The following is a 57,671-nucleotide window of genomic DNA, read 5'->3' on the forward strand; positions in this document are numbered from 1 at the left end:
AGCGGGGTTCAGCGGCCGCCACGCTGGCGCCGACCGGTCAGCGCGAATCGGTTGCCGGTATCAGGTGCAACCTCGTCGACGAGGTCGTCGATGGCAAGACGGTGGCGGAACACTGCCTGGCCGATCCCGCGGTACTGGGCATGAGCCAGCGGGAGATGATAACCATGGCGCGCCTGATCGATTTCGCGCGCGAGTGGAGCGATCCCGACTGGATCGCCATCCAGCGCAACGAGCAGTTCGTCTCGATCCGGAGCCGGCCCGCGGACGGTGTGGCGACCTTCGTCCTGAAGTCGGTTTCCCACACAACGCCGCCAGCCGACTATTTCCGCGTGCCAGCCAGTTACCGCAAACGCGAGACCGGCAGCGACTACCGGGGTTTGCTCACCGGCAGCAAGTGACCGTGCCCGCGCCGGTAGCGCGTGATGGGCGGTGGGGCGCTCAGTGCTCCAGCGCGCGTCGCTTCCAGAGGTAGTAGACTGCAGGCAGCACGAACATCGACAGCAGCGGTGCAGTGATCATGCCCCCGATCATGGGTGCGGCGATGCGCTGCATGACCTCGGAACCGGTACCTTCGCTGAGCATGATCGGCAACAGGCCGCCGATGATGACTGCCACGGTCATGGCCTTGGGCCGGACCCGCAGTACCGCGCCTTCCATGATGGCTTCCCGGAGATCGTCGCGGTTGCGCAGGCGCCCCGCCCGGCGGTAGCCCGCCAGGGTGTTGTCGAGGTAGACCAGCATGATCACCCCGAACTCGGCGGCCACGCCGGCGAGCGCGATGAAACCGACGGTGACGGCCACCGACAGGTTGTAGCCGAGCAGCAGCACCAGCCACACGCCGCCGACGAGGGCGAACGGCAGCGACAGCATGACCAGGATCGCTTCGCCCGCGTGGCGGAAGGCAAGATAGAGCAGCACGAAGATGATGCACAGGGTCAGCGGTATGACATGCCGCAGTTTCTGGGTGGCCCGCAGTAGATACTCGTACTGTCCAGACCAGGCGATGGAGTAGCCCGGCGGCAGTTCGACCTGCGCCGCTACGGCGCGCCGCGCTGTGCTGACATAATTGCCGAGGTCCTGGTCGCGGATGTCGACGAATACCCAGCCGTTCAGGCGCGCGTTCTCGCTCTTCAGCATCGGCGGGCCGTTGATCACACGGATGTCGGCGATCTGGGCCAGCGGGATCTGGGCCCGCTGCGCGGTGATCAGGGGCAGCTCCTGAAGCTTCCTGACATCGTCGCGCTGCTCACGCGGGAAGCGCAGATTCACGGCGTACCGCTCCAGGCCCTCCACCGTGTGGGTGATGTTGATACCGCCGATCGCGGCACTGACCATTTCGTTGATGTCCTCGATGTTCAGTCCCAGCCGGGCGGCCTCCAGCCGGCGCGGAATGATCTCGATATAGCGTCCGCTCGCAACGCGCTCGGAATAGGCGGAAACCGTGCCGGGCAGCTGTTTCAGGACCTGTTCCACGCGCTTGCCGATCCGCTCGATCTCGCGCAGGTCCGGTCCGGAGATCTTCACCCCGACCGGCGTCTTGATGCCGGTCGAGAGCATGTCGATGCGCGTCTTGATCGGCATTACCCAGGCATCGCTCAGTGCCGGAAAGCGGATTCTGTCGTCGAGTTCGGCGATCAGTTTCTGCACCGTCATGCCCTCGCGCCACTGGTCGCGCGGCTTGAGCTGTATCAGCGTCTCGATCATCGTCAGCGGCGCCGGATCGGTGGCCGTGTCGGCGCGCCCGATCTTGCCGAACACCCGCACCACCTCGGGGGTCTGGGCGATCAGCCGGTCGGTTTGCTGCAGCAGTTCGCGCGCCTTGCCGATGGATATGCCGGGCAGGGTGGTCGGCATGTACATGAGGTCGCCCTCGAACAGCTCCGGCATGAACTCCGAGCCGAGGCCGTGTCCCAGGGTGGCCAGCCAGGGGATGTCCTGGAACAGCGCCTGCCAGCCCGAAGCCAGCTGTTCCTGCCGTGCCTCGACGGCGGCAACGGCCCCCTGGCCGACGGACGGTGCGGCCAGCTGCAGCGCCTGGAGCGGCCATTTGACCGGTGCCAGCAGTCCCCCGATGCCATACAGTGGCAGCAGCATGCTGAGCAGTATCACTGCCGCGGCGCTCAGGAGCGTCCTGGGCGCGTCGAGCACCCGCTTCAGTGCCGGCCGATACAGCCAGATCAGGGCCCGGCTCAGCGGGTTGGCTGACTCCCGCGGGATGCGCCCGCGTATGGCGTAGCCCATCAGCACCGGTACCAGGGTGACGGCCAGGCCGGCAGCGGCCGCCATCGCGAAGGTCTTGGTGAATGCCAGGGGTGCGAACAGCCGGCCTTCCTGGGCCTCCAGGGTGAAGACCGGGATGAAGCTCAGGGTGATGATGAGCAGCGAATAGAACAGTGCCGGTCCGACTTCCTCCGCGGCCTGGCTGATCGTCTCCCAGCGGCGGGCAGGGCTCAGTCCCGGTCCGGCGAGCTCCAGGCGCTTGTGCGCGTTTTCTATCATCACGATCGCCGCGTCGACCATGGCGCCGATGGCGATCGCGATACCCCCCAGGGACATGACATTGGCGTTGATGCCCGCGCGCTGCATGATGATGAACGAAACCAGGATGCCTAGCGGGAGGGTGATCACCGCGACGAGGGCGGAGCGGAGATGGAACAGGAACAGCAGGCAGACGAACGCCACCACGATGAATTCCTCGACGAGCCTGTCACGCAGGTTGTCGACTGCGCGCTCGATCAGCCCGGAGCGGTCGTAGGTCGTGACGATCTCCACGCCTTCCGGCAAACCGTGCCGGAGTTCCGCCAGCTTTTGCTTTACCGCGTCGATGGTCTGCAGGGCGTTGGCGCCATGCCGCATCACCACGATGCCGCCGGTGACCTCGCCCGTGCCGTCCAGGTCGGCCACGACGCGACGCATTTCCGGTCCGATCTGCACGTGCGCGATATCGCGCAGCAGGACCGGTATCGACTTGTCCGTCAGATCGATGGGGATATGCTCGATGTCCTCGAGTGACTGCAGATAGCCGCGGGTGCGGACCATGTACTCCGATTCGGCCATCTCGATCACGGAGCCGCCCGTTTCCTGGTTGGCGCGGCGGATGGCACTGGCCACGCGTGTCAGGGGAATGCCGTAGGCGCTGAGTTTCTGCGGGTCGACGACCACCTGATACTGGCGCACCATGCCGCCGACCGTCGCCACCTCGGCCACGCCGGGCACGGCCTGGAGCTCGTATTTCAGGAACCAGTCCTGCAGGCTGCGCAGCTGGGCGATGTCGTGATTGCCATGACGGTCCACCAGCGCGTAGCTGAATACCCAGCCCACGCCGCTGGCGTCCGGCCCCAGCTTGGGGCGGATGCCCGGCGGCAGGCTGTCTTCCGCCTGGTCGAGGTACTCCACCACCCGCGCGCGTGCCCAGTAGAGGTCGGTGTTGTCCTCGAAGATCACGTAGACGTAGGAGTCGCCGAAGAAGGAATAGCCGCGCACGACGCGCGTGCCGGGCACCGACAGCATGGTGGTGGTGATGGGGTAGGTCACCTGGTCCTCCACCACCTGCGGGGACTGGCCGGGGTAGGAGGTGCGGATGATCACCTGGACATCCGACAGGTCCGGGATGGCGTCGAGCGGGATCTGCTGTATCGACAGCCAGCCCCACCCGGTCAGCACGATGCTGGCGAGCAGGACCAGCAGGCGGTTCTCGATGGACCAGCGGATGAGACGAACCGGCATGTGCTACTCGGCCATGCGTGCGAAGTCCGCCTGGAGGCTGGATTCGGAATCGATCAGGAACTGGCCCGAGACCACGATCTCTTCGCCTTCCTGCAGACCGGACAGGATCTCCACGTCCGCGCCGACCCACATCCCGCTGGTGACCTCCACCGGCTGGAAGTGGCCGTTCCCCAGCGCCTTGATCACGGTTTCACGCTCGCCCGTGGGGATCACGGCCTCGCGCGGCACGATCAGCGTGTTCCGGTTCGGGGCGCTTTCGAGCGTGACCTCGGCGAACATGTTCGGCACCAGCACGCGGTCCGGGTTGGTGACCGAGATGCGTGCCCGCAGGGTGCGCGCGATGGGGTCGACCTCCGGATAGATGAAATCGACCTTGCCCTCCCAGCTCCGGTCGCGCAGTGCCGGTACCCGGATGGTGGCCTTGAGCCCCGGCTTGACCCAGCTCATCTGGTATTCGTAGATGTCCACCATCACCCACAGGTTGCTGAGATCCACGATGGTGAACATGGTGTCATCGGGTTCGACGTACATGCCTTCGCGGACGCCGAGCTTGGTGACCACGCCACCCTGCGGCGCGATGATGGGTATCGTGTTCTGGACCGTGCGGTAGTTTTCCAGGCGCATGATGTCCATGTCCATCATGTGCAGCAGCTTGAGGGAATTGCGCAGCGACTGGACGCGCGCATTCGGCTCGGTCAGGTCCGCGGATTTCAGCTTGGCCAGGTCGACCGCCTCCAGCGCCTCGATGTACTCGAGCTGCAACTGCACGACCAGCGGCGAAAAGAACTGCGCCAGTTCGTCCTTGCGCTTGACCGTTTCTCCGTCCGTGCGCATGTTGAGCGTTTCCACCCAGCCCGGGGTTCTGGAATGGACATGCATGATGCGGTCTTCGTCGTAGGTGACGGTGCCCTGGGTCTGGATGTGCCGCTGCAGCGTGCCGCGCGCCACCCGGGAAGTGCGGACGCCCATGTCCTGGATCACTGCGGCATCGAGCGCCACCTGCGGGCGCATGCCCGGCGCGGTTGCATGGCCGTCTTTCGCCACCAGGGCCATACCGCAGATCGGGCAGCTGCCGGGTTCGTCGCGAACGATCTGCGGATGCATCGGGCAGACGTAGTGTGTATGCGCCGTGTCGTCATGTGCGGCGGGTGTCGCGTGTTTTGCCACCAGGTCCATGCCGCAGATCGGGCAGCTGCCCGGTTCGTCGCGGATGATCTGCGGATGCATCGGGCACACGTAATGCACGTGCGCAGCTTCCGTCTCCGGGGTTGCCGCGTCCGTGATCGTCTCCAGGTCTCCCGGCGCGGTCGCTGTGCCGGAGCCGCATGCCGCGAGCAGGCAGGCGAGCAGCAGGCAGCTGCAGATGGCAAGGTAAACCCGCGGGTCCGGCCGGATGGTGACTTGTGATGTGCCTGTCATGCGGAGCTGGAACTACAGCGTGCTGCGGTGTCGGGGCGGCCGGCTAGCTGCCCGGTGCGGTGTTCGCGCCGGTGGCGGCAGGGGGGGTGTCGACCGACAGCAATTCTACCTCGAAGATGAGATCCCGCTCGCGCAGCTGACCGCGGTCGCCGTAGGCCAGCTTGTAGGGGATGAAGAGTTGCCACTTTGCGCCTTCCTGCATCAGCTGCAGGGCCTCGGTCCAGCCCGGGATCACCGCGTCGACGCGGAAGGTCGCCGGCTTGCCGCGCCGGTAGGAACTGTCGAATTCCGTGCCGTCGATCAGGGTGCCGCGATAGTTGACGGTCACGGTGTCCGTCGCCGTGGGAGTACGTCCGCTGCCGGGTTGCAGGATCAGGTATTGCAGGCCGCTGGCCGTGGTCACCACGCCCGCCTTCTTGGCATTGGCCTCCAGGAATTCACGGCCGGCCTTGATGTAGTCGAGTTTTTCCGTGTATTTCTTCTTGGTGCGCTCGTCGGCGAGGCGTTTGCCGAGGTTACCCATGGTCGTGCGCATCTCTTCCGGCGACAGCAGGGGTTCGGCGCCGGCGTGTGCATCCGTGATGCCCCGGAGCACGATGTCGGGCTGCAGCTCCAGGCCCTGCTGGCTGAAGTCCTTGCCGACCTGATAACCGATACTGTAGTTGATCTTGGCGTTGTCGCTGCCGAGGTCGGGCGGCTCTCCCGCCAGGCAGAGCGGTGCGAGGAGAACTGTGGCCAGTGCCAGTATCGGTTTCATGCGTAACCTCCGTTTCAAGTTGGCTGCGGCGCGAGGCCGGCTGTTCCTGTGATTCAGTGTGCTTGCACGTTCGCGTCCCGGGCGTCGTGCCCGGGAGCCGTTGCAGCGGTGTCGGCGTCGATTGCCAGCAGTTCGAGTTCCACGATCACGGCCTGGTGTGCCAGTGGTGAAGTCCTGCCGTAGGCAAGGTCGGGCGGAATGAACAGTAGCCACTTCGCGCCCGGCTGCATCTGCAGCAGCGCCTCGCGGATACCCAGGATGGTGTCCGCGACGGCGACCGTGACCGGGCCGCGCCGCCGGCGCGAGTTGTCGTATTCGCTGCCGTCGATACGCGTGCCCCGGTACTGGATGGTCACCCGGTCACGCACGCTCGGCCGGGTGCCCGTACCCGTGCTGATGATGCGGTACTGCAGGCCGCTCTCCGCGGTCACCACGCCCTCGGCTTTGGCATTGGCGGCCAGGAACTCGTTGGCGGCACGGCGCTTGCGTTCGGCATCCGCGCGGCGTTCCTGCACGCGCCGGGTCTGCTCGGCGTGCATGTCCTCGGTGATCTCGCCCTTCAACCTGACCAGCCGCTCGTCCATGTCTGCCTGCGGCAGCAGCGGGGTGCTGCCGCCTTGACCGTCCTCGATGCCGCGCCGCAGCGCGGCCTGGTCCAGCACGACACCCTGGCGCCGGAGATCGCTGCCGATCTGGTGGCCGAGGCTGTAACTGATCCGGTCGTTTTCCTGTTCCAGGGCCGGCGGCTCGGCGGCGGTTGTGCCGGTGGCCACGAACAGCAGCATGCCGGCCAGCGCGACTGGAGTGATCTGATGCATGGTGTGAAGTACTCCCCGAGACATGTCCATCTGGTATGCGTTGTGCGGGATATACCCGTATGGTGTCGGCAGTGCGTACTGCGGCTGTAATGCTGCGCTGCCGGTTACATCCCTTCCTTGTTATCGCGCTTTAAATAAAACAATAGCAACCGCTGCGGCGTCCTGGCAAGAAAAAGGGCCGCCCGAAGGCGGCCCGTAAATGCGGGTAGAATTACCCGAAGTGCTAGTTGAGCCCGGTCGTGAACACGGACTGTTGTGCTGTGGTCGGGACCGGAAGGCCACCGCAGCCCGCCGGATCGCCGACACAGTAGGGCACCATCATCTCGTTATCCTCGTGCTCCACGATATGGCAGTGCCAGACGTAGAGACCGGGGATGTCGAAGGTGGAGACGACCCGGGTTGCCTCGCCGGGATACGAGATCACGGTATCCTTCCAGCCGTTCTCCCATTCCTGCAGACCGCCGTTGAGCGGATCCACCGCGGACACGATACTCGGACCGCCACCCAGCACGTTACGACCGGTCACGTTGAACTTGACCAGGTGCAGGTGGATCGGGTGGGCATCGGCCGTGAAGTTCTGCAGTTCCCAGACCTCCGTGGCACCCAGCTGCACATGGGTCGACAGCGGGTCGGACCAGAGCTGCACGCTCGGCACGCCACTCTGATCGACCGTGCCCAGGACCGCGGCCTTCGGTGCGAACGGCTCGGCGCCTTCAACACCTTCGCAGGGCGGCAGCAGACCCGGTACCTGGGTGATCTCGCCGGTGACGGCATCGATGATCACGCAGACCAGCGCGGATTCCTCTTCCAGCAGGGCGAGGGTGCGTCGGATCTGGGTGGACGGCAGCGGGCTGTCGGCCGGGCCCAGCACCACGCTTTCTGGCGGGGTGGCACGGGTGGTCGGGTTCAGCAGGGTGCCGTCGATGTCACGGTTCTCGTCCGTCGGGGAGGTACCCAGCAGGCCGCTGTTGACCACGAACTGCATGACCTGGCCGGTGGTGGCCGGATCGGCAGGCGTGTCCGGGAAGCCGCCGAACGGGGCATCCGGTGCCGTGTTGGTCATGCGCACGATGGTGCCGTCAGGCAGGCCGCGGAAGTCGACCAGCACGTCGGCACGTTCGGCCAGAGCCATCAGCAGCGCCTGCTGCGGATCCGGAGCCGGCTTGGCGGGCGGGATCGTGCCATCGCCGGGCAGCTTGGTGGCACCGTTGGTTTCCACCTTGACCACCTGCGGCAGGAGACCCTGCTCGGTACCGATCTGGAAGAAGCTCAGCTCGTTGACGGCCACCGTCGAGGCGGTCGGCGGCACTGTCGTGTCATCCCACACCGTGCGGTTCACGGTGATCGGGTTGCCGGCAGCGTCGACGATCTGCAGCGCCAGGTTGATGAAGCGCGAGTTGCAGCCGTTCAGCAGGCGGAAGCGGTAGACCGACGGTGCGATCTCGTGGGACGGCCAGGTGACGCCGTTGACCACGATGGTGTCGAAGAAGGCCTCCGGGTTCCAGATCGGCGCCATGTCCGAGGTGGGCTGCGGAACGAAATCGACGTTCAGACCCGCGCGGGCGTTGCCGTCGGTGGTGCCGTCGTTGAGGTTGAGATCACCGAAGCCATCACCCAGTCCCTCGAAGAAGGCGCGGTCCGCCGGGTAGAACAGGGAGCCGTCCTCGTTGAAGGAACGGTCCTGCACCACGATCGGGATTTCGCGGTACTTCTCGCGGGCGCCGCCCAGCGCGGCCGGCAGGTTGGTGGTCGCCAGGTTTTCCCCTGCCACCGGTGCCGGCGCGGGCAGCACACCGGCAACCAGGCCGTCCTCACCACCGCTCGGCGTGCGGACCAGGTAGAAACCGGCCGGGCCGGCGTAGACGTTGCTGCGGGTCATGCCCAGTGCATGGTCGTGATACCACAGCGTGGTCGACGGCTGGTCGTGGTTGTAGGTGAAGTTGGCAAAGCCGGCGCCGCTGGTGCCGGGGTTGGTCGTGCTGCCAAGGTTGTTGACCAGCGTACCGCTACAGATGTAGGTGTTCGGATTCGCCGGGTTGGCGGCAACGGACGGATTGGTCGTGCAGTTGAAGTTACTGCCGGCCGGGTCAGGCAGATACCAGGCCTCCGGGTAACCATCCGACTGCGGCTCGGTATGACCGCCATGCACGTGCACGATGATCGGCACGGGGCCCTTGTAGGGGTCCGGGTTCGTGCCCATGCAGTCGGTGCGCGGGGCACCGGCGATGCATTCCGCGTTCGGCGCGGCCCAGTGCAGCGTCTGGTCGATCGGCAGCAGGTGCGTGAGGTAATTCGGTCCTGCGCCGAAGTTTTCCTTCAGATCGTTGATCCAGGTGATGGTCGTCAGGCTCTGCGCCCAGGTCCCGTTCGGCAGGCGGCCGTTGTTGCGGGTCTCGATGGTGTAGGCCGGATAGTTGAACTGGGAGTTCGGCGCCGGGGCGATGCCGACCCCGCCGCCCAGTGCGGACGAATCCGGCAGCGGGTCGGCGGCCGGACCGTAGCTCCACACCGTGGTCGCCGGGAAGGCGTCGGCGCGGTTGTTGATGGTGTTCCAGATACCGCCCGGCAGGATCTGCTGCTGGAACTGCCGTACGGCGATATCGTAGTCGTCCGCCTGGCCCGGGTTGGAATTCATCACGGGCGGGATGACCAGCGGTGTCACGTACTTCGGTATCGACAGCGGGTCCAGGTGCGCCACGCAGCCGTAGAACATGTCGGTACAGGACGGCCCCGGCGCCTTGCCGTAGTAGTTCCTGAAGATGACGAAGTCCAGGATGTTGATGCTGCCGTCGCCGTTGAAGTCGGCGATCGCGTTGGCCGGCGTCAGCGGCTGTTGGTAGAAGCTGCGGAACTGGACGAAATCGGTAATGTCGGTTGCGCCGCTGTTGTTGAGGTCGGTATCGCAGGCATTGCCGTAGCCGTCGCCGTCGGTGTCGAGTTGATCGGCATTGGCCACGAGGGCGCAATTGTCCAGATTGTCGTCTATCCCGTCCCCGTCGGTGTCGATCGCGAGGGCGGCCGTGCTGGACAATGCGAGTAGTAACCCGACGATTGTGCTGGTCGATGCTGAAAGTGCGGGCTTGTTAATGTCCGCAGTGACCAGTAGTACATCTTTCGATGCACCTGGCTCTTGTTTGCTTGCCATGTTTACTCCTCCCCTAGAGGTACGTGAAGATCCCGTGCTTGAACGTTCTGGTTCTGGACCGTCTCCGTCTGGTGACACATTTTTTTTACAGCGGAGCGGCTTGCTTCTGTATGTTAGCAAAATTGGTGCCAGTTATTGGACACCTGCTTGCGACATTCTTAAAGCGTCGTCTGCATTGAGTTAATTTTTGGTAATGGCGATTTTGTGAGTCAATAACTCCTTGTGTTAGGGCATATCACAACTGACAGCATTGCCAATTCTGGCAGTCGTGTCATGTGGGCGCTGTCAACACTGGCAGTGTAATGTCACGCCAGCGATGACGCAATGGAACAGGAATCCGTACGATCGAGCGCAAAACTGTAAAAATTGCCGGGCGTTGTGTAAAAAATAATTTACATGTTTCTTCCATATCTGTCTCAAAACAATGACAGTGATTTGACGGTATGATCTGGTCGCGAATTCGGTCGCAGGCGTCCGCGATGAATGGCGCGGCCTGTGTCCGGCATGGCGGGCACGGTTGGCTGTGCGCCAACCTGACTTCGTGATCACACGACCGGGCGTCACGGCTTAGGGCGTGCCGCCGCACCTGTTGAGCTTCACAGGCGGGGCTGATCACTATATTGTGATTGTATAAACTGAAAACATGCAGCCGGATAACAACAGTCACGGTTGCGCCAGCATAATAAGTGAGCAGGGATACAGCATTGAGTGCATTCGGGCGATTCTTGGCCAATCTGCGCGCGCGACTGACGCGGCGAGCCACCCCCAACCTGAGCCGGGAACCCGCCGGCGCGGGCGATCCAGGCGCATTGTCGGCGCTGCGCGACGAGCACGAGACGCTCGCGCGCCAGGCCCGGGACATCGTTGCGCAACTCGACAGCCTAGGCGCGCTGGAGTCGCGTACCAGTGCCGAGCAGGAGGCGCTGCGCGGCTCGCTGCAACAGGCCATGGCAGCGGCCACGCGCAAGCTGGATGGCCTTGAAACGGCTAGCCGGGACCTTGCCACCACCGCCGCGGCCGAGAACGCGCGGGTCCTCGACCTTGCCGAGCGGCTTGCCGCGCTCGAGCACGAGCGCGACCAGGAACGCGATCAGCTCCGGGGCCTGCAACAACGCGTGCAGGACACGACATCCCGCCTGGAGCGGGCGGACAGCCAGATCAAGGATCTGCAGGTGCGTACGGTGGAACAGGTGCGCGAATTCGATGCCCTGCTGTCGACGGCGGGCGAGCGTATCGACGCCGTGGATGGCAAGGTAAAAACCATGGGGATCAAGATTGAGAACGAGCAGCAGCAGGTCATGACCGCCTACAGGCACACCGAGGGGCTCTTGCGCAAGGAACATACCCGCATGAACTGGGCGTTTTCGGTCGCCGCCGTTGCCGTGTTGCTCGGCGTCCTGGCCGGTATCGCCCAGGTCTGGAATATCGAGCAAAACGCAACCCTGCTGGCCGGGATGAGCAAGGACATCAGCAGCCTGCTGCAATACATGGACAGCGCGCGGGCGCCGCAAGTCGGCATGCGTGACGACGTGGCCCCGCAGCTGACCCCGACCGGCGCCGGCGCTCGGGCACGTGTCCCGGCCGTAGCCGCCGTCCATCCCCGGGACCTGCGGCCGGCGCCGGATACGGCCCCGGCGGAGGAGGGCGGCGGCGATCTGCCGGACGCGTCAGGCACGCAGGGGAATACCTACGGGGAGATCCCCGGGCGGGAGCGTTCTGCGGTGCCGCAATACAACCGGCAGGATGCGCGGCAGTTCTTCGAGGAAAACGCCCTCTACGGTGACATCAATACCTTGCCCAGCGGTGTCCAGTACCGCGTGGTGAGGCCCGGCAGCGGTCCGACGCCGTCGCTCGCGGACAAGGTCGTTATTTCCTATGTCGGCATGACGCCGGACGGCAAGATCATCGACGAAACCTACTCGGGCGACAAGCCGATCACCTACAGCATGCAGGACGTCATGCCGGCCTGGCGCGATGCGCTGCTGGAAATGCAGGCCGGCGCGGAATTCGAGGTATACGTGCCCTCGGGGCTCGCACACGGTAAGGGGGTCCGGAAACGCGGCATGAGTGGATTCGAGCCGCAGATTTACCTGATCGAGCTGCAGCAGGTCATGAGCGACGCCGCGATTGGCCAGGCGCAGGCGAACTGATCGGCGCTGCAAGTGCGCAGCCGGCGCTGATCCCGATGCTGTCTGGGCGTACCGGAACCGGCTGCCGATGGCCTGGCTACGTCGTCAGGCGGCGGATCCGCGCCTGGTCCGCGTCCGAGATATCTATGATGTAAAAGCCGGCCCAGTACTGATCGGGGTTGTTGCCGGTGTGACACCAGAGACATTCCACGCCGATTTCGATGGGTTCGCTGTTGCCGGCGCTGTCACAGAATTCCAGCGACAGCTGGAACACGGCATTTTCTGTTACCGGCTCTGAGGTCAGGATCATCAGTCCTTCCTCGCTGATATTGGCGAGCCGCCCGAACGGCCGGCATGCCTGTCTGTCTGTCACGCAAACGACGTCCGGGACATCCACCCGCACGGTTTTCCGCATCTCGCTCGGAATCCTGTTTTCTGCACTCATGCCGTATTCTCCCTGAATCCTACGTACGCGCCTGTTCGCCGTTGCTCAATATGCGGCGCACGGCTTCCATGGCGCGCTGTACGAAGGAGTTGCGGTCGGTGGTGATGATGCGCGCCTGTCCGTTCGCGACCAGGGTCGCCAGTTCGATCCGGTCTTTCACGCAGGCCTTGATGCCCATGCTGTCGACGAACATGTAGTTACCCGACATTTGCGAATGCCAGGACAGCTTGAGTCGCAGCGGCGTGGCATCGGCATCCTCCTGGAAGGAAAACCAGGTGCCGAAGGCCAGATCCTCGATCTGTGTCAGCGCCTTCTTTACCTTCGGTGAGAGCCGCTTCTTGCCCTTTTCGGGCACGGCCGCCGCTGCCGCTGCCGCTGCCGTTTCCGCATTCGCTGCGGCAGGCGTGCGTTCGGCGTCGGAGGTTGCGGTGGTGTCTTGCCGTTCCTGCGTTGCGCATGCGCTCTCGCTGGGTGGCGTCGCGGCGGCGTCAAGCCGCCGGGTCTCCAGGGGTGGGGTGGCATCACGCTGCGGTGTAGCTGCGGCTATAGCGGCCGCCGGTGGTTGCGGATTCGCGTCCGGGGCCTCCAGCACGGTATCCTGCAGCTGCCTGATGACCGCCAGCTGCGCCGCATTGTCGCTGGCACCGTAGGCATCGAGCATCTCGAAGGCGCGCTCGATTTTCCGGCGCAGACCCGGCAGCTTCTCGCGCAGCTCCGCACGGGCCTGTTCCGATGTGCGCGGTTCAACGCTCCAGACGATGTTCTCGATGGTTTGAACCGCGAGTTGCCAGGTGGTGCTCTGCTCCGATTCGGGCTCGCGCAGGTAAATGAACATGAGCTTGTCGATCCAGGCATCCGCCAGGATCTTCTGCAGTTCGGCGGGCACCTCGTGTCCGCTGGTCCTGGCATCGATCGCGGCGGCCGCGCAGGTGCGCGCCGAATCTAGTTTTTCCCTGCCGGCGGCGGCCTGGCGCGTGCGCTGTTCGAGCGCTGCGGCACGGTTCTCCAGGTCGCGGATGCTGTTGCGGCAGAGCTCGAGCAGCTCGCCGAAGATTTCGACGTTATGATCGAATTCCTCGATGATGCGCTGGATCACCATGCGCACAGTCGGGAAGATGCCGCGAGACAGGTCGTTTTCGAAGACCCATTTGGTGCAGGCCGATGCCAGCATGTTCAACAGTTCATGCGCCGGGTGCCGGGCGTTGGTGAACATTGATTTGTCGATGATCGCCACTTTCAGGTAGGGCGTATGCAGACGGCAGAGTTCGGCTTTCGCGACGCTGGGCAGGTCCTGGTCGTTCAGCAGGTACTCGAACATCATGCCCACCAGATCGATGACCTGGGTGTCGGCACTGGGAATCCTGCGCCGGTCGAGGCCGGTGAACAGCTGCTCGCGTTCGTCGGAGAGCTGGGCCAGCATGGTCTTGACGAGATGTTTGTTGTGCTGGCTGCCGGTGCCCGCAGGTGTGGCAGCCAGCTGCTCGGTCGTATCCGTGTGCCGTTTCAGCTGGAGCTGGTGTATGGCCGACACCACCTCGGTCTGCGGCAGCGGGTTGGCCACGGCGGCGCCCGCTTCGCTGCTGTAGCCATTGCGGTCCCGGCGCGAGAGCAGTTGCAGGATGCTGCCGAACAGTTCATCACCAAGGCCGGTGCCGCCAGCCTCCTGCTCCTGGCTGCCGGTGCCCGCAGTCCCGCGGGCGGCGTTGCCGGTAGCGGCGCTGCGGCGGGTATCAGTGACCGGCTGCTTGTGCACTTCGTATTTAAGATTGGGCAGCAGGCCGGCCTTGAGCAGGCGCTGGTTGAATTCCTCGTACATCAGGCCTGTTTTGCTCAGTACGAACTTGTCGAAGAGCATGTATACGATCAGTCGCGTTTCATGCTCGAGCACCAGTTCCTGGGCCGCCTCGTGGAATGCGCTCGCGAGGCAGTGCGGTCCGGCAGGCACCTGATCCTCCTCGAGCTTGCGTCCGTTGTTGAGCACCGACAGGCGCTGGCGTATCGCATAGAGGGTCTGTGTGCAGCCGCTCGAGGCGCTGGCGGTCATGTTCTGCAGGGCGACCTGGATGTCCGAGTCTTCCTTGCTGACCAGGGCAAGCGGTTCGGATCGCTGGGCGGCCGCCAGTTTCGAGGCGTATTTGAGACCGTTGAATTCCTTGAAGCCCTTGCCCAGGCTTCTGTAGAAAATCGCTTCCACGTGGGCACGGTTCGAGTTGATCAGGTTCATGGCCTCGGCGAAGCGCAGTTGCGACGCACTGGACTGGGCCTTGTCGATGAAATCCTGGAATGCCGTATCGCTGTTCTCAAACATCTTCTTCATGTAGGCATGGAGATGGGTCAGGACCAGTCGATGGCAGTCATCGAGAATGGTCGAACTCCACGCGTGTGTGCTTGAGGTGGCCTGCATAGCGGTACCCGTAGGTGATTGCCGAAACCGGATTGCCTGCATACAGCACGGGCATTGCCGCCCCGTCTGTATCGCCCGTGTGATCGGCTGTCACCCTGATTACCTTAACTTGGCAAAGGGGATCAGCGGCTTAGCGATGGATGCGGGGTGCGGCGCGGATGGCGGCAGGCATAGCTGAACGCCTGCCAGGCGCCCAGCGGTGATGCCATTAATTGTAGGTAAAACAGCAGGCTATTTCATACAAGGCGAACGACGCGCGGCGGCTTGGCCGGCGCGCACCAGCAGCGCAGTGAAAACAGTGCCGGGGCGCGGCTGCCGCGGGTGGGAGCAGGCCGGAGCCGGGCCCGCACGATCGCGGGCCGGGATCCGGCTGATGCTCGCCTCAGGTCAGCGGGGTGAGGAGGATCTCCACGCGTCGGTTCAGCGCGCGACCCTGTGCCGTATCGTTGGTCGCGATCGGGCTGCTCTCGCCCATGCCGGTGGTGGTGATGCGCTGGGGCAGGACCTTGCGGGATTCCAGGTAGCGCGCAACGCTGCCGGCGCGCGCCCGCGAGAGCTGCATGTTGTAGTCTTCCGAGCCGGTGCTGTCGGTATGGCCGGTGACATCGACGTAGGTTTTCTCATATTCGTTGATGACCAGTGCGACCGCGTCAAGCACCGAGTAGAAGTCCGCGGAAATATCGCTGGAATCGGTGGCAAAGGTGACGTTGCCGGGCATATTGAGAATGATGGTGTCGCCGTTGCGTGTCACACTCACCCCGGTGTTCTGTAACTGCTGGCGCAGCTTCGCCTCCTGCTGGTCCATGTAATAGCCGACCGCGCCGCCGGCGAGCGCGCCGATACCAGCGCCGAGCAGGACATTCTTGCGCTTACCGCCGGTGATGGCTGAAATGATCGCGCCGCTGGCAGCGCCGATGCCGGCACCCACGGCGGCCTTACTGGCTTGCTGTTCGCCGGTGTAAGGATTGGTCGTGCAGCCGGTTATCCCGATACAGCCGGAAATGGCCGCTGCGAGCAGGGTTGTGCCGAGTTTTCCATTGCGTTTCTCGTTGCGCTTGTTCGAGTGGGGCATGTGCATGATGGCTCCTGGATGGCTGACCGGATGATGGCGAATCGACGCCCGGCTTCCCGCACGCTGCCGGATCGAGCGTGGGGGCGGGCAACCTGGGCGCTCATTTTACACCGCAGGTCGGGCCGCCGAAACGCCCCGTAACGCAGTCTGCGCGCGGTTGCCGACGCGCCGCGGTCGCCGCTGTTGCAGCCGGCTGCGCGGCGCCTGTGGAAGCAAGAGACGGGTGCTAGATGCTGGCGAGCATGTTGAGTTCGTGCGCGATCAGCAGGCCGTAGGCGGGAACCAGGGTGAATATGACGTATTTTACAGCAATATATCTGTAAATCATGAAGTTGTAGTGCATTACTAGAATCAGCAGTGCTATCCCCGTCAGCGCCATCTTGACGATGGTGAAGGCGTGGATGTTTTGCTGCAGCAGCCAGTTCATGAAGACATTCATTTCCACGGCACCTTCGTTGAGCAGCACGGTGGTGAGAAACGCATCCACGGTGCAGAGCATCAGGATCAGCAGTGCGGCGGCTAGCGGCAGATGACCGTGCCAGTCCTGGTAGGCATTGACATGGTCGTTGGTCCGGCGGAAGTTCCGGCGACGATGCAGGAACAGGGCGCCGCGCAGCGTGGCGAATGAAGCGCTACGGCGTTCGCTGCTGCGCTGCTCGACCGCACGTCCGTTCAGTTCTTGTGCTTCCAGGGTCATGGTGTCAGTTCCTTTGTTATCGTGTCAGTCAATGCTCAAGCAATTTACGTACCTTTTATTACAAGATTCTGTTCTGTAAACAGAATGCTCTGCATAGTCATTTCTGTCACACCATTTTGGTGCGATTGTGTTAAGATAGTCAACATTCTGTCGCCTGGTTGCGTGGGCATCTGTGGGATTTCCCGAAGCAAAGCAATTGGATAGCCGGAAGGGCGCGAGCGCTGGGGGTGATAAAGTTACTGACAGTCGTGTCTAATCGCCTGAATATTCTGACACATGTCGAGTCGCGCCTGGACAAAAGTCTCTATAAATTTCTTCTCTTATTGACTTTTGAGACATATTATGTGAATTGGATACAATAATTATCAATTCTGTCCGTAAATGACGACGGCGCAACTGCTTGCGCAAAAACTATAATTTTAAGTCAGGGATCGCACGAAGGTTTGCATTTCCATATCTAGTACGATGTATGTGAGTCTGGCTCAATATGTTGGATGATAAACCGTTGATCAGGAGGAGACAAAAAAATGGCTGACCTGTTTTCTGACGAGTGGATGAAGAACTTCATGGAGCAGTGGAACGCGGAACCGGAATTGTCAGATGCATTGGCAAAAATCGACTTCAACTCCACGATTGGGTATGGCTTCGATGGCGAGGATACCCCGCGCGGCTATCTTAAAATTGAAAACGGCAAGGCGACCTCGGCGGGGATTTACAACGGCGAAGAGCTGAACTGGGATCTGCGGGCGACGTTCGACAACTGGAACAAGTGGCTGGTCAAGCCGCCGGGGATGATGGGCCTTGGCATGGCCTACACCTCGCGCAAGCTGAAATTCAATGTTGGCGATTACGGGGCGATGATAAAGGATCCGCGGATGGCAGGTCCGTTCATCAAGAGTTTTTCCGTGATGGGGCGCGCCTGACCCGAACTGGCGCATAAACGGGTGTTGCAATAACAATAAGTTGAATCGGGTACTGCTACCGTTGCGATGACCGGACCTGTGCGTCCGGTCATCGAAATAATGTGGGAAGGTTGGCGCCGTCTGCGGACTGCGCCGTGTGCTTCAAGCAGGACCTGACCGTGCTTTTTCTTTGTTGTGTGAGGATTAACGATGTTAATCAGAAAATTGGCCTTGGCTGGACTGGTGTGTGCCGCTGTTGCGGTAGCGAATGTGAACGCACAGGGTGCCGGAGAAGGGGTGATCACCGTTCCGAGCATACCGGTCGGGGCGACCGTCAGTCTCGGTGGCACCGTGGTTCCGATCAAGGATGTGACCTTCGCCGCCCAGATTCCCGGACGTATCAGCACTATCGCCGGTGAGGAGGGTGATTTCTTCGAAGAGGGTACCGAGCTGATCGCGATCGGTATCGAGGAACTGCTGGCGAAACGGCGCGCGGCCTGGGCAAACCTGGCAAATGCTGAGGCGGCATTCCGCAATGCCGGTGTGCAGTACTCCCGTGAGTGGATATCTCCCTACGGTGGCCAGAGCAATGACATGATGGGCGGCATGAGCTCGCTCATGCGCAATTTCACCAACCCCATGGATAGCTTCATGGGCGGCTCTTCTCCGGGGCTCGACCGTCATGCGGAGCTGTATCAGTACGGTACCCAGATCGAGCAGGCACGCTCCGGCCTGGAGGCCGCACGTGCCAGCATCGAGGAAATCGATACCAAGATCCGCGATTCGAAGTCGGTAGCCCCGTTCAAGGGCGTCATTACCAAGAAGCTGGTGGAAGTGGGCGATCCCGTGCAGCCCGGCCAGCCCATGCTGATGTTTGCGGACATGTCACAGCTGCAGATTCAAGTCGAAGTCCCGGCACGCCTGATGCCGGGTGTCAAGAAGGGCGATATCGTGCCGGCGCGCCTCGACGTGGGTAACGTGAACGTTCAGGCCCGTGTGGCAACCATCTACCCGATCGCGGATGCCGACCGGCATACCGTGACCGTCAAGCTCGACCTGCCTGCCGGCGCGCCGGGCGGTGCCGGCATGTATGCAGAGGTCATGATCCGGGACATCAATGCCCGCGTGCGCGAATTGCCGGTGGTCCCGAAGAGCGCGCTGGTCTGGCGCGGCAGTTTGCCGGGTATCTACGTGCTGAACGATCAGAACCAGCCCGAATTGCGGCTGGTGCGTACCGGTGATGACGTCGGTGCCGAAGGGATAGCGATCCTGTCAGGTCTGCGTGCAGGCGAACGTGTGTTTGCCAATAGCAGCGAGGCGGCTGGTAAGCGAGGCGCCTGGAACGCGCAGGGCAAGGGGGACTGACGCGAAGGACCGCCTGGATTTCAGACAAGGGCGGGCTGCGCACAGCTGGATTGACAACAAGAAAATCACGGTCGGGGTACGCTGGTAATCCGGGCACGGTACAGAGGGCGACCGAACAAAGCACGCTAGAAGGCGGAATATAACTATGGCCGAGAAAGAAAAGCAATTTTCCACACCTGTTAACTACGATGCCCACTCCCTGGGTATCGCGGGCAGAACCGCACGGCTTTTCATCACCTCGCCGGTTACGCCCATGATTCTGATTGTGGCGCTGCTGGTCGGTCTGCTCGGCCTGTTCTTCACGCCGCGGCAGGAAGATCCGCAGATCTCGGTCCCCATGATCGACGTCTTCGTCCAGTACCCCGGCGCATCATCTGAGCAGGTGGCGAGCCTGGTCACGGAGCCACTGGAACGGCTAATGCTGGAAATTCCCGGCGTGCGCCATACCTATACGGCAACCGAGCGCGGTCGCGCCATCGTGACCGTGCGTTTCAAGGTTGGCGAGGACTTGGGTGATTCCATCGTCAAGGTGCATGACAAGATAATGTCCAACATGGACAAGATACCACCCAACGTCCAGCAGCCGCTGATCAAGCCAGTTGCGGTGGACGATGTTCCTATCGTGACACTGACACTCTGGTCAGAGGATATCGACGACGGCGCGTTGCGCCTGCTGGCACTTGACGTGCTGCAACGACTGGGTGAGGTTGACGGTGTAGGCAAGGGCTTCGTCGTCGGTGGCCGTGAGGATCAGGTCAAGGTCGAGGTCATGCCGGAACGGCTCTCCGGCTACCAGATCAGTATGCAGCAGGTAGCCCAAACCATCCAAACGGCAAACTCAGAGCAAACGGCCGGCGGTGTCGAGTCAGGCAGCCAAGCCTTTACTGTGCGTACTGGTTCCTTCCTGACTAACGCCCAGGAGATCGGACGCCTGGTCATCGGTATCCGGCAGGGGGTGCCGGTCTACGTGCGCGACGTGGCCCGGGTAGCGGAGGAACCTGCAGACCCAAGCCAGATGTCGATGTACTACACCGGGCCGGCCTACGAGGGTGATGCGCCCTCGACCAAGGGCAATCCCGCAGTGACTGTTGCCATTGCCAAAAAGAAAGGCACCAATGGCGTGACCATCTCGCATCGCATCCTGGAGAAGGTCGAGACGCTCAAGCACGATCTGATTCCCGCCAATGTCCATGTCGCAGTGACACGGGATTACGGCAAGACCGCGGACGACAAGGTCAACGAGCTGCTGCAGGCCATGCTGGAAACGGTCGTAATCGTGTCTTTCCTGTGTCTGATTGGCATGGGCCTGCGTGCCGCGGTCGTGGTCATCGCGGTTATCCCGGTGGTGATCCTGCTCACTATCTGGTGGGCCATGATGGTGGATTACACCATCGATCGCGTGAGTCTATTCGCGTTGATTTTCTCGATTGGTATTCTGGTCGATGACGCGACCGTGGTCGTTGAAAACATCTTTCGGCACTGGCTGCTCAAGGGCAAGACCAGTGTCGCGGTCGCCATTGATGCCGTGCGCGAGGTCGGTAATCCGACCATTCTCGCGACGTTCACCATTATTTCCGCACTGCTACCCATGGGTTGGGTCAGCGGCCTGATGGGTCCTTACATGCGCCCGATCCCGGTACTCGGCTCGTCCGCCATGTTCTTCTCCCTGGTGGCCGCCTTTATCTTCACCCCGTGGATGGCGGTGAAGCTGGCCCCGCGTCACGCGGCACTGCGACGGGCCGAGGAAAAGGAGAAGAAGACCCACGAGTTCATCGCGAAGTTGTACCGCCCGATCATCATGCCGCTGATCAACAACCGGATACTCGGCCTGTCGTTCCTGTTTATCCTGATCTTCGCGACTGCGGGTTTGTGCCTCACGTTCTATACACAGCAGGTCGCAGTTAAAATGCTGCCGTTCGACAACAAGCCGGAATTTTCCGTTGTTGTCAACATGCCGGAAGGCACGGCCATGCCGGATACCGCTAATGTCATCATGACCCTGGCGGATACCATAAGGGATAACATTCCGGAAGTGACGGCAGTGGTGACCTATGCCGGCAGTGCCCAGCCGTTCAACTTCAACGGTATGGTCAGGCACTACTATCTCCGGCAGCGACCCTGGGAAGGTGACCTGCTGGTTATTCTGAAGGACAAACATCAACGCGAGCGCGGCAGCCACGCGATCGCCACGGAAGCGCGCAAGATGCTGAAACCGATCGCTGACCGGCTCGGCGCGCGGATTTCCGTAGTCGAAATGCCACCCGGACCTCCCGTGCTGCAGACAGTCGTCGCTGAGATCTACGGCCCGGATGCCGCGACACGCCGTGAGGTGGCGACCGACGTGATGGCCATGTTCGAGGCCGTGGAGGACGTTGTCGACGTCGATTCGTACATGGCAGATCCTTACGAATACTGGCGCTTTGATGTCGATACCGAGAAGGCCGTGCGCCGCGGTATCTCCGTCGATACCATCAACGGCACACTGGCCATGGCCATGGGCAGCTACAAGCTGGGCGACATCAAGCGCGGCACCGTGCTCGAGCCGACCTACATCGTGATGCAGATCCCGCTGGCGATCCGCTCCCAGATCACCCGGCTTGGCGATCTCCCGGTGCCGACCAATGACGGGCGAACCATCCCGCTTTCGGAACTTGGTACCTTCAGAAAAGAATATGAAGAGCCCGTTATCTACACCCTCGATCTGCGTGGCGTTGAATATGTCGTCGGCGAAATGCAGGGACGACTGGGTGCACCGATTTACGGCATGCTGAGCATCGATGATCTCATTAAGGATTACACCACGCCGGATGGCGTGAAGATGCCCACCATGCCGTGGACGCTGCTCGATTACCTCATCAAGGACGATTCGACCTCGCATTACGAATGGACCGGTGAGTGGACTGTAACCTACGAGACCTTCCGTGATATGGGCGGCGCCTTCATGGCCGCGCTGATCCTGATCTACGGTCTGATCGTCTGGGAATTCAGGAATTTCGCCCTGGCCGGCATCATCATGTCGCCCATTCCGGTGACGCTCATCGGTATTATCCCCGGGCACTGGATACTCGGCAGCGAATTCACGGCCACATCCATGATCGGCATGATCGCGCTGGGTGGCATCATCGTGCGCCAGTCGATCCTGATCGTGGAGTTCGTCAAGATCGAGGTGGCCCAGGGCAAGGAGGTCGCCGAAGCAGCTGTGCGTGGCGCCGCAACACGTATGCGGCCCATCTTCATTACCTCGCTGACTACCGTGGCAGGTGCATTTACCATTTTGCCGGACCCGATTTTCAACGGTATGGCGGTCAGTATTCTGTTCGGCGCAACGTCAGCCACCATTCTGGCGCTACTCATGATCCCGCTAGGTTGCATCAGTGCCAAGAAGCAGTTCTACGTCGAAACCGCGGACGACGGTACGGTGGCGATCAGCCGTGCCTTCCAGCTTATCGAGCATGTGGACGTGGAAACGGAGACTGCCAAGAAGGCGGCTAAGCCCGGGCTGCTGGCGCGCCTGTGGGGGTTGATCGTCTCGATGTTCTCCTGGGTCTTCATCATCATCAAGGCCGTCTTCACGCTGATCGGTATGGGATTCAAGGGCATCTTCGGTGGCAAGCGCAGTGGCGGAACGCCGCCACCGCCACGCGGCGGCACGCCGCCGCCACCCCGGCAACCGCCACCGGGTGGCACGCCGCCGCCGCCCCGGCAGCCGCCGCCAGGCGGTACACCCCCGCCGCCACGTGAAAAACCGGCAGCTGCCGCTACCGGCACGCCGCCGCCGCCGCGTGAGCAACCGGTCCCGGCAGCCACGGCAGCGGCACCGGCTGCTGCAGTAACACCGGAACCGGCGCCGAGTCCAACTGCACCTGCGGCAGCCGTATCACAGCCTGCGCCGGCTGAACCGATGATAGAAACTGCCGCGGACCAACCGGAAGTCGCCGCAGCGACCGCGGAAGCTGGAACGATTGCCGCGCCAGCGCCCGTAGCCACGGAAACCGCCAGGGCGGAAGAGCAACCGGCCGCGGAGCCACCGGCACTGAAGCTGGCACCGGATGCAGCCGACTTAGATATGGACCTTGACCTTGATGACGAACTCGATCAGGACATAGACACTGAGATGCAGGATACGGTGGGATCGAAACGGCGTGGCATTCGCCTGAAGCAGGATCTGAACTAGGCTTGCGTGTGATGCACTGGCAAGTAATGGACAGGGTGCGTGAACAGAATCGAGGTGAAGCAATGATAAACGTTAATCGCCGGTTGAGTTTGCAGCTTTTCTTCATCCTGACCGGACTTGCCACGGCACAGCTGACAATCGCTGCGGAACCCGAGACAGAGTTCAGGTACAGTGATGAATGGGCGCTGGTATCGGCGCCACCGCCAGCGGGGCCATATCAGCCGATCAATATCGATCCGCGTGTCCCAGGGCCTGGAACGGTGTCCCAGATGCCGCTCGCCATGCCGCACCTGCCGTCAGCCCCGGCGCCGGCCGCCGAAAATGCAGCGGAGGAAGCGGGGGCTATTGATGTGACAGAGGCGGACCGTACTGCGGCAAACCCGCTTCAGGCCGCTAGCGAGGTGGCGCCTGCCCTGCCGCCCGTGCCGGGTTTGTATCAGCCGCTGTCGACGCCCGCAGCAGAGCAGCAAACTGTGGCGGGCGAGGCTGAGACAGCCGCGATGCAGGCGCAGAGTGAGGAACAGATCCCTGCGAGTCCGGACATCGTGCCGGCCACGGAAGCGGGGATGGCAGCTGCATCGGAAGTTGCTGCCGGCAGTGGCGAGGATCTCGCGCGGCCGCCAAGCCCTGAAGACAATGCCGCCACCCAGGCGGCAGTGCCGGGCGGGGAGTCGCTACCCGAACGCGGCCCCGAAATGGCCATCCAGACGGAATCCGCGGTCGAGTCCGAGTCCTCTGACCTGGCAGCATCCGTTCCCGTGCCGATGCCGGAATCCGCAGGTCAGGAACCGCTGCCGCTGGCACAGGAAAGCGCAACGCCGCCGCAGCTCGAGGATGAAGTGCCCGCCCCGCCGGTCGCCGCCATGCCACAGCAGCCGGAATACGGGCAGCCCGGGATGATGCCGCCGGGCTACGAGCCACAGCAGATGCCGGGCTACGCCGAGGCACCTATGCCTGCACCGCCGGTCGCCGCCATGCCGCAGCAGCCGGAGTACGGGCAGCCCGGGATGATGCCGCCGCAGATGATGCCGCCGGGTTATCAGCCGCAGCAATCCGCTACCGCGCAACAGGAACCGCCGTCGTATCCTTCGCCGTCGATGCCGGAGTATTACGAGCGCCTCGCGCCGCCGGCGGCAGGCCGCATGAATACGGATACTCCCGCGGTTGGCCGGGGGCCGGCTGCGCAGGTGCGCGAACGACCCTACGGTCAGGACGCCACCGGCGGGTATTACGGCAGGCCGTCACCGGGGTATGCGTATCCGGCACCCGGCAATCCCTATCAGTCAGGCAGACAAGGATACTGGGGCATGCCGCCCTACGGTTATTCGCGCGGACAGGCCTGGACCGGTGAGCAGGACGTACCACCACCGCCGGTTGCCACCGATCCTGCACAGTATCCGTATGGCACGGTGCCGGGGTATCGCTGACAGGGATTAAGTGGCGGCCTACAGGAATGACATGAGTCAGGGGACAATCCCAGTTGTCAAATACATATTTTCGAGATTCCTTGTTTTCGTTGTCGTGGTGCTGGTGAGTGCCTGTGCCGCCGATGAACAGGAACATGTCAAGCTACCGGCCGAGCAACCGGTGCAGCGTGAGGAAGTACAAGTCCGTGAGTGGTACCCCACACCGAAGCTGCAGCAGTCTCCCTACTACGTCTTCACGCCGGGTGCCGGGCAGTACCCACAGCGACAGCAGCCTGCCGCTGCGTCGTCATTTGCTCCGGGCGGCAGTGGCGCAGGGCAGGCCTGGCAAGGCGCGCCTTACCCGCCACAGCAGGACTATGCGCAGTACCCCGATAGTGGCAACAGGGGGGGTTACGGCCAGTTTCCTGCACAGCAACAGCCTGCCTTTCAGCCTGCCGCTCCGGTTTACCCCTATGCCGCCGCCCCGGCGCAGCAGCAGTCCGGGCAGCCACAAGCGCCTGTGTTACAGTATCAGCCCTACCAGTCACAACCCCAGTATCAGCCGGCCCAGCGGCCATGGGGGGTGCCGGGTTATAACCAGGGCGGCAGCGCGAGCCGACAGGGCAGCAACACCTGGCAAGTGCCTGGATATGCCCCCGGTGGGGGACCGCCGGCCTACAATGACAATAGCGGACGGGAAACCGTGTATCCCGGCATGGTGGTGCCGGGTTATCAGTGGTAGTGCGCGAAACGCGTCATCAGTTTAGTTGAGGCACCGAAAGGTGTATCAAAGGATCAGCAATGTTCTCTCCCTTGGGTTGCTGGTTTGAGTTGGTGCAGGGAGAAGTGTTTGCAAGATAACTTGTAAGCAAAACATCAGGAGACTGTGAAATGAAGAAAGTAACGAAGGTGTTGTGTGCCGCCGCTGTGGCCGGTGCGATGGCTGCTCCCATGTCAGCCTTTGCCTGGGGTGGCTGGGGTCCTTGGGGCGGTGGTGGTGGTCCCTGGGACAGCGGCTGGGGCAATGACTGGGGTCCCTTCGACGGTGACGGTTTTGGTGATTTCAACATGAGCATGAGCGGCGGCGGTTCCGGTCGCGGTTACGGTCGTGGCTATGGCTACGGCCGCGGTTATGGCTACGGCTATCCCGGTTATGGCTGGGGCGGCTATCCGGGCTATGGCTGGGGTGGCCCCGGTTACGGCGGCTATGCGCCTTACGGCTATGGTGCACCGGCTGCTCCGGCAGCTCCGGCTGGCGAAGCCAAGTAAGTTGCTACACCTGGAACGAGCCAAACACAGGGATGTGTTTTGGCTCGTTTCATTTACAATCAAGGACAGCAACTAATTAATCAGGGGTATTTAGAAATGCGCACCTACTTGCTGTCACTTATCGCCACCCTGGCCGTGCTGGCGTCAGCCGCGCTGCAGGCGCAGGCCGTCATCGAATTCTCGGCAGATACCGTCGAATCGCATCCCCAGCAGGGCGACCGCAAGGGCAAGCTGTTCATCGGCAAAAACAAGGTGCGTACCGAGTACGACATGAACGGCCAGACCATCGTTCAGATCATCGATCTGGACAAACAGGAAGCCATCATCCTCAATCCGGAGGAACAGACCTTCATGCGCCGGCAGGCAGGCGGCCAGGACATGATGCAGCAGGGCATGGGCAAGCGCGAGCGCGATCCCTGTGCCGGCATGCAGAACCTGACCTGCAAGCAAGGCGGTATCGAAACCATCAACGGTCGCAAGGCACGGAAATGGGAGATAACCAGTAGCGTGGGCGGTCAGAGCGGCAGCATGCAGTTCTGGCTGGACGAAGAACGCCAGATCCCGATACGCCAGCTGATGCCGGACGGATCCTCCATGGAGGCGCGCATGCTGGGCGTCGAAACGGTCAACGGCCGCAAGGCGGAAAAATGGGAGATGACAGCCCAGTATCCCAACGGCCAGAGCATGGTGTCCTACCAGTGGTATGATCCGGCGCTGCAGATGATCATCAGCGAGGAACAGCCGGGCGGATTCAAGCGGGACCTGATCAACATCAGGCAGGAAGCACAGCCGGCAGTCGTATTTTCCGTTCCGGCCGGTTACCGGGAGGTCAGTCTGCCGCAGGACGGCGCTCGCTAGCTGCCTGTGCTCGCCGGCCGCGGCGAGTGTAAAATACCGATATTTCAGGAGGAGCGGATCCGGACATGATCACTGTCATTGCCAATCTAAAAGGCGGCTCCGGCAAGAGTACTGTTGCATTCAATCTCGCGGTGTGGCTGGAAAGAAACGGCAGACGGGTGATCGGCTACGATCTCGACCCGCAATGCACTTTCAGCGATCTCGGCGAACTGCGGCGCGAGATCGGAATCCGTCCCGACCTCAATATCAACTCGGTTCGCGCGGTGCTCGGTGAGCAGCTCATGGCGCATCGCGATTGCGAGGTGCTCGTCGACGTCGGTGCGGCGAATCTGGCGGCGATGAAGGAAGCCATGAGGACGGCTGACCGGATCCTGATCCCGGTGCCCCCCAGCCAGGCAGACGTATGGGCGACACAGCGATTTCTGCACATCCTGGGTCCCGACCTGCAAGCGGTGAAGATGAACGGCCGCCAGCGTACCCTGGCTTTCGTCAACCGTGCGGATACCAACAAGTCGATCAGGGAAACACACGAGACCGAAGCCGCCCTGCGCATGCTGCCGGGGATAGACGAGGTGATGCCCCAGCGCCTGAAGATGCGCACCAGTTTCAGACGCTCGCTGAGTGAAGGTCTGGCCGTATTCGAGATGTGGCCGCAGAGCAAGGCAGCCAATGAATTCCGCGTGCTGGCGGCGGCACTCTTTCCCGAGGTGGCCGGTCGCCTGAATTAATACGAAGTAGGAGCAAGAAGATGAATCTCTTTGCACGTATCCTGAGCCATGGCTTCGCGCTTGCCGTGGTTGTGCTGCTGGCACTCGGGCTGATCTATCGGGGCGAACTGTTCCCGGAGTGGAAGCTGCCGGAATATCTGGTGCCCGGACACCAGCAGCTAGCCTCGGACAGCGACCGGATGGCCGCTGCCGGGAGCGCGTCGGCAGAAACCCCGGCGACAGAATCCAGCGACGCCGAGGCGGTTCCGCCGGCTTTCATGTCGCCGCCGCCGCCGCCACCGCCGGCCCCGAGCGGGGCTGGGCTGGGCAGCGGCGCCGAACTGGCCGCGCCCGAAGTTGCGGCCACTGAGGATGCGGTACCGCCGGAGGCCGCGACCGCACCGCCGACGGCGGCTGCCGAGGCAGTGCCGACACCGGCAGCCGAATCCGCGGCAGCACCGCCGGAGGACGTGGGTGCGCCGCCCGAAACCGCAGCGGTACCGGCAGCCACGGCTGCCGGCGGCGAGGCGCCAGAGGTGCCGGCCATGCCGGCCGCGGGCGAGACGAGTGCTGCCGCACCGGCAGCTTCCGTCGCCAAGCCGGCGGCGTCTGCGCCGGCCACACCCTACCGTCTCCTGGCCGCGGCACGCGAAGCCTACTGGCTGCGCGACTATGCGGCTGCGGAGGAGAAATACCAGGCGCTCATCGCCCTCGATCCGGACAACCCGGACGGTTACGGGGAACTGGGTAATATGTATTTTTCGCAGGGTGACTGGGACAAGGCATCTGCCGCGTACTTCGAGGCGGGGGCGCGGCTGGCAAACCAGGGGCACCTGGAGCGCGCGCGCCAGATGGCAGAGGTCATCCACGGCCTGAACGGCGGACAGGCGGGCGAGCTGGAACAGTTGATCAATGCGGCGGAGGCAGCGACTCCCCGCTGAGTGACGGTGAACAACACGGGAGAACATCATGATTAAGCTGATCTGGAATCTGCTCGCGCTGCTCGGGCTGGCGCTGGCCGCGGCTATCGTCTGGCTGGCCATGAACCAGAATTTCGGTATCCAGGGACTCAAGCAGATCGGTAATTTTTCGGAGTTTGACAGCAAGGCGCCCGAGGTCTACCTGACCATGACCCGCAGCCTGCTGGAGAGTGGCAATGCTGCGGAAGCGACTGTGTGGAAGATTCCGGTTGCGGAAGGGCTGAGCGTGGAGGATGTCGAACAGACGATGAAATTCGTCGCCAACGAGCACAACATCAAGAACGTCGGCGAACTGCCGCTGTCGGAGCAGGTGGCAGCCATGACCGGGAAGCCACAGCGCTTCTGGAAGATCTACATGTTCTGCAATCCCCTGACTGCAGCGAAGATGATCGAATATTCGGATGCCTTTTCCGCCTATCTCCCGTGCCGTATCTCGGTGGTGGAGGACAAGCAGGGCAAGTTCTGGATCTATACCCTCAACATGGACATGATGATTCACGGCGGCAAGGCATTACCGCCGGAACTGTTCGAGGAAGCGAACCAGGTCAAGGAAATCATACTCGATATCATGAATCGTGGTGCGAAGGGTGAGTTCTGAGCGTCATTTATGACCGAACGTCTATAAAGGGGCGCAGGACAACCCGGCTATACTATGCCCCCGAATGACGCGAGATGCCTCGAGAGGTTACCGATGACCGACCAGATAACGAATACCGAGCAACGCAACGCCGATGCCGGGCTCATCAGCGCTGACATGGCTGTCTGCATGGATAAATTCTCGCGCACCTTCGAGGTGAGTGCGCGTCGCTGGGAACTGATCGTCTATCCGTCCCTGCTGGCATTCATCATCCTCGCGGCGTACGGTTTTTACCTTATCTATACCCTGACCGGCGACGTCAATCGCCTGGCGCGCAGCATGGAGACGGTCGTCGTGGCAATCAATCACATGTCCACGGACCTCAACACCGTTTCGGCAAGCGTCGAGCATATCTCCGGCAATCTTTCCACCATCGCGACGGATGTCGGTACCGGTTCGCAGGATATGGGCCATTTGCTGGTCAAACTCGACAATATCAACAAGTCGGTAGGCGTGATGACGGTGCCGATGTACCAGATCAGAACCGACATGGGCCGCATGAGCCACACCATGCATGACGCAACCGGGCCGATGAAGATGGTCAACGGCATGTTCCCGTTCTAGCATCCGCGCCCGCGGGAGCAGCCTGCCGCGCGATCGAGACAGGCGTCCCGGCCGGTTGCCGGGAACACAAAATCAGCAGTCGGGGATAGCGATGATGACCAGCGCCGGGAAAACCATCAAGCAGCGCCTCAAGAGCCTGGAGGAGCACCTGACGAAGGAAAATCCGGTGCTGGTGGCAGCAGTCGATAGTTACCGCCAGCTTGACCGGGTCGGGCGCGCGCTCGGGTTGCTCGGACCGGAACAGTCCTTCGCCACCCAGATCTCCTGGTGGCCCATGATTTCCGTGCTGGGTACCTTCTCGGCCGGCAAGTCCACGTTCATCAATCATTACCTGGGCGAGACGCTGCAGAGTACCGGCAACCAGGCCGTGGACGACAAATTCACCGTGATCTGCTATGGCGGAGAGCGTCACGCGCAGGCCATCCCCGGAACCGCGCTGGATGCCGATCCGCGCTTTCCGTTCTACCAGATCAGCAAGGAGCTCGAGCATGTCGCGCGCGGGGAGGGGCGTCGCGTCGATGCCTACCTGCAGCTGAAGACCAGTGCCAGCGCGAAGCTGCGCGGGCGTATCATTATCGACTCGCCCGGCTTCGATGCCGACTCCCAGCGCAATGCCACGCTGCGCCTGACCGATCACATCATCGACCTGTCCGATCTGGTGCTGGTGTTTTTCGATGCCCGGCATCCCGAGCCCGGTGCCATGCGCGATACCCTGACCCACCTCGTGGGCCAGACCATACACCGTGCGGATGCCACCAAGTTCCTGTTCATCCTCAACCAGATCGACACCACGGCACGCGACGACAATCCCGAGGCCGTGGTCGGCGCCTGGCAGCGCGCGTTGGCGCAGGAAGGACTGACTGCCGGGCGATTCTACTGCATCTACAATCCTGAGGCCGCGGTCACCATTGCGGACGAAGCCCAGCGTCGGCGCTACGAGTCCAAGCGCGACCAAGACCTGGCAGAGATCTACCGGCGCATCGAGGGCGTGAATGTCGAGCGCGCCTACCGTATCACCGGTGCGCTCGAGAAACTCGCGCACCAGATCGAGGAAAAGGTCGTACCGCAGCTGCTTGCCTACAAGGCGCACTGGAAAAAGCTGACGCTCTGGGGTGATGGCATCCTGGCTGGCGTGCTGTTGCTGCTCGTCTTCATGCTGTCCGGCATGCTGGGTTTCCGCGCGGGCTGGCACTGGAGCTGGCCGAGCTGGTGGACGGGCAGCACGGCTGCGACGATCGGCATGCTGGTTTTCCTGGCAGTCGCCGTCGGCGCAGTCGCCTGGCTGCACTACAAGATCAGGAAGTTCGCCGCCGGCCGCGTCGTGCGGTTGATCGGCAAACAGTTTCCTGCCGGTCTCTACCGGAACCGCCTCGTCCGGGCGTTCCTGTTCAATACCCGACCCTGGCTGAGCATCTTCATCAAACACCCGATAGGCTGGGGGCAGGGCACCCGCAAACGCCTGCAGCGCATCGTTGGCGATGCCAACCAGTATGTGCAGACCCTGAACGACCACTTCACGGATCCATCAGGCAGCGTTGCGGCAGCGGTACCGCCGGCAGTGGTTGCGTCACTCTCGGTCGTGGAACCGGCCAGGACCCCCGCGCCGCTGACCAGCAAAGAGCCGCGCGGTTCGGTTCAGGGCTAGCTCAATCGCGGACCCGGCCTGGATGGTCCGGGGTGCTGCGCAGGTGGTTTTCTTACCTGCAAAATAAGAATAAATAACATATTGTTATGTCATATTTCCGATAAAATAAAATAACAGGCAGGCCGATACGGTGTGCGCGGCAGCCTGATTGGCCGAGACCGCCCCCCTTGCCAGGCCGCCGACGCTACCGCAATGACAGAACAGCTGCACACAGATCCCGCAGGGTCTGCCGACGACCAGCACTACCAGGCGCGCCTGGAGATACTGCTGGCGGATCGACCGGAGGACGAGCGGCGGGTCCTGGCCCGGGCTGCGCATCTGGCCTATGCCGCCCATCACGGTCAGCAGCGGGTATCCGGCGAACCATATTACCTGCACGTGCTGGCAGTCGCCGAGATCCTGGACGGCCTCAACCTCGACTACGAAACCCTGGCTGCCGCGATCCTGCACGATGTCGTAGAGGACACGGACACAACGCTGGAGGACATCACCCGCGAATTCGGGCCGGTGATCGCGCGTCTGGTCAGCGGCGTCACCAAGATGGAACGGATCGGGGATTTCCAGCAGTCGCTGTCCGCGGACAGCAAGCAGCAGCACCAGGCGGAGAGCCTGCGCAAGCTGTTGCTGGCGATGGCCGAGGATGTCCGCGTGGTACTGATCAAGCTGGCGGACCGGCTGCACAACATGCGTACGCTGCAGCACCTTGACAGTGCGCGCCGGGAGCGGATCGCCCGCGAAACCCGCGAAATCTATGCGCCGCTGGCCAACCGGCTGGGTATCTGGCAGATCAAGTGGGAACTCGAGGACCTGGCCCTGCGTCATCTCGAGCCGGACGCCTACCAGTCGCTCGCCAGGCAGCTCGCCGAGAAGCGTGCCGACAGGGAAGGCTACATCCAGCGGGTCATCGCCACCCTGGGAAACGAGCTGGCCGCGGCCGGTATCAAGGCGGCGATCTCCGGTCGGCCCAAGCACATCAACAGCATCTGGCGCAAGATGCAGCGCAAGCAGATCGACTTCGACCAGGTCTACGACATGCGGGCCGTGCGCATTCTGGTGGACGAGGAAAAGGACTGCTACGCGGCGCTGGGCGTGGTCCACGGGCTGTGGCGCCATATCCCGAAGGAATTCGACGACTATATCGCGAATCCGAAGGAGAACCTGTACCGGTCGCTGCATACCGCGGTAGTCGGTCCGGAGGGGCGGGCCCTGGAGGTGCAGATCCGGACCTACGACATGCATCGACACGCGGAACTGGGTGTTGCCGCGCACTGGCGCTACAAGGAAGGCGGCGGCTTCGATGCCGGCTACGAGGAAAAAATCGCCTGGTTGCGCCAGCTGCTGGAATGGAAGGACGAAGAGCACAGCGCCCATGACTTCGTCGATCGCTTCAAGTCCGAAGCCTTTCAGGAGCGGGTATACGTGCTGACACCGCAGGGCAGGATCATCGATCTGCCGCAGGGGGCGACACCGCTCGATTTCGCCTATGCGGTGCATACCGAGGTCGGTCATCGCTGTCGCGGCGCCAAGGTGAACGGCCGTATCGTACCGCTCACCTATCAACTGAAGAACGGCGAACAGGTCGAGGTCCTCACCGCGCGCCAGGGCAAGCCCAGCCGGGACTGGCTGAACGCGCACCAGGGCTACCTGGTGACCTCGCGGGCGAAGTCGCGGGTACGCGCCTGGTTCAAGCACCAGGATTTCGGGCACAACATCGGTGGTGGCCGCAGCATCCTCGACCGTGAGCTGCATCGGCTGGGCGTGAGCAGCCTGCCGGTGGACCGGATCGCGGAGCGGCTCGGATTCCGGCAGACCGACGATATGTTTGCCGCGCTCGGCAGCGGCGATGTGTCCACCGCGCAGCTCGCCGGTGCCGTGAGCGACCTGGTACCGCAGGGTGAAGTGCTGCGTCCACGCAGCGAGCGCGCTTCCCGGCGTGTGGATGAGCGTTTTGATGACGGGGTGCGCATTCATGGCGTCGGCAACCTGCTGACGACCATCGCCCGCTGTTGCCGGCCGGTGCCCAGCGACCCCATCGTCGGCTACATTACGCGCGGTCGCGGCGTGACCATACACCGGCAGGACTGCGGCAACATTCTGCGGCTGCAGGGAGACGACCGCGTGCGCCTGATCGAGGTCGACTGGGGCATGGCGTCCGAGCGGACCTACCAGGTCGACATCCTGGTCGAGGCCTACGATCGTTCCGGCCTGCTGCGCGATATCACCGCGCTGCTGTCGAACGAGAAGATCAATCTGAGCGGTGCGAACACCGCAACCGACGAGCAGGAGGGTATCGCTCGCATGGTTCTGACCCTGGAGATCAGGGATATCAGCCAGCTCAGCCGGGTGCTGACCAAGATCGGCCAGCTGTCGAACGTCATTACCGCACGGCGCAAGGTCTGATCGGTACTGGAGTGGACAACGCCCGCGGTGCGGGCATCGTCGTTTGGTGCCCCGGAGACGACTTGAACGTCCGACCTGGCGCTTAGGAGGCGCCCGCTCTATCCAGCTGAGCTACCGGGGCGGGTCTGTACAACAGAGAATTGGTGGAGCCGAGGAGGATCGAACTCCCGACCTATGCATTGCGAACGCATCGCTCTCCCAGCTGAGCTACGGCCCCATTAAACCGCTCGTCGCCGGCTGGCGCAGCATCCCGCCGCGGCGCCGACAGGACTCCATTCTAGCACTGCAGCAGGGTCGGCTGCCAAGAGCGGGCCATGCCGGCGGGCAGGGGATGCCGGGCCGGATGCGCTGGGTTTACGACGGTAACGGCCGGCGGCGGAACAGTTCACTTTCCAGGTCGATGACCTTGTCGGCGATCTGCCGCGTGTTGACCTCGTAGGCATCGTGCGCGATGCGGTTGCGTAGCAACCGGATGCGCCGTGTGTCGATATCGGGTGTGACGGGGTGATGATCTGGCGTCATTTATGTACTGTCCGGGGTGTTAGTATCGGCAGCTGCCCCTGGACAAGCCGCCTGACTTATCATGACTATCGTCCATGGCGCGGCGGGCATTGAGGCGGTTTTTGCGGGTTTGTGCACAAAGCGCGAGATTGGCGGCCGCGCTCCCCCGGCCGGCGTATATCGGGTCGGCGCGCGGCCGCGAGGCGCGTGGATCGGCGCGGCGGCCAGCGCGTGGCCGGATCCCGCTCGCTATCGCCGGATCTTCGAAAAAAACCACTGGAAATCAGCTGCGTGCAACGATCACGCGCCAATTGCGCGTAACTCCGCCCCGGTTATGACATTGCTTTGACATGCATCGCGCCGCTGGTTAACATCCCTTGGAGCGGAGGGGGAGAAAAATAACTTTAACAATGTACGGGTTTTTATAATAATCCCCTGCCGATAACGATATTCGAGCGGGAAATCGAATGCACACAGAACCCAAGGTCCTCGTTATTGAAGCCGATCAGGGCGTCGGTAGCGAGCTGCAAGCCGTACTCAAGTTCATCAATTACTCGCCGCTGTGGGTTGGCCGATGCACGGATTGGCAATCGGCTGCAGGCGACGGGGAAAACGTACTCGCCGTGCTGGTCGGGTCGTGCGGATCGGACCAGATGCTGTCCACACTGCTCGGCGAGATCCACAAGCACGACGAGCATCTGCCCATCTACCTGTTGTCCAGAAAGGGCAAGGAACCCACGGTTGCGATCGATACGGGATCCTGCATCCTCGGCCGGATCGAGCTGCCGGCGAATTACGCCCAACTCACCAGTGCGCTGCATCAGGCCGAGGTATACCGCGAGTCACAGCGCAATACCGGCACCAGTCAGCGTCCGGTCGATCTGTTCCGCAGCCTGGTTGGCAGCAGCCGCGCCATTCAGCAGGTTCGCAAGCTCATCGAGCAGGTTGCCGACAGCGATGCCAACGTGCTCATCCTGGGCGAGTCGGGTACCGGCAAGGAAGTGGTCGCCAGGAACCTGCACTACTATTCGTCGCGTCGTGACAAGCCGTTCGTGCCGGTCAATTGCGGCGCCATCCCGGCCGACCTGCTGGAATCCGAACTATTCGGCCACCAGAAAGGCGCGTTCACCGGCGCCATCAACGATCGCCAGGGCCGTTTCGAGATGGCCGAGGGCGGCACGCTGTTCCTCGACGAAATCGGTGACATGAGCCTGCAGATGCAGGTGAAGATACTGCGCGTGCTGCAGGAGCGGACCTTCGAACGGGTCGGTTCCAACCAGACGCTGAATTCCGATGTGCGCATCATTGCTGCAACCCACCGGAACCTGGAAGAAGCCATCACCAGGGGAGAGTTCCGGGAAGACCTGTTCTACCGGCTCAACGTCTTCCCCATCGAAATGCCGGCCCTGGCCGAGCGGGTCGAGGATATACCGTTGCTGGTGAACGAACTCGTGCGGCGCATCGAATACGAAAACCGCGGTTCGGTCAGACTGACGCCGGGCGCGATCTATGCGCTCTGTCAGTACAGCTGGCCCGGCAACGTCAGGGAATTGGCGAATCTGGTGGAGCGCCTTGCCATACTGCATCCGTTCGGTGTGGTCGATGCCGCGGACCTGCCGGAGAAATTCCGCGACGGCACGGATGAGGTCACTGCGGAGGTTTCCGAGCAATTCATCGATGCACTGGTCGGCTCGCAACTGACTGCCGATGACCTCGATCCGCGGTTGCCGCGTAACGGCATGAATCTCAAGGAACACCTCAGCCACCTCGAAGTCAGCTACATAAAGCAGGCACTGGCCGATTCCGGTGGCGTGGTGGCGCATGCCGCCAAGCGGCTCGGAATGCGCAGGACCACGCTGGTGGAAAAGCTGCGCAAGTACGGTATGCAGCGCCAGGCCTGAACTGGCGCGGCACCTGCGCACGCAAAACTGATCACCTCTCCAAGTGCACGCGCCGGCAGCGCCGTCGGCACGTGCGCTTTATTTGCCTATTACCCTGTGCTAAATTTCGGCAACTACAGCAGTATAAGAATAACAACAGCGTTGGATAACAAATTCAGCAGCACGGGCATCATCCAGATTCGTTTGCAGTAACCGGTCGCCGGGAGGCGGTGACCCGTGGATGTGTGCCTGCGTTCGGCCGGGCTTTGGCGCCAGCATTGCGCCGCACCCGGAGAATAACACCACCGCGAACACACGATGGCTGTGAAACGACCAGAGCTGGGGGAGTATTCGGGCACGCGGGCAGCCGTAAACGGCCGGCATGTCCGTGCCGTCAGCGAACAGCTGGCCAGGGACTACAACTACCTGTTTCGTCTCGCCGAGGATGACACGCGTCTGCTGCAGAAGCATCATGCGCTGCTGGTGACCGCGACCGCCGGATTCGCCGAAAAATTCTACGATTACCTGTTTGACAATCCCGATATCGCGGATGTGCTCTACGCCTACGAGCGTGCAGGCGGCGACGTGGGGATGTATGCGCGCAGTGAGTTGCAGCACCTGGTCAACGCGATCTGTCCCACCGGGCTCAGGGAACGGGTTGCACAGTTGCTCGAGGCCGGGAGACAGCATCAGGAGCGCTGTATCCGGCCCGCATGGTTGATCGGTGCCTATGAACTCTTCATCGACTACCTGCATCACCGGCTGCCGGCACTGATTCCGCTGCATGCCGAGCGTATGGCACTGGAATCCCTGCTGGTCCGGATCCTGCTGCACGATCTCGGACTGACGCTCGAGGGCTACTGGTCTAACGCCAGCGACGAATTGCGCCGCGAACTGGCGCACGAATCCGGCTGCCATGCCCGCACCGAAGAGCTGCTTGCCGGAATACCCTATTACCTGTGGAGCGTCGACGTCGGCACCAATACGATACGCTACGCAAGTTTCCCGCTCCGCATGCTGTATGCGCAGGACATGGATTGCCCGTTTCCCTGCCTGTCCGATACCCATGCCGAGGACGGCGCCAGGTTGCTGTCCGCCTGGCAGGATGCGGTGAATGGCATGGCGTGCCAGATCGAGGCCCGTATGACGCTGGCCGACGCTGCCGAACACTGGTACCGGGTGGCGCTGTATCCTGACAACGACAGCCTGGGGCGTCCGGCCGTGGTGCATTGCGTGCTGGAGGAGTTCGATCGCCAGATTGCGGAACGCAGGCATTTGCAGCAGCTCGCCACTACTGACGCACTGACGGGGTTGCCGAATCGCGCCCTGTGGAACGATCACCTGAATCTCGCGCTGGCCGCTTCGCGCCGGGTGCCGGGTTCGCAGTTCGTGGTGATCTCGCTGGATATCAACCAGTTCAAGATGTACAACGATACGCTGGGGCGCGATGTCGGCGACATCCTGCTGAAAGACATTTCCGAACGGCTGAGTTCCATCGTGCGGGAATCGGATTCGCTGTCGCGACTCGGCGGGGACCAGTTCGGCATCATGCTCCAGCCTGTGCATCATATCAACGAGGCCACCGAACGGGTCATCGCCAAGATACTGGACTGTTTCGACCTGCCGTTCACCTACCGGGACAAGCAACTCTGGGTCAGCCTGACGCTGGGTATTGCCTGTTTCCCCGGCGATGGCGACAGTGAGGAAACGCTGCTGCACAATGCCGAGAGTGCGATGCAGCGGGCCAAGCGCAACGGACTGCCATACCAGTATTTCGATCCGGCCAATGATGTCAGCGCCGTGCAGCAGCTGCGTTACTCGGGACAGATCAAGTCGGCCATCGACAACAACGAGTTCACGCTGCATTACCAACCGCTGGTCGAGCTGCAGACCGCCAGCGTGGTGGGCGCGGAGGCATTGTTGCGCTGGGAACATCCCCTGGAGGGCATGGTCATGCCGCAGCGCATCATACCGGTTGCCGAACAGCTCGGTATGATCACGTCGATCACTGACTGGGTGCTGGTTACCGCACTGCGCCAGTGTCGCAGCTGGCAGCAGGAGGGGCTCGCCATCCCGGTATCGATCAATGTCTCGGCGCGCTCCTTCCAGAACCCGCGCCTGCTCGACAAGATCACCTGGGCGCTGCGGGAGGCGGGTGTGGAGGGGGACTGCCTCGAGATCGAGATTACCGAGGCGACCCTGATGCAGGACATCGAGCGGGCCACCGAGGTGCTCGAACGCCTGAACGATGCAGGTGTCACCATCGCGATCGATGATTTCGGTACCGGCTATTCGTCGCTGTCATATCTCAAGGCACTGCCGATCGATACCCTCAAGATCGACCAGTCCTTCATTCAGGACATCGCCTTCGACCGGCAGGACATCGCCATCGTCCGGACGATCATCGACCTCGGCCATAACCTCGGTTTCAAGGTGGTCGCGGAAGGGGTGGAGAACGTCCGCGCCTGGAACCTGCTCACCAGTCTCGGCTGCGACGTGGCCCAGGGTTTTCATATCAGCCAGCCCGTGGCAGGAACCCGCTTCTCCGCACTGCTCGCTCACGGTGGCCGCCTCCCGCTCTAGCACGGCGACAGCCGACCGACTCCATCCCCTGCCAAACCGTTCCGGATAAGTCATTTTGACGTCATCGCAGTCGCGATCGTCAAAACTGTGACGCAGTTCGGGGAATTTTCGTGACAAGCTGCTAGAAAGAATCTCATTTCAATACATGTAGTTAATGGATTTCTCTGAGTTGGGCCAACTGTTTGTGAAGTTGGTACACAAGTTGCTATCTGAGTTGCAAGCAGGTTTCGACGACGAATCAGCAACAGGTAGCGCAGATGCATGCGGGATATTCAAACCGGACCGGTCGTGGCGGGCTCCATGCGATTGGCTGATCTCAAGCTTGGCAAAGGCGAGGCATGTATGGCGCCGGCGGTCTATCCGCCGGTACAGGTCATCGCATTCACCGGCGGCAAGGGGGGTACCGGCAAATCGAGTATCGCGGTCAATGTCGCACAGGCGCTGAGCAGCGCCGGTCAACGGACGCTCTTGCTCGACGCCGATCTCGGCATGGCCAATATCGACACCCTGCTCGGGATCGACGTCGACTACACGCTCTGCGATGTGCTCAGCGGCGACAAGGCGCTCGGTGACATCCTGACGGCGGGTCCGGACGGCATGCGCCTGATACCGGCAGCCTCGGGGGTAAAGCAGCTGGCCGAGCTGGGCGTCAACGAATGCGCCGGCCTCATGCGCGCTTTCAGCGACCTGGATGAAGCCATCGACACACTTGTCATCGACACGGCCACCGGCATCAGCGAGATCGTCACCAGTTTCTGCCGCGCAGCAACCGATATCGTGATCGTGATCTGCAACGAACCGGCATCGGTCCGTGATGCGGCGGCGCTGATCGCGACCCTGCACCGGCAACATGGCATGGAACGCTTCCATGTGTTGCCCAATATGGTTTCCTGTGCTGCGGAGGCCGGCAAGCTCTTCATGCAGCTGTTAGAGCGTGTCTCCGCCAGCCATGACCTGGTGCTGTCATGCTGCGGCTTTGTGCCGCGTGACGAATTCCTGCAACAGGCGATTGCCCGGCGCCAGACCGTGTTGAGCGCCTTTCCGAACAGCAGTTCCGCCCTGGCGCTGAAGCAGCTTGCCGGCCAGATCATCAAATGGCCGCGGCAGCAGTATGCCGGCGGACATCTCGAGTTTTTTGTCGAACGTCTTATTCAGAACGAAAACAGGTCAATGGAGGTGAGGTCATGAAAGCTAACGCAGCAAAGGCAGCCGCGGAATTCGCATCCAGCAACGAGCTGGTCGTGTTGCACGAACCGCTGGTCAAACGGATCGCCTATCATCTGATGAGTCGCTTGCCCGCCAGCGTTCAGGCCGATGATCTCATACAGGCGGGCATGATCGGCCTGATCGAGGCATCCCGCAAGTTCGATCCCGAACAGGGCGCGAGCTTCGAAACCTATGCCGGCATCCGCATCCGCGGCGCCATGCTCGATGAAATCAGGCGCACCGACTGGACCCCGCGTTCCGTCCATCGCAAGGCCCGCGAGGTTGCCGAGGCGGTGCGCAAGATCGAAAACGAGAAGGGGCGTGATGCGCGCGATGTCGAGGTCGCCCGGGAGATGGGCATTTCCCTCGACGAGTATCACAAGATCCTGCAGGACTCCACGGGCTGTCGCATCTTCAGCTTCGAGGATCCTGGCATGCTGGGCGAGGAGGGCGTGCCGCAATCCGGCCGCCACGTCGATCAGCCCCTCGATAACCTGCAGAAGAATGATTTCAAGCAGGGGCTCGCGGACGAGATCAAGGGCTTGCCGGAGCGCGAGCGGCTGGTCATGGCACTGTACTACGACGAAGAATTGAACCTGCGCGAGATCGGGGAGATCCTGGGTGTCAGTGAATCCCGGGTCTGCCAGATTCACGGCCAGGCGCTGATCCGACTGCGTGCCCGCATGGGTGAGTGGCTTACTGACTAGGCTCCTCGCACTGCACGGGCATGGAGCGGCGTGAAGTCACAGGCAGTTGGTACACGCGTCGTGAAGGCGTGGTGCGCGGTCCCTTTGCAAGCGCCGCCATAACCCGTTACATCTTGCTCGGACGTATCCGCCTCGATGACGAGCTGAGCCGGGACCGGCGTTCCTGGTCGCCCGCCAGCACCCTGACCGGGCTGCTCCCGCACGCGCTGCTCGACCTGGGCAGCTGGGAGGATTATCAGCGCTATATCGAGGCGCGCATGCAGGTCGACGAGCGCCGTTCCGAGCGCCGTCGCGATACCTGTCCCCATTGCCGGCAGGCGCACCGCGAGCGGCGCATGCCCTACGACCGTCGCCGCGGCGAGCTGTTGCTGACGCCCGCACACTTTCCACCTGCGGGACGCGACGCACCCGCGCCTGGCCCGGCGCCCACGCCGCGCCGCCGCACCCTGCTGCTCACCGTACTGCTGGCGATGCTGGTATTCGCGTGGCTGGTGCCGGTTGCGCGCTGAATCACGCGCAGAATTGAAGTGGTGCCGAGGGCGGGAATCGAACCCGCATGGAGTTGCCTCCGCTGGATTTTGAGTCCAGTGCGTCTACCAGTTTCACCACCTCGGCAGCGGGAAGGGGATAGCGTACAAGGCCAGCTAGTATCGGGGAATCACCCCATCGGGGCAAGCGGTAGCCGCATATTCCTGTGCTAACATGCCGCGCCATGCAACGCCGGGATTTCACTTACTCACTGCCCCCAGAGCTGATTGCCGCGTACCCGCCAGCAGTGCGCAGCGCCAGCCGTCTGCTGTGCGTCGATCCGGCGACCGACACACTAGAGGATTGCGGCTTCCGCGATTTCCCCGAACTGCTGCAACCGGCGGATATCGTGGTCTTGAACAACACCCGTGTCATCCCGGCCCGGCTGACCGGGCGCAAGGCCACCGGCGGCAGCGTGGAGGTACTGGTGGAGCGCATCATCGCGCCGCAACGTGCACTCGCACATGTGCGGGCCAGCAAGACACCGCGTGACGGCAGCCGCCTGTTGCTGGCCGAGGCCTTCGAAGTTGAGATCTGCGGCCGCCGCGGCGAGCTGTTCGAACTGGTCTTTCCCGCCGGTGCCACCGTGCTGGAACTGCTGGAGCGGCACGGCCATATCCCGTTGCCACCCTATATCCGCCGTCCGGACGAGAGTTCTGACCGGGAGCGCTACCAGACCGTATATGCCGAGCGGCCGGGTGCGGTTGCCGCACCGACCGCCGGACTGCACTTCGACGCGGCTATCCTGCGCCGGCTTGCCGAGCGCGGCATCGGCACGGCCTGCGTTACCCTGCACGTCGGCGCCGGCACCTTTCAACCGGTGCGGGTCGACAATCTGGACGAGCACGTGATGCACCGCGAGCTTTACGAGGTCGATGCCGCGGCCAGTGCACGGATCAACGCCGCCCGGCAGCAGGGCGGCCGCGTGATCGCCGTCGGTACGACCGTGGTCCGGACCCTGGAATCGGCGTGCCGGGAGGGTCGGCTGATGCCGGGCCAGGGCGAGACGGCGCTGTTTATCCGCCCCGGGTACCGGTTCCAGCTGGTGGATGCACTGCTGACCAATTTTCACCTGCCGGAATCGACCCTGTTGATGCTGGTATGTGCCTTCGCGGGTTACGCCCGCACCCTGCGTGCCTACCGCCATGCGATCGCCGGCGGGTACCGGTTCTTCAGCTACGGAGACGCAATGTTCATCCGCACGCGGGACACTGCGGCCGCGCCGGAGGGCTTGGCATGAGGTTTACCACGACGCACCTCGACGGCGCGGCCCGGCGCGGTGTGCTCGAATTCAGGCGTGGCAAGGTGCAGACGCCGGCCTTCATGCCGGTGGGCACCTATGGCACGGTCAAGGCCATGACCCCCGAGGAGGTCCGTGCCACGGGGGCTGAGATCGTTCTCGGCAACACCTTCCACCTGATGCTGCGGCCCGGAACCGAAATTATCCGCGCGCACGGCACGCTGCACGATTTCATGCACTGGGACGGCCCAATTCTCACGGATTCGGGCGGCTTCCAGGTGTACAGTCTGGGTGCCCTGCGCCGGATCACCGAGGCAGGCGTGGCCTTCAGTTCGCCGGTCAACGGTGACCGCGTGTTTCTCGGCCCCGAGGAATCCATGCAGGTCCAGCGTGCGCTCGGCGCCGATGTCGTGATGTGCTTCGACGAGTGCACGCCGTATCCGGCGAGCGAGGCTACGGCGCGCACGTCCATGGAACTGTCGCTGCGCTGGGCACGACGCAGCCGGACGGCGCATGCCGACAACCCGGCCGCCCTGTTCGGCATCGTCCAGGGCGGCATGTACCCCGGATTGCGTGCCGAATCCCTGGCAGGGCTGCTGGAGATCGGTTTCGACGGCTATGCCCTGGGGGGGCTCTCCGTCGGTGAGAGCAAGGCGGAGCGCGCGGCCGTGCTGGCACAGATCATGCCGCAGCTGCCGGTCGCGGCGCCGCGCTACCTGATGGGCGTGGGCACGCCCGAGGACATCGTCGAGGCCGTCTGCCAGGGGATCGACATGTTCGACTGCGTGCTGCCCACACGCAATGCCCGCAACGGCCATCTGTTCGTGCGCACCGGTGTCGTCAGGATACGCAACAGCGCGCACCGCACCGACACGCGCCCGCTGGATGACTCATGCCGTTGTTATACCTGCCGGAATTTCAGCCGTGCCTACCTGCATCACCTGGATAAGTGCAACGAGATCCTGGGTGCCAGGCTGCACACGATCCATAACCTGACCTACTACCAGGACCTGATGGCCGGCCTCAGGTCGGCCATCGAGCGGCAGTCGCTGGCCGAGTTCCGGCGGGATTTTTACGCCAGCCGCGGCACTGTGTCATAATGCGCTGGTTTGACCGGTTGCCGGTGCGGGCGGGGTGCGCCGGGTACGGGGTCAGGCCGAACAAAAGGAGCAATCATGGATTTCTTTATTTCCGATGCAATGGCGGCGGCGCCGCAGGGCCAGGGCGATCCCCTGATGAGTTTTCTGCCGCTCATTTTCATCTTCGTCGTGTTCTATTTCCTGCTGATCCGGCCGCAGGCCAAGAAGGCCAAGGAGCACAAACAGATGGTCGAGGCGCTGGCGAAGGGGGACGAGGTGGTCACCAACGGCGGCCTGCTCGGACGGGTATCGAAGGTGGGCGACAACTTCGTCGAGCTGGACATCACCGAGGGCGTCACGGTCAAGGTGCAGCGCCAGGCGGTCGCCAATCTCATGCCCAAGGGCACCATCAAGGGGCTGTAGGCAGGACACCATGAACCGCTATCCGATATGGAAATACCTGCTCATTGCCGCGGTCATGGTGGTGGGTACGCTCTACGCCTTGCCGAATCTGTATGGCGAGGATCCTGCCGTACAGATCTCGGGCGGCCGCAAGACCGAGGTCACCGACACGGTGGCCCGCACCGTGACCGATGCACTGGGCAAAGCCGGTATCGAGGTGAAGCAGGCGGACCTGGCCGCGGGGCAATACCTGGTGCGTTTTTCCGATACCGAGACGCAGCTACGGGCCGTCGACTACATCAAGGCGGCGCTCGGCAGCGACTATGTCGTAGCGCTCAACCTGGCACCCACCACGCCCGCCTGGCTGCAGCGGCTCAATGCCCTGCCCATGTACCTCGGCCTGGACCTGCGCGGCGGCGTGCACTTCCTGCTCGAGGTCGATATGGACGCCGCGTTCAAGCAGGCCGTCGAGAGCTATGCGAACGATTTCCGGACCACGCTGCGTGAGGCCAGGGTGCGTTACACCGTGCTGCGCGCCGAGCAGGCCGCGGTGCGCATCGAGTTTCGCGACGAGCAGGATGCCGCTACGGCACGCAGCGCCATTCGCAAGGCGTTCCCGTCCCTGCTGCTCGAGACCCTGGACGAGCCCGGCAAGGTCGGCCTGTTGGTGCGGCCGCCCGAACAGGAAATCAAGGAGATCAGGGAATTCGCGCTGCAACAGAACATCCTGACGCTGCGCAACCGGGTCAACGAGCTCGGCGTCGCCGAGCCGGTCATCCAGCAGCAGGGCAGCCAGCGCATCGTGGTGCAGCTCCCCGGCGTCCAGGATACCGCCCAGGCAAAGCGGATTCTCGGCGCCACGGCGACGCTGGAAGACCGTGCGGTCGATGTAGAACATGACGTACAGCGGGCAGTGGCAGGCAAGGTGCCCGCGGGCTCGCGCCTGTACTACGAGCGCGACGGTACGCCGGTGCTGCTGAAGAAATCCGTCATCGCGACCGGCAACCAGATCGTCAATGCGCGCTCCGGTTTCGATCCGCAGAGCGGCTCGCCGATGGTCTCGGTTACCCTGGACGCCAAGGGCGCCAGGAGCATGCTGAAGTTCACCAAGGAAAACGTCGGCAAGCCGATGGCGGTGGTGTTCATCGAGAACCGGACCGAGACCGAGCTGGTCGACGGGGAGCCGGTGAAGAAATCCGTGAAGGTCGAGGAGGTCGTCAGTGTCGCGACCATCCGCGATGTGTTCAGCAAGCGCTTCCAGACCACCGGCCTGGACAGTCCGAAGGAAGCGCACGAGCTGGCGCTGGTGCTGCGTTCGGGCGCGCTGGCCGCGCCGATAGAAATCATCGAGGAGCGCACCATCGGCCCGAGCCTGGGCAAGGATAATATCGAGCAGGGCTTCAAGTCCGTGCTGATCGGGTTCCTGCTGGTGCTGGTTTTCATGGCGGGCTACTACCGGGTCTTCGGCATGGTCGCCAATCTGGCACTGGCCATGAACGTGGTGCTGATCGTGGCCGTGCTGTCGATGCTGCAGGCAACGCTGACGCTGCCCGGCATCGCGGGAATCGTGCTGACCGTTGGTATGGCGGTGGATGCGAATGTGCTCATCTTCGAGCGCATTCGCGAGGAACTGCGGAGCGGGAACAGTCCGCAGGCAAGCATCCACGCCGGCTATGAGAAGGCGTTCTCGACCATTGCCGACGCCAATATAACCACCCTGATCGCCGCCGTCGTCCTGCTGAGTTTCGGCAGCGGCCCGGTCAAGGGCTTCGCGGTCACGTTGTCCATCGGTATCGTCACCTCGATGTTCACCGCGATCATGGGGACGCGCGCGGTCATCAATCTGATCTATGGCGGGCGCCGCAATGCCAGGCTGATGATCTAGGCGCCACGGGAAAATCATCATGGAACTGTTCAAGAAAACCTATCACCTCGATTTCCTGAAGATTCGCTACGTCGTCGGCGTGAGCTCCGTGCTGCTGGTGCTGCTGACCGTCTGGTCGCTGTCTACGCGTGGACTCAATTTCGGCATCGATTTCACTGGCGGCACCCTGATCGAAGTGGGGTATCCCCAGCCGGTGGTGCTGGCGGACGTGCGTACGGCCTTGGCCGAGGGAGGCTTTGCCCAGGCGCAGGCGCAGCACTTCGGCGCCGCTACCGATGTGCTGATCCGACTGGCTCCGGAACCCGGGACGGAGAGCGCGCAGCTCAGCGAACACGCGATGGCGGCGCTGCGGGCACAGAACCCGGCCGTGGAGATGCGGCGGGTGGAATTCGTTGGTCCGCAGATAGGCGAGGAACTGGCCGAGCACGGCGGCCTGGCCATGATCTATGCCCTGATCGGTATCTTCATCTATATCATCGTGCGCTTCCAGTGGCGGTTCGCGCCGGGCGCGATCATCGCCACGGTGCACGATGTGATCATTGTGCTCGGTCTGTTTTCATTCTTCCAGATCGAGTTCGACCTCACCGTGCTTGCCGCCATTCTGGCGGTGATCGGCTACTCGCTTAACGATACCATCGTGGTCTACGACCGCATTCGCGAGAATTTCCGGCGCGTCCGCAAGGCCAGCTCCTACGACATCATCAACATGGCCATCAACCAGACCATGTCGCGTACCATCATGACCGGCCTCACCACACTGCTGGTGTTGATCGCGTTGTTCTACTTCGGCGGGGAAACGATACACAATTTCTCGCTGGCGCTGATCCTGGGTATCCTGGTCGGCACCTACTCGTCGGTCTACGTGGCAAGCGCTATCGCGCTGGCGCTCGGCATCAGCAAGGCAGACCTGATGGTCAGCAAGGCGGAGGAAGAGGGCGCCAGGGCGGAGCCCTGAATCCGGGCGCCGGACAACACCGCGACGGCGTCAGTCCCGGGAGAGGTCACCGCCGGTGGCAGGGAACGGCAGCACCTGCGCCGCGCGCTGCGCCATCGTGCCGGCATCCTCGATGGCGAGGATCTCCAGACCCGCTGCGCTGCAGTCGCGGCAGACGTCCCGGGTGAATTCCGACATTCCCTGGAGTACGTCCTGCATGATCGACTCCAGTGCCGCGCCGTTGATTCGTCTGTCCCGCACCTCGTTCTGCATACCGGTCTCCTCGCGCTGTCCGCTGCCGCTTCAGTTCAAGTCGCACTGCAGTACTGCTATTGCAGTGCATCGGCCACGCGGTGCCGTGCTTGAGCGCGGCGGGATGCCGGCGTTGCTTCAGGAGGTTTGGGGTAACGGACGCGGGGCGGCGAGGTCGGCGGAGACGTACGGGCGAATGGCCCGCAGCATTTCAGCCAGTATCTTCGGGTTGCCGGTGACGAGATTGCCGTTTTCCAGGTAGTCGTGACCGGCGAGGAAATCGCTGCACAGCCCGCCGGCTTCCTGGATCAGCAGCACGCCCGCCGCCATGTCCCACAGATTCAGGCCGATCTCCCAGAATCCGTCGAGCCGGCCGGATGCAACGAAGGCGAGATCCAGCGCTGCCGAACCGGCCCGGCGGATACCCGCGGTCTGCGGAAACAGTGCGCGGAACATGCCCAGATAGGCATCGAGATGTTGTTGTGACTTGAACGGAAAGCCGGTGCCGAGCAAGGCGCCGTCCAGGTTGCGGCGTGCGCTGACGCGGATGCGGCGGTCGTTCAGCAGCGCACCGGCACCGCGCGAGGCGGTGAACAGTTCCTGGCTGAGCGGGTTGTAGACCAGGCCCTGTTCCAGCCGTCCCTGCCGGCGCAGGGCGATCGATACGGCAAACTGGGGAAAGCCGTGCAGGAAATTGGTGGTGCCGTCGAGCGGGTCGATGATCCACTGGTATTCATCGCCGGCATGCGCGCCGCTTTCCTCGGCCAGGATGCCGTGATTCGGATAGGCCTTGCGCAGTATGGCGATGATTTCCCGCTCCGCCAGCTGGTCGACCTCGCTCACGAAGTCATTGCGGTCCTTGCTCTGGACGGCGAGGCTGTCGAGCCGGTCCAGGCTCCGCACGATGATGTTGCCTGCGCTGCGCGCTGCGCGCACCGCGATGTTGAGCATCGGTTGCATGGTATCGATATTGCCCGCGTGCCGTGAAAATGGCTGCGAAGCATAGCAGAGATGGCCGGACCGCGGTATCGCCGGCGCCTGCTGCGGATCAGCGGCGCTGTTTCTGCTTGCTGTAGCGGTCGCGCAGTGCTTCCCGTTCTTCCGGCGGCAGTTTCCGGTACTGGTTGCGCTGGTCCTCGACCGCCCGGCGCCGGTCGGGCGGCAATTCCAGGTATTTCCTGGCACCGCCCACCAGCCTGCGCTGTTCCTGCTCGCTCAGCCGCGACCATTCGCCCTGGTACTTGCCGAGCGCGGACTGCTCGCTCCGGCTCAGGCTGCTCCAGGGGATGCCGCCGTCGGCCCAGAGTGGCTGGTTGCCGCCGGCGAGCAAGACTGCGACGAACACTGCGCTGATGAGTCTCGGTGCTTTCATGTCAGGTATTGTTCGGATTGCTGTTGGGTGTTTCTGTCCGTGATTCGTTCTGATCGGCCAGCCAGAGAGAAAAGTCCAGATCCTCGTAGAGATCGGGCACCTCGGCGCTTGCCTGCGTGCCGAGCTGCGGTTCCGGCTGCAGCCAGTTGTGACCGGTCCAGATGCCCACCGTGACCGCGAGCAGCAGCAGCGCGGCCGTGGCATACGGCGCGAATGCGTGTCGTTGCGGCAGGCTCCGGCCCCGTGTCAGGGCGCGTGCCCGGGCGGCGCGCAGGTCTTGTCCGAGCGCGGCCGGTTCGAGCCGGGGACCGAGCGCACCGGGCGCGAGCTGCGCCCAGCTGCTGTATTGCGCGCGGCAGGCGCCGCAGTCGGTAAGGTGTGCCTCCAGCCGGGCCTTTTCCTGCGGCAGCTGATCCAGCAGGCCGGCGCGCAAGCGATCCAGTTGCTCCAGGTCAGGATGCTGTTGATTGTGCATAATCCCATACCTCCGCCAGATGTTTGCGCAGTTCGCGCATGGCCCGAAAGTGGTGTTGCTTGATGCTGTTTTCCGAGCAGCCCAGTGTCGTGGCGGTTTCGCTAATACTCATACCACGCCATTCACGCAGAATGAAGACCTGGCGCTGCCTTTCCGACAGTTGCTGCAGGGCGCGCGCAACCTGCTGCCGCAGCTCCTGCGCGAGGTACTCCACCTCGGGGGCGGTTATCCCGTCGTCGCGTTCGGCGGCAGGCGGGTCGTAGTCGACGTTGTCCGCCTCATCCTCGCGGTTGCCGCGGAACAGGCCGGTCAGCGATACCAGCTTGTGCTTGCCCTGCTCGATGAGACGCCTGCGGCGCACATCGTTGATGCGACTGTTGAGAACAGTACGGAACAGCGCGGGCCATTCCGCCGGCGGCTTGTGCCGGTAGTACTGGACCAGTCGCAGCATGCTTTCCTGCACGGCATCCATGGCCGCTTCCCGGTCCCACAGGGCGGCGTAGGCGATGTAGAACGCCTTTTCCTCCTGTTCGGCAAGGAACGATTCCAGCGCCTGGTTGTTGGTGTCGGCCGATGCGTCCAAGACGGTCCCCGTGGTGTAGGGCATGAGGGTATCCTGCGGGCTGTGCATGCGCTTCAGCTCCGGCTGGAGGCCGGTCGTGCCGCCGCTGCGTTCCTGTATCGACGCGACTTCAAGCCCGGCCTCCAGTATACCCGATGCATGTCCGGCACGGATCTCAGTGATGGCGATCCCTGTCATGGCCGTCATGCCGGTCATAATCCCGTTCCCGGTCATGGCGACGCTCCCGTTCGCGCCGGCCGTCGTGCCGGTCCACATTGTGGTGATCCCAGAACCGGCGGTAATACCTGCCGTGTCCATGATCGTCGTAATACCCGCTGTGGTGAGCGCGCGGTAGGTGGTGATCGTGGTCGAGCCACCACAGCGAGACGAAGCTGTCGTGCGCCTGCGCCGGTGTGCTGCTGCCCAGGCCCAGGGCGGCTGCCAGCAGGGTCGAGCTTACGAATGCGCGGATTTTCATGTTAGGGCTCCTGTATCGGTTGTCTCACTGACAGCTAACGCAGCAGCCCAGGATAGGTTAACAGCCTGGCGCCGGCGGGTCGGCCAGCCAGTGGCCGATGGCCTGGCCGGTGCGGATGCTCTGACCGGGCCGGAGCGGGTCGGTCCAGGTCATCTGTCCCGGGCCGTAGATCAGGATCACCGTCGAACCCATGTTGAAACGTCCCATCTCATCCCCGCGCCCCAGCGCCACCGGTGACTGGCCGGTGCTGCTGTAGGTGTGGTCTGCAGGTGCATGCCGCGGCGCGGGTTGACGATGCCGCTGAACAGTCTCCATGCAGGAGACGAAGATAGCCCCGACCCAGGACCATGGCCATCGGGCCGTGCGCGGTGTCGAACAGGGTGACCAGCCGTTCGTTGCGTGCGAACAGGCCGGGTATGGCAGGTGGTATGGGGAGCCACACTGAACAGCCGGCCGGGTACGTAGACGGTTTCGCGCAAGGTGCCGGCGCAGGGCATGTGGATGCGGTGATAGTCGCGCGGGGACAGGTAGAGCGTGGCGAAACGGCCGCCGGTGAAGGCGGCGGCACGCACGGGATCGCCGCCAAGCAGGGCCGTGAGCGAATAGTCATGACCCTTGGCCTGCAGCAGGCGGTCGCCGCCGATTGCGCCGGCCTGGCTGACCCGGCCGTCGACCGGACAGGCGATGGCATCCGGATCGGACGGTTGCGTGCGCACGCCCGGACGCAGGGCGCGGGTGAAAAAACTGTTGAAATCGGTATAGCCGGCCGGATCCGGTTGCGCCGCCTCGCTCATGTCGACAGCGAAATGGCGGATGAAGATGCGTATCAGCGGGTTCTTCCACCAGGGCGCATGCCAGCGCGTGGCACGGCGCACCAGGTGCGACAGCAGCTGGTGGGGCAGCAGCAGCAGCGGCCAGGATTTGAGTCGGTCCGCCAGGCTGGCGGGTTGGTCGGTCATCGGGGGATATCCTGGCTAGTCGGTACCGGTGACGCGCCGCACCGGCGCGTCCACGCGGATGCAGTGACCGTCGGCTAGGTGCAGCAACAGGCTCACGCTGGCGCCGGCCTGGAGCGGGCGCTGCGCGTCGAAGAGCATCAGGTGGTAGCCGCCGGGCGCCAGTTCCAGGCGCTCGCCGGCCGCGAGTTCGAGCCGTGTGACGGGCAGCATGCGCGCGATGCCGTCCTCGATCAGGCTGCGGTGGATCTCCGCACCCGCGAAATCAGGACTGCTGACGGAATCTATCACGACCGCTTCCGACCCCGGGTTATGCAGCGTCAGATAGGCTGCGTGGACGGTGGCCGTCGGCGGCGCCTCCCGGATCCAAGCGTCACTCACCTCGATCGCAACGTCGGCGCAAGCGGTCGCCATCAGCCACGTCAGCCACAGGCCGAGCAGCGGACGCAGGTACGGCCGGCGCTTCACGGGTAGGCCTGTTGCATGCTGAGCACATCAGCGCTGATGGCGGCGGCGTCCAGCGGCGGGGTGAATATGGCGTGGTAGCGCCCGCCCGGATCGATGAGGAACACGCTCGCGGTATGATCCACCAGATAGCTGTCTGCATCCTCCCCGTTCCTGACCTCCAGGTGCAGTACGCCGAGCTGACGGGCGAGCCCGTCGATGGCATCCGCTGTGCCGGTGACGCCGAGGAACTCGCCGTTGAAGTAGGATACGAAGCGGGCCAGCTGTTCCGGGGTGTCACGCTGCGGGTCGACCGTGACGAAGGCGAACCGCGCGGTACTGCCGGACTGCTGCAGGCGTTGCGCGACGCCGTTGAGCACCGCGAGGGTGGTCGGGCAGACATCGGGGCAATGGGTGTAGCCGAAGAACAGGAACGTCCACTGCCCCCGCAGTGCCTGGTTGTCGAAGCGCTCGCCACGGTGGTCCACGAGATCGAACGGCTGCAGTTCGCGCGCCACCGGGAAGCGGGTAGCGGAAAGCGGGTCGGGGGCGGCGGGCTGTTCGAACAGCGCGCGCGCGGCCCAGATGCCGGCGCCAACGGCGATTACGGCTATAATCGCGGCCATCAGGATGCGCCCGGGAGTGCTGAAACCGTTCATGGGCCGCGATTATTCCACAGTACCGGCAGCGATTCATCATGACAGCCAGTGATTCAAACCCGCGTGGCAGCGATGCCCTGAATACCGCACAGACCGCACGTGAACTCATTCATGGCGGTGCCGAGCTCTTCAGCACGGCCGGGCTCGGATTCCACCACGGGACCGACAACGCACTGGACGAGGCCGCGGCACTGGTACTCCATGCCCTGCAGATCGGCTATGACCAGCCCGGATCGGCGCTCGATCGGCCCTTGTCCGGACCGGAACGGAGCCGCGTCATCGACTTGCTGGAGCGGCGGGTAGCGACCCGGGCGCCGGCGGCCTATCTGATCCGTGAGGCCTGGTTCGCGGGCTTGTCCTTCTATGTCGACGAACGCGTGCTCGTGCCGCGCTCGCCGCTGGCCGAGCTGATCGAGGCGCAGTTCATTCCCTGGGTCGAGCCCGCGGCGGTACACCGGATACTGGACCTGTGTACCGGCAGCGGCTGTATCGGCATCGCCTGCGCCCGTTACCTCCCGCAGGCAGCGGTGACCCTGTCAGACGTTTCTCCCGCCGCCCTTGCCGTGGCCAGGATCAACGTTGCCAGGCATGAGCTGGCCGAGCGCGTCGACATCGTGGAATCCGACGTCTTCACCGCCCTTGCAGGCCGGCGCTACGACGTCATAGTATCCAACCCCCCCTATGTCCCGGCAGCGGAACTGGCGGAACTGGACGCGGAGTTCGGGCACGAGCCCGGGCTGGGCCTGGCGGCGGGTGCCGATGGCCTCGATGTCGTCGTGCGCATCCTGCGCGACGCGGCCGGTCACCTGACGCCCGCCGGCGTCCTGATCGTGGAGGTGGGGGCTACGCAGGACATCCTGGAAGCACGTTTCCCGCAGGTGCCGTTCATGTGGCTGGATTTTGCCTACGGCGGTGACGGGGTGTTCCTGCTGGAACGCGGGCAGCTGCTGCAACACCAGGCCGTATTTGCCGAAGCCGCCGTGGCGCGGGAACCGGGGGATCCAGCCGGGAGGAAAGGACAATCATGAATACACGACCCAAAACCGCAAACGCCTACGCCGCCCTGGTCAAGCAGGCGATCTTCGAACTCGAGGATATCCGAGATGCGGCGGGATTCGATTTCGACGAGGTGGAACACAACCTCGGTTTCGTAGAGGTGTTGCTGAAGGAGTTGCGCGCATTGCGCGCTGCCATGGCGGACGGCAGTTACCGCTTTGACCGGTTCGACCTGCCGATGATGCGGGTAGTAAAGAAATATACCGAGAAGGAGCTGCCGTGCATCAAGCTCCTGTACCTGATCAACGAGACCCACCTGCAGGGTCTGGATATCGACGGCGGCTGAATTACCGCTCAGCGCGCGGGGCGGTAGATCAGGCCCGGCCGGATCAGCAGCTCATCCTCCTTCAGCTGGTCCAGCGGATACTCGCCGTCGATGTGTTCCGCGATACGATCGAAAATGTAAGTGCCGTTGCGTGACGTGATGGTCTCGTAGATCGGCTGGCCGAGATAGTTGCCAACCTGCGAGGCCCGGAGTGAATGCGGTTGTGACACGGTGTTCTCCTTGCGTACAGAAGCGGGCGGATACAGGAATCCTATCGGTCGCAGGGTGCCCGGCTTTAGCCGCTTCGCGGCGAAGAAAATGGCGACGCCCGCGCCGGGACTCGCTACAATAACCGGATGTCTGGCAACAGCTTTGGCAAACTGTTCGTGGTAACCGGCTTTGGCGAGAGTCACGGGCCGGCGCTGGGCTGCATCGTGGATGGCTGTCCGCCGGGACTGGCGCTGTCCGAGGCCGACCTGCAGCATGACCTCGACCGGCGCAAGCCGGGCAAGTCGCGCCATACCACCCAGCGCCGCGAGGCCGATGCCGTGCAGATACTCTCCGGGGTATTCGAGGGGCGTACCACCGGCACGCCGATTGGTCTGGTGATCCACAATACCGACCAGAAATCCAGGGACTATGCCAACATCATGGACCGGTTCCGGCCTGGACATGCCGATTACACCTACCAGCAGAAATATGGTGTGCGCGACTACCGCGGCGGCGGGCGTTCCTCGGCACGGGAGACGGCCATGCGCGTGGCGGCCGGCGCCATCGCGAAGAAATACCTGTACGAACGTCACGGCATCCGCATCCGCGGTTACCTCGCTCAGCTCGGCCCGGTCCGGCTGGAGCTGAAGGACTGGGCCGCGGTCGAGGACAACCCGTTTTTCGCGCCCGACCCGGATCGGGTCGCCGAGCTCGAGGCCTACATGGATGCCCTGCGCAAGGAAGGCAACTCCGTCGGCGCGCGCGTCAACGTGGTCGCGAGCGGCGTGCCGGCGGGGCTGGGCGAGCCGATCTTCGACCGTCTCGATGCCGAGATCGCGCACGCATTGATGAGCATCAATGCCGTCAAGGGTGTCGAGATCGGTGCCGGTTTCGGCTGCGTCGAGCAGAAAGGCACGGATCACCGTGATGAGATCACCCCGCAGGGATTCCTGAGCAACCATGCCGGCGGTGTGCTCGGCGGCATCTCCAGCGGTCAGGACATCGTCGCCAGCATCGCGCTCAAGCCCACGTCCAGTATCCGGCTACCCGGGCGCAGTATCGACACCGCGGGCCGGCCGGTCGAGGTGATTACCACCGGACGGCACGATCCCTGTGTCGGCATCCGCGCCACGCCGATCGCCGAGGCGATGCTGGCGCTGGTACTGATGGACCACGTGCTGCGGCAGCGGGCACAGAACCTGGACGTGACTCCGACCACGCCGGCCGTGCCGGCGAGCGCCGCCGACTAGTCCCGGCGCGGCATGATCTACTGGCGGCTGTCGGGTTTCTACCTGTTTTATTTCGCCTCGCTCGGCATCCTGGTGCCGTACTGGGGGCTTTATCTCAAGTCGCAGGGCTTTTCGATCACCCAGATCGGGCAATTGATCGCCATTCTCATGGCCACCAAGATCGTGGCGCCGAACATCTGGGGCTGGATCGCGGATCTGACCGGTCATCGCATGACCATCGTCCGCAGCGCCGCGCTGCTGGCGGCGCTGTGCTTCCTCGGCGTGTTCGCGGGCAGCGGATTCTGGTGGCTTGCACTGATCATGTTCGCTTTCAGCTTCTTCTGGAACGCCGCGCTGCCGCAGTTCGAGGCGACGACCATGAATCACCTGGGCGCCGCGACGCACCGTTACAGCGGCATCCGCCTGTGGGGCTCCGTCGGCTTCATCCTCGCCGTCGCCGCGCTGGGTCCACTGCTCGATACCTTCGGTACGGAGCACCTGCCGCCGGTGCTGGCCGTTGTGTTCATGCTGATCTGGGTGAGCAGCCTGCTGGTGCCGGAATCGGCGGCAGGTCATCTGGCGCTGGACCAGCAGCGCCTGCGCGACGTGCTGCGCCGCCCCGTGGTGCTGGCGCTGTTCACGGTCTGTTTCCTGGTGCAGGCCAGCCACGGACCTTACTATGCCTTCTACAGCATCTACCTGGAGAGTCATGGTTACAGTACGGGGTTGATCGGCCAGCTCTGGGCGCTGGGCGTGATCGCGGAGATCGGCATCTTCCTGGTCATGCCGCGACTGCTGCCGCGCTTCGGCGCGCGCCGGCTGCTGCTCGCCGCGGTCACCCTGACCACGCTGCGCTGGCTGCTGATAGCGGGCTTTGCCGACCGCCTGGCGCTGATGCTGTTCGCGCAGACCCTGCACGCCGCGAGCTTCGGGCTCTACCACGCCGTGGCCATCCACCTGGTGCACCACCTGTTCACCGGCGCGCACCAGGGGCGCGGCCAGGCCCTGTACAGCAGCATCAGCTTCGGCGCGGGCGGGGCGGTCGGCAGCCTGGCGAGCGGCTACCTGTGGAGCGGTGTCGGTGCCCAGTCCATGTACCTGCTGGCGGCCGCCGTCAGCCTGGCAGCCGTGGTGGTGGTGCTGACCGGCATGCGCGCGCGGGATCTGCCCTAGACATGGATGGCTTCGACCGGTACATCCTAATATAATTCTGCGCTTGCACCGACCCTGACCGCGGTTTCGATTGAATGTCCGGCAAAACCCTGTATGACAAGCTCTGGGATGCGCACTGCGTGCGCCAGGAGCCAGATGGCACGGCGTTGATCTATATCGACCGGCATCTGGTGCATGAGGTGACCTCGCCGCAGGCCTTCGAGGGGCTGCGCCTGGCCGGGCGCGTGCCCTGGCGCGCTGGCTCGATCCTGGCGGTGCCGGACCACAACGTACCCACCACCGATCGCGCCGCCGGTATCAGCGACCCCGTCTCGCGCCTGCAGGTGGAGACACTCGACCGGAACTGCGCCGCATTCGGCATCACCGAATTCAGCATGAGTGATCCGCGCCAGGGCATCGTGCACGTGATCGGGCCGGAGCAGGGTGCCACCCTGCCGGGTATGACCGTGGTTTGCGGTGATTCGCATACCTCGACGCACGGAGCCTTCGGTGCGCTGGCATTCGGCATCGGCACCTCCGATGTCGAGCATGTGCTGGCCACCCAGTGTCTGATCCTGCGCAAGACGAAGTCCATGCTGGTGCGTGTGGACGGCCGATTGGCCCCTGGCGTCAGCGCGAAAGACGTGGTGCTGGCCGTCATCGGGCGCATCGGCACCGCGGGTGGCACCGGCTATTCCATCGAGTTCGGCGGCGCCGCCATCCGCGACCTGTCGATGGAAGGCCGCATGACCGTCTGCAACATGGCCATCGAGGCCGGCGCGCGCGCCGGCATGGTCGCCGTGGACGACACCACCATCAATTACCTCAAGGGACGGCCGTATGCTCCGGCAGGTGCCCAGTGGGATCAGGCAGTGGCCGGCTGGCGCGATCTGCACAGCGACCCCGACGCGGTATTCGACCGGACCGTGGTGCTGGATGCCGTGGATATCACGCCCCAGGTGACCTGGGGCACCTCGCCGGAGATGGTGGTCTCGGTCGACGCTAGCGTCCCCGATCCGGCAGCCGAGCGTGACAGCGTGAAGGCCGAGGGCATGCGCAAGGCGCTGGCCTACATGGGCCTCGAACCGGGTATGGCGATCACCGATATCCGCCCGGATCACGTGTTCATCGGTTCCTGCACCAATGCGCGTATCGAGGACCTGCGCGCCGCGGCCGGCGTGATCCGCGGCCGCCGCGTGGCACCCGGGATCAAGCAGGCGCTGGTGGTCCCCGGCTCCGGACTGGTCAAGCGCCAGGCCGAGGCCGAGGGGCTGGACGTCATTTTCCGCGCCGCCGGTTTCGAGTGGCGCGAGCCGGGCTGCTCGATGTGTCTGGCCATGAACGCCGACCGGCTTGCCCCGGGCGAGCGCTGCGCCTCGACCTCGAACCGCAATTTCGAGGGGCGCCAGGGGCAGGGCGGGCGGACGCACCTGGTCAGTCCGGCCATGGCTGCGCTCGCTGCCGTGACCGGTCACTTCGCGAACGTCAGCACCGATACCGGCGAGGCAGGATAGCGCGATGGAAAAGTTTACAATCGAGACGGGCGTCGTTGCGCCACTCGACCGGCCCAACGTGGATACCGACGCCATCATCCCCAAGCAGTTCCTGAAGTCGATCCGGCGCAGCGGCTTTGGCCCGAACCTGTTCGATGAATGGCGCTACCTGGATCATGGCGAACCCGATCAGGACAACAGCGTCCGGCCGTTGAATCCGGACTTCGTGCTGAACCAGCCGCGCTACCAGGGGGCGCGCATCCTGCTCGCGCGCGAGAACTTCGGCTGCGGGTCTTCGCGCGAGCACGCGGTCTGGGCGCTCCTCGATTACGGCTTCCGCGTGGTGATCGCGCCGAGTTTCGCGGACATTTTCTTCAACAACTGCTTCAAGAACGGTGTGCTGCCGATCGTCCTCGACGCCGCTGCGGTCGACCGGCTGTTCCGCGCGGTGGCAGCGAGCCCCGGGTACGCCCTCGCGGTCGATCTGCCGGCACAACGCATCCGTACCCCCGACCAGGGTGAACTCCCGTTCGAGGTGGACGCCTTCCGCAAGGATTGCCTGATGCGCGGTCTGGACGACATCGGCCTGACCCTGCAGCATGCC

Annotated in this window: 50 protein-coding genes, 3 tRNA genes and 1 pseudogene (2 of these 54 cut by a window edge); 30 read left to right on the plus strand and 24 right to left on the minus strand. The window is 63.3% G+C overall.

The window, feature by feature from the left end; genetic code table 11:
• Positions 1–398 carry the 3' portion of a hypothetical protein gene (locus R3F42_00270; protein MEZ5540467.1) on the plus strand. Its footprint begins 325 nt before the window's first position, so the window shows 398 of its 723 coding nt (coding positions 326–723); the start codon falls outside the window, past its left edge; the stop codon is at positions 396–398.
• 40 nt (positions 399–438) lie between these two features.
• On the opposite strand, the gene R3F42_00275 is transcribed toward R3F42_00270, so the two are convergent.
• The 5 genes from R3F42_00275 to R3F42_00295 form a co-directional block, all read right to left on the minus strand.
• A complete protein-coding gene (locus R3F42_00275) occupies positions 439–3,726 on the minus strand; it encodes an efflux RND transporter permease subunit (GenBank protein MEZ5540468.1) in 3,288 nt (1,095 codons plus the stop codon).
• Between the two features lie 3 nt (positions 3,727–3,729).
• Entirely contained in the window at positions 3,730–5,145 is a 1,416-nt protein-coding gene (locus R3F42_00280; protein ID MEZ5540469.1) for an efflux RND transporter periplasmic adaptor subunit, read from the minus strand.
• 43 nt (positions 5,146–5,188) lie between these two features.
• Positions 5,189–5,902, minus strand: a complete 714-nt coding sequence (locus R3F42_00285; protein ID MEZ5540470.1) for an FKBP-type peptidyl-prolyl cis-trans isomerase — start codon at positions 5,900–5,902, stop codon at positions 5,189–5,191.
• Between the two features lie 53 nt (positions 5,903–5,955).
• Complete coding sequence (locus R3F42_00290; protein ID MEZ5540471.1) at positions 5,956–6,720, minus strand: FKBP-type peptidyl-prolyl cis-trans isomerase N-terminal domain-containing protein; 765 nt, start codon at positions 6,718–6,720, stop codon at positions 5,956–5,958.
• Positions 6,721–6,943: 223 nt separating this feature from the next.
• A complete protein-coding gene (locus R3F42_00295) occupies positions 6,944–9,865 on the minus strand; it encodes a multicopper oxidase domain-containing protein (protein ID MEZ5540472.1) in 2,922 nt (973 codons plus the stop codon).
• A 686-nt stretch (positions 9,866–10,551) separates the two neighbouring features.
• On the opposite strand from R3F42_00295, the gene R3F42_00300 reads away from it, so the two are divergent.
• Positions 10,552–12,015, plus strand: a complete 1,464-nt coding sequence (locus R3F42_00300; GenBank protein ID MEZ5540473.1) for an FKBP-type peptidyl-prolyl cis-trans isomerase — start codon at positions 10,552–10,554, stop codon at positions 12,013–12,015.
• A gap of 76 nt (positions 12,016–12,091) precedes the next feature.
• Here R3F42_00300 and R3F42_00305 read toward each other — a convergent pair whose 3' ends face one another.
• The 4 genes from R3F42_00305 to R3F42_00320 form a co-directional block, all read right to left on the minus strand.
• Positions 12,092–12,439 carry a PilZ domain-containing protein gene (locus R3F42_00305; protein ID MEZ5540474.1) on the minus strand — a complete coding sequence of 116 codons (348 nt, stop codon included), beginning with the start codon at positions 12,437–12,439 and terminating at the stop codon, positions 12,092–12,094.
• 19 nt (positions 12,440–12,458) lie between these two features.
• Entirely contained in the window at positions 12,459–14,843 is a 2,385-nt protein-coding gene (locus R3F42_00310) for a DUF1631 domain-containing protein (GenBank protein ID MEZ5540475.1), read from the minus strand.
• A 382-nt stretch (positions 14,844–15,225) separates the two neighbouring features.
• Positions 15,226–15,915, minus strand: coding sequence for an OmpA family protein (locus tag R3F42_00315; protein ID MEZ5540476.1), 690 nt, complete (start codon positions 15,913–15,915; stop codon positions 15,226–15,228).
• 226 nt (positions 15,916–16,141) lie between these two features.
• Positions 16,142–16,612 (minus strand): DUF5658 family protein, encoded by a 471-nt coding sequence (locus tag R3F42_00320; protein ID MEZ5540477.1) that lies wholly within the window; start codon positions 16,610–16,612, stop codon positions 16,142–16,144.
• 527 nt (positions 16,613–17,139) lie between these two features.
• Between R3F42_00320 and R3F42_00325 the strand changes: the two genes are divergently transcribed.
• The 12 genes from R3F42_00325 to relA all read left to right on the plus strand — a co-directional run bounded on the left by R3F42_00325 (position 17,140) and on the right by relA (position 33,519).
• The gene (locus R3F42_00325; GenBank protein MEZ5540478.1) at positions 17,140–17,535 is read left to right on the plus strand and encodes an SCP-2 sterol transfer family protein; all 396 of its coding nucleotides are present in this window, start codon (positions 17,140–17,142) and stop codon (positions 17,533–17,535) included.
• Between the two features lie 249 nt (positions 17,536–17,784).
• The gene (locus R3F42_00330) at positions 17,785–18,879 is read left to right on the plus strand and encodes an efflux RND transporter periplasmic adaptor subunit (GenBank protein MEZ5540479.1); all 1,095 of its coding nucleotides are present in this window, start codon (positions 17,785–17,787) and stop codon (positions 18,877–18,879) included.
• Between the two features lie 145 nt (positions 18,880–19,024).
• Complete coding sequence (locus R3F42_00335) at positions 19,025–23,053, plus strand: efflux RND transporter permease subunit (protein ID MEZ5540480.1); 4,029 nt, start codon at positions 19,025–19,027, stop codon at positions 23,051–23,053.
• 566 nt (positions 23,054–23,619) lie between these two features.
• Positions 23,620–24,480, plus strand: a complete 861-nt coding sequence (locus R3F42_00340; protein ID MEZ5540481.1) for a hypothetical protein — start codon at positions 23,620–23,622, stop codon at positions 24,478–24,480.
• 870 nt (positions 24,481–25,350) lie between these two features.
• Complete coding sequence (locus tag R3F42_00345; protein MEZ5540482.1) at positions 25,351–25,728, plus strand: sulfur globule family protein; 378 nt, start codon at positions 25,351–25,353, stop codon at positions 25,726–25,728.
• A 96-nt stretch (positions 25,729–25,824) separates the two neighbouring features.
• Positions 25,825–26,586: a DUF4412 domain-containing protein gene (locus R3F42_00350; GenBank protein MEZ5540483.1), complete on the plus strand. Its 762-nt coding sequence runs from the start codon at positions 25,825–25,827 to the stop codon at positions 26,584–26,586.
• A gap of 65 nt (positions 26,587–26,651) precedes the next feature.
• Positions 26,652–27,314: a ParA family protein gene (locus R3F42_00355; GenBank protein ID MEZ5540484.1), complete on the plus strand. Its 663-nt coding sequence runs from the start codon at positions 26,652–26,654 to the stop codon at positions 27,312–27,314.
• A 20-nt stretch (positions 27,315–27,334) separates the two neighbouring features.
• Positions 27,335–28,234 carry a tetratricopeptide repeat protein gene (locus R3F42_00360; protein MEZ5540485.1) on the plus strand — a complete coding sequence of 300 codons (900 nt, stop codon included), beginning with the start codon at positions 27,335–27,337 and terminating at the stop codon, positions 28,232–28,234.
• Positions 28,235–28,262: 28 nt separating this feature from the next.
• Positions 28,263–28,871: a DUF302 domain-containing protein gene (locus tag R3F42_00365; GenBank protein ID MEZ5540486.1), complete on the plus strand. Its 609-nt coding sequence runs from the start codon at positions 28,263–28,265 to the stop codon at positions 28,869–28,871.
• A gap of 93 nt (positions 28,872–28,964) precedes the next feature.
• Positions 28,965–29,474 (plus strand): hypothetical protein, encoded by a 510-nt coding sequence (locus R3F42_00370; protein ID MEZ5540487.1) that lies wholly within the window; start codon positions 28,965–28,967, stop codon positions 29,472–29,474.
• 91 nt (positions 29,475–29,565) lie between these two features.
• Positions 29,566–31,119 (plus strand): dynamin family protein, encoded by a 1,554-nt coding sequence (locus R3F42_00375; GenBank protein MEZ5540488.1) that lies wholly within the window; start codon positions 29,566–29,568, stop codon positions 31,117–31,119.
• A gap of 192 nt (positions 31,120–31,311) precedes the next feature.
• Positions 31,312–33,519 (plus strand): GTP diphosphokinase, encoded by a 2,208-nt coding sequence (gene relA, locus R3F42_00380; GenBank protein ID MEZ5540489.1) that lies wholly within the window; start codon positions 31,312–31,314, stop codon positions 33,517–33,519.
• A 44-nt stretch (positions 33,520–33,563) separates the two neighbouring features.
• On the opposite strand, the gene R3F42_00385 is transcribed toward relA, so the two are convergent.
• The 3 genes from R3F42_00385 to R3F42_00395 form a co-directional block, all read right to left on the minus strand.
• Positions 33,564–33,640: transfer RNA gene (locus R3F42_00385), tRNA-Arg, on the minus strand.
• A 20-nt stretch (positions 33,641–33,660) separates the two neighbouring features.
• Positions 33,661–33,736: transfer RNA gene (locus R3F42_00390), tRNA-Ala, on the minus strand.
• Between the two features lie 137 nt (positions 33,737–33,873).
• A complete protein-coding gene (locus R3F42_00395; GenBank protein ID MEZ5540490.1) occupies positions 33,874–34,041 on the minus strand; it encodes a flagellar biosynthesis anti-sigma factor FlgM in 168 nt (55 codons plus the stop codon).
• A 446-nt stretch (positions 34,042–34,487) separates the two neighbouring features.
• On the opposite strand from R3F42_00395, the gene R3F42_00400 reads away from it, so the two are divergent.
• The 5 genes from R3F42_00400 to R3F42_00420 all read left to right on the plus strand — a co-directional run bounded on the left by R3F42_00400 (position 34,488) and on the right by R3F42_00420 (position 40,905).
• Positions 34,488–35,921, plus strand: coding sequence for a sigma-54 dependent transcriptional regulator (locus tag R3F42_00400; GenBank protein ID MEZ5540491.1), 1,434 nt, complete (start codon positions 34,488–34,490; stop codon positions 35,919–35,921).
• 303 nt (positions 35,922–36,224) lie between these two features.
• Positions 36,225–38,483: an EAL domain-containing protein gene (locus tag R3F42_00405; GenBank protein ID MEZ5540492.1), complete on the plus strand. Its 2,259-nt coding sequence runs from the start codon at positions 36,225–36,227 to the stop codon at positions 38,481–38,483.
• 261 nt (positions 38,484–38,744) lie between these two features.
• Complete coding sequence (locus tag R3F42_00410; protein ID MEZ5540493.1) at positions 38,745–39,671, plus strand: AAA family ATPase; 927 nt, start codon at positions 38,745–38,747, stop codon at positions 39,669–39,671.
• Positions 39,668–40,396: an RNA polymerase sigma factor FliA gene (locus R3F42_00415; GenBank protein MEZ5540494.1), complete on the plus strand. Its 729-nt coding sequence runs from the start codon at positions 39,668–39,670 to the stop codon at positions 40,394–40,396. Before R3F42_00410 ends, R3F42_00415 begins: the two co-directional genes overlap by 4 nt.
• A 20-nt stretch (positions 40,397–40,416) precedes the next feature.
• Positions 40,417–40,905, plus strand: a complete 489-nt coding sequence (locus R3F42_00420; protein MEZ5540495.1) for a hypothetical protein — start codon at positions 40,417–40,419, stop codon at positions 40,903–40,905.
• A gap of 19 nt (positions 40,906–40,924) precedes the next feature.
• Here the strand turns inward: R3F42_00420 and R3F42_00425 are convergent.
• Positions 40,925–41,011, minus strand: a tRNA-Leu gene (locus R3F42_00425).
• 97 nt (positions 41,012–41,108) lie between these two features.
• Between R3F42_00425 and queA the strand changes: the two genes are divergently transcribed.
• From queA to secF, 5 genes are all read left to right on the plus strand, one after another.
• Positions 41,109–42,164 carry a tRNA preQ1(34) S-adenosylmethionine ribosyltransferase-isomerase QueA gene (queA, locus tag R3F42_00430; GenBank protein ID MEZ5540496.1) on the plus strand — a complete coding sequence of 352 codons (1,056 nt, stop codon included), beginning with the start codon at positions 41,109–41,111 and terminating at the stop codon, positions 42,162–42,164.
• A complete protein-coding gene (gene tgt, locus R3F42_00435) occupies positions 42,161–43,264 on the plus strand; it encodes a tRNA guanosine(34) transglycosylase Tgt (GenBank protein ID MEZ5540497.1) in 1,104 nt (367 codons plus the stop codon). The genes queA and tgt overlap by 4 nt, the downstream gene beginning before the upstream one ends.
• A gap of 75 nt (positions 43,265–43,339) precedes the next feature.
• Positions 43,340–43,666: a preprotein translocase subunit YajC gene (yajC, locus tag R3F42_00440; GenBank protein MEZ5540498.1), complete on the plus strand. Its 327-nt coding sequence runs from the start codon at positions 43,340–43,342 to the stop codon at positions 43,664–43,666.
• A gap of 10 nt (positions 43,667–43,676) precedes the next feature.
• On the plus strand, positions 43,677–45,530 hold the full coding sequence (gene secD, locus R3F42_00445; GenBank protein MEZ5540499.1) for a protein translocase subunit SecD: 1,854 nt from the start codon (positions 43,677–43,679) through the stop codon (positions 45,528–45,530).
• A 19-nt stretch (positions 45,531–45,549) separates the two neighbouring features.
• Positions 45,550–46,485 carry a protein translocase subunit SecF gene (gene secF, locus R3F42_00450; GenBank protein ID MEZ5540500.1) on the plus strand — a complete coding sequence of 312 codons (936 nt, stop codon included), beginning with the start codon at positions 45,550–45,552 and terminating at the stop codon, positions 46,483–46,485.
• 30 nt (positions 46,486–46,515) lie between these two features.
• Here secF and R3F42_00455 read toward each other — a convergent pair whose 3' ends face one another.
• From R3F42_00455 to R3F42_00500, 10 genes and pseudogenes are all read right to left on the minus strand, one after another.
• Entirely contained in the window at positions 46,516–46,737 is a 222-nt protein-coding gene (locus tag R3F42_00455; protein ID MEZ5540501.1) for a hypothetical protein, read from the minus strand.
• A gap of 117 nt (positions 46,738–46,854) precedes the next feature.
• A complete protein-coding gene (suhB, locus tag R3F42_00460; protein ID MEZ5540502.1) occupies positions 46,855–47,676 on the minus strand; it encodes an inositol-1-monophosphatase in 822 nt (273 codons plus the stop codon).
• An 88-nt stretch (positions 47,677–47,764) separates the two neighbouring features.
• Positions 47,765–48,088 (minus strand): DUF3106 domain-containing protein, encoded by a 324-nt coding sequence (locus R3F42_00465; GenBank protein ID MEZ5540503.1) that lies wholly within the window; start codon positions 48,086–48,088, stop codon positions 47,765–47,767.
• A gap of 1 nt (position 48,089) precedes the next feature.
• Positions 48,090–48,563 carry a hypothetical protein gene (locus tag R3F42_00470; protein MEZ5540504.1) on the minus strand — a complete coding sequence of 158 codons (474 nt, stop codon included), beginning with the start codon at positions 48,561–48,563 and terminating at the stop codon, positions 48,090–48,092.
• On the minus strand, positions 48,541–49,332 hold the full coding sequence (locus R3F42_00475) for a sigma-70 family RNA polymerase sigma factor (protein MEZ5540505.1): 792 nt from the start codon (positions 49,330–49,332) through the stop codon (positions 48,541–48,543). The genes R3F42_00470 and R3F42_00475 overlap by 23 nt, the downstream gene beginning before the upstream one ends.
• Complete coding sequence (locus R3F42_00480) at positions 49,301–49,603, minus strand: hypothetical protein (protein ID MEZ5540506.1); 303 nt, start codon at positions 49,601–49,603, stop codon at positions 49,301–49,303. The genes R3F42_00475 and R3F42_00480 overlap by 32 nt, the downstream gene beginning before the upstream one ends.
• A gap of 57 nt (positions 49,604–49,660) precedes the next feature.
• Entirely contained in the window at positions 49,661–49,918 is a 258-nt protein-coding gene (locus R3F42_00485; GenBank protein ID MEZ5540507.1) for a phosphatidylserine decarboxylase, read from the minus strand.
• A gap of 140 nt (positions 49,919–50,058) precedes the next feature.
• Positions 50,059–50,562, minus strand: a pseudogene (locus R3F42_00490) (phosphatidylserine decarboxylase).
• Between the two features lie 15 nt (positions 50,563–50,577).
• Positions 50,578–51,027: a copper chaperone PCu(A)C gene (locus R3F42_00495; GenBank protein ID MEZ5540508.1), complete on the minus strand. Its 450-nt coding sequence runs from the start codon at positions 51,025–51,027 to the stop codon at positions 50,578–50,580.
• Positions 51,024–51,662, minus strand: a complete 639-nt coding sequence (locus R3F42_00500) for an SCO family protein (protein ID MEZ5540509.1) — start codon at positions 51,660–51,662, stop codon at positions 51,024–51,026. Before R3F42_00500 ends, R3F42_00495 begins: the two co-directional genes overlap by 4 nt.
• A gap of 38 nt (positions 51,663–51,700) precedes the next feature.
• Between R3F42_00500 and prmB the strand changes: the two genes are divergently transcribed.
• Both prmB and R3F42_00510 read left to right on the plus strand, forming a co-directional pair.
• Positions 51,701–52,690: a 50S ribosomal protein L3 N(5)-glutamine methyltransferase gene (gene prmB, locus R3F42_00505; GenBank protein MEZ5540510.1), complete on the plus strand. Its 990-nt coding sequence runs from the start codon at positions 51,701–51,703 to the stop codon at positions 52,688–52,690.
• Positions 52,687–53,004, plus strand: coding sequence for a hypothetical protein (locus R3F42_00510; GenBank protein MEZ5540511.1), 318 nt, complete (start codon positions 52,687–52,689; stop codon positions 53,002–53,004). The genes prmB and R3F42_00510 overlap by 4 nt, the downstream gene beginning before the upstream one ends.
• Positions 53,005–53,012: 8 nt before the next feature.
• On the opposite strand, the gene R3F42_00515 is transcribed toward R3F42_00510, so the two are convergent.
• Positions 53,013–53,213, minus strand: a complete 201-nt coding sequence (locus R3F42_00515) for a hypothetical protein (GenBank protein MEZ5540512.1) — start codon at positions 53,211–53,213, stop codon at positions 53,013–53,015.
• A gap of 126 nt (positions 53,214–53,339) precedes the next feature.
• On the opposite strand from R3F42_00515, the gene aroC reads away from it, so the two are divergent.
• The 4 genes from aroC to leuD form a co-directional block, all read left to right on the plus strand.
• Positions 53,340–54,443 carry a chorismate synthase gene (gene aroC / locus R3F42_00520; GenBank protein ID MEZ5540513.1) on the plus strand — a complete coding sequence of 368 codons (1,104 nt, stop codon included), beginning with the start codon at positions 53,340–53,342 and terminating at the stop codon, positions 54,441–54,443.
• Between the two features lie 12 nt (positions 54,444–54,455).
• Entirely contained in the window at positions 54,456–55,595 is a 1,140-nt protein-coding gene (locus tag R3F42_00525; protein ID MEZ5540514.1) for an MFS transporter, read from the plus strand.
• Between the two features lie 74 nt (positions 55,596–55,669).
• Entirely contained in the window at positions 55,670–57,088 is a 1,419-nt protein-coding gene (gene leuC / locus R3F42_00530) for a 3-isopropylmalate dehydratase large subunit (GenBank protein ID MEZ5540515.1), read from the plus strand.
• 4 nt (positions 57,089–57,092) lie between these two features.
• Positions 57,093–57,671, plus strand: partial view of a 3-isopropylmalate dehydratase small subunit gene (gene leuD, locus R3F42_00535; GenBank protein ID MEZ5540516.1) — the 5' portion only. It continues 69 nt past the right edge of the window; the window shows 579 of its 648 coding nt (coding positions 1–579); its start codon is at positions 57,093–57,095; the stop codon falls past the right edge of the window.

The organism is Pseudomonadota bacterium (assembly GCA_041395565.1).
GTDB lineage: Bacteria > Pseudomonadota > Gammaproteobacteria > UBA9214 > UBA9214 > UBA9214.

Coding starts and splice junctions, on each gene's coding strand:
- R3F42_00275 (MEZ5540468.1), bottom strand. CDS start 3,726: ATGCCGGTTCGTCTCATCCGCTGGTCCATCGAGAACCGCCTGCTGGTC.
- R3F42_00280 (MEZ5540469.1), bottom strand. CDS start 5,145: ATGACAGGCACATCACAAGTCACCATCCGGCCGGACCCGCGGGTTTAC.
- R3F42_00285 (MEZ5540470.1), bottom strand. CDS start 5,902: ATGAAACCGATACTGGCACTGGCCACAGTTCTCCTCGCACCGCTCTGC.
- R3F42_00290 (MEZ5540471.1), bottom strand. CDS start 6,720: ATGCATCAGATCACTCCAGTCGCGCTGGCCGGCATGCTGCTGTTCGTG.
- R3F42_00295 (MEZ5540472.1), bottom strand. CDS start 9,865: ATGGCAAGCAAACAAGAGCCAGGTGCATCGAAAGATGTACTACTGGTC.
- R3F42_00305 (MEZ5540474.1), bottom strand. CDS start 12,439: ATGAGTGCAGAAAACAGGATTCCGAGCGAGATGCGGAAAACCGTGCGG.
- R3F42_00310 (MEZ5540475.1), bottom strand. CDS start 14,843: ATGCAGGCCACCTCAAGCACACACGCGTGGAGTTCGACCATTCTCGAT.
- R3F42_00315 (MEZ5540476.1), bottom strand. CDS start 15,915: ATGCCCCACTCGAACAAGCGCAACGAGAAACGCAATGGAAAACTCGGC.
- R3F42_00320 (MEZ5540477.1), bottom strand. CDS start 16,612: ATGACCCTGGAAGCACAAGAACTGAACGGACGTGCGGTCGAGCAGCGC.
- R3F42_00325 (MEZ5540478.1), top strand. CDS start 17,140: ATGGCTGACCTGTTTTCTGACGAGTGGATGAAGAACTTCATGGAGCAG.
- R3F42_00335 (MEZ5540480.1), top strand. CDS start 19,025: ATGGCCGAGAAAGAAAAGCAATTTTCCACACCTGTTAACTACGATGCC.
- R3F42_00340 (MEZ5540481.1), top strand. CDS start 23,620: ATGGCAGCTGCATCGGAAGTTGCTGCCGGCAGTGGCGAGGATCTCGCG.
- R3F42_00345 (MEZ5540482.1), top strand. CDS start 25,351: ATGAAGAAAGTAACGAAGGTGTTGTGTGCCGCCGCTGTGGCCGGTGCG.
- R3F42_00350 (MEZ5540483.1), top strand. CDS start 25,825: ATGCGCACCTACTTGCTGTCACTTATCGCCACCCTGGCCGTGCTGGCG.
- R3F42_00355 (MEZ5540484.1), top strand. CDS start 26,652: ATGATCACTGTCATTGCCAATCTAAAAGGCGGCTCCGGCAAGAGTACT.
- R3F42_00360 (MEZ5540485.1), top strand. CDS start 27,335: ATGAATCTCTTTGCACGTATCCTGAGCCATGGCTTCGCGCTTGCCGTG.
- R3F42_00365 (MEZ5540486.1), top strand. CDS start 28,263: ATGATTAAGCTGATCTGGAATCTGCTCGCGCTGCTCGGGCTGGCGCTG.
- R3F42_00370 (MEZ5540487.1), top strand. CDS start 28,965: ATGACCGACCAGATAACGAATACCGAGCAACGCAACGCCGATGCCGGG.
- R3F42_00375 (MEZ5540488.1), top strand. CDS start 29,566: ATGATGACCAGCGCCGGGAAAACCATCAAGCAGCGCCTCAAGAGCCTG.
- relA (MEZ5540489.1), top strand. CDS start 31,312: ATGACAGAACAGCTGCACACAGATCCCGCAGGGTCTGCCGACGACCAG.
- R3F42_00395 (MEZ5540490.1), bottom strand. CDS start 34,041: ATGACGCCAGATCATCACCCCGTCACACCCGATATCGACACACGGCGC.
- R3F42_00400 (MEZ5540491.1), top strand. CDS start 34,488: ATGCACACAGAACCCAAGGTCCTCGTTATTGAAGCCGATCAGGGCGTC.
- R3F42_00410 (MEZ5540493.1), top strand. CDS start 38,745: ATGCGGGATATTCAAACCGGACCGGTCGTGGCGGGCTCCATGCGATTG.
- R3F42_00415 (MEZ5540494.1), top strand. CDS start 39,668: ATGAAAGCTAACGCAGCAAAGGCAGCCGCGGAATTCGCATCCAGCAAC.
- R3F42_00420 (MEZ5540495.1), top strand. CDS start 40,417: ATGGAGCGGCGTGAAGTCACAGGCAGTTGGTACACGCGTCGTGAAGGC.
- queA (MEZ5540496.1), top strand. CDS start 41,109: ATGCAACGCCGGGATTTCACTTACTCACTGCCCCCAGAGCTGATTGCC.
- tgt (MEZ5540497.1), top strand. CDS start 42,161: ATGAGGTTTACCACGACGCACCTCGACGGCGCGGCCCGGCGCGGTGTG.
- yajC (MEZ5540498.1), top strand. CDS start 43,340: ATGGATTTCTTTATTTCCGATGCAATGGCGGCGGCGCCGCAGGGCCAG.
- secD (MEZ5540499.1), top strand. CDS start 43,677: ATGAACCGCTATCCGATATGGAAATACCTGCTCATTGCCGCGGTCATG.
- secF (MEZ5540500.1), top strand. CDS start 45,550: ATGGAACTGTTCAAGAAAACCTATCACCTCGATTTCCTGAAGATTCGC.
- R3F42_00455 (MEZ5540501.1), bottom strand. CDS start 46,737: ATGCAGAACGAGGTGCGGGACAGACGAATCAACGGCGCGGCACTGGAG.
- suhB (MEZ5540502.1), bottom strand. CDS start 47,676: ATGCAACCGATGCTCAACATCGCGGTGCGCGCAGCGCGCAGCGCAGGC.
- R3F42_00465 (MEZ5540503.1), bottom strand. CDS start 48,088: ATGAAAGCACCGAGACTCATCAGCGCAGTGTTCGTCGCAGTCTTGCTC.
- R3F42_00470 (MEZ5540504.1), bottom strand. CDS start 48,563: ATGCACAATCAACAGCATCCTGACCTGGAGCAACTGGATCGCTTGCGC.
- R3F42_00475 (MEZ5540505.1), bottom strand. CDS start 49,332: ATGACGGCCATGACAGGGATCGCCATCACTGAGATCCGTGCCGGACAT.
- R3F42_00480 (MEZ5540506.1), bottom strand. CDS start 49,603: ATGAAAATCCGCGCATTCGTAAGCTCGACCCTGCTGGCAGCCGCCCTG.
- R3F42_00485 (MEZ5540507.1), bottom strand. CDS start 49,918: ATGGAGACTGTTCAGCGGCATCGTCAACCCGCGCCGCGGCATGCACCT.
- R3F42_00500 (MEZ5540509.1), bottom strand. CDS start 51,662: ATGAACGGTTTCAGCACTCCCGGGCGCATCCTGATGGCCGCGATTATA.
- prmB (MEZ5540510.1), top strand. CDS start 51,701: ATGACAGCCAGTGATTCAAACCCGCGTGGCAGCGATGCCCTGAATACC.
- R3F42_00510 (MEZ5540511.1), top strand. CDS start 52,687: ATGAATACACGACCCAAAACCGCAAACGCCTACGCCGCCCTGGTCAAG.
- aroC (MEZ5540513.1), top strand. CDS start 53,340: ATGTCTGGCAACAGCTTTGGCAAACTGTTCGTGGTAACCGGCTTTGGC.
- R3F42_00525 (MEZ5540514.1), top strand. CDS start 54,456: ATGATCTACTGGCGGCTGTCGGGTTTCTACCTGTTTTATTTCGCCTCG.
- leuC (MEZ5540515.1), top strand. CDS start 55,670: ATGTCCGGCAAAACCCTGTATGACAAGCTCTGGGATGCGCACTGCGTG.